This window comes from Pseudoalteromonas sp. AWM4_233 (assembly GCF_056158285.1).
On sequence record NZ_JBSWSZ010000001.1, the window covers coordinates 1959080 to 2016750 of the forward strand.

At 39.3% G+C, this 57671-nt stretch carries 50 protein-coding genes (2 of these 50 running past the window's edge); 19 read left to right on the plus strand and 31 right to left on the minus strand.

What is annotated here, in order from left to right:
* From ACXAC4_RS08700 to ACXAC4_RS08735, 8 genes are all read left to right on the plus strand, one after another.
* A protein-coding gene (locus ACXAC4_RS08700; RefSeq protein WP_475160666.1) for a M16 family metallopeptidase crosses the window boundary here: on the plus strand, window positions 1-1551 show its 3' portion. The gene continues 1224 nt to the left of window position 1, outside the view; 1551 of the gene's 2775 nt are visible here — the last part of the coding sequence; its start codon lies beyond the left edge, outside the window; it ends in the stop codon at window positions 1549-1551.
* Window positions 1552-1692: 141 nt separating this feature from the next.
* Window positions 1693-1893: a hypothetical protein gene (locus ACXAC4_RS08705; protein ID WP_421962641.1), complete on the plus strand. Its 201-nt coding sequence runs from the start codon at window positions 1693-1695 to the stop codon at window positions 1891-1893.
* A gap of 163 nt (window positions 1894-2056) precedes the next feature.
* Complete coding sequence (locus ACXAC4_RS08710; RefSeq protein WP_475160667.1) at window positions 2057-3565, plus strand: Calx-beta domain-containing protein; 1509 nt, start codon at window positions 2057-2059, stop codon at window positions 3563-3565.
* 136 nt (window positions 3566-3701) lie between these two features.
* Window positions 3702-4589, plus strand: coding sequence for a polyphosphate kinase 2 (gene ppk2, locus ACXAC4_RS08715; RefSeq protein ID WP_475160669.1), 888 nt, complete (start codon window positions 3702-3704; stop codon window positions 4587-4589).
* A gap of 9 nt (window positions 4590-4598) precedes the next feature.
* Window positions 4599-4925, plus strand: coding sequence for a hypothetical protein (locus tag ACXAC4_RS08720; protein WP_475160670.1), 327 nt, complete (start codon window positions 4599-4601; stop codon window positions 4923-4925).
* Between the two features lie 111 nt (window positions 4926-5036).
* The gene (locus ACXAC4_RS08725; RefSeq protein ID WP_138478687.1) at window positions 5037-5996 is read left to right on the plus strand and encodes an acetoacetate decarboxylase; all 960 of its coding nucleotides are present in this window, start codon (window positions 5037-5039) and stop codon (window positions 5994-5996) included.
* Between the two features lie 11 nt (window positions 5997-6007).
* Entirely contained in the window at window positions 6008-8257 is a 2250-nt protein-coding gene (locus tag ACXAC4_RS08730; protein WP_475160673.1) for an NAD(P)-binding protein, read from the plus strand.
* A 214-nt stretch (window positions 8258-8471) separates the two neighbouring features.
* On the plus strand, window positions 8472-11288 hold the full coding sequence (locus ACXAC4_RS08735; RefSeq protein WP_475160674.1) for a bifunctional aconitate hydratase 2/2-methylisocitrate dehydratase: 2817 nt from the start codon (window positions 8472-8474) through the stop codon (window positions 11286-11288).
* Between the two features lie 64 nt (window positions 11289-11352).
* On the opposite strand, the gene ACXAC4_RS08740 is transcribed toward ACXAC4_RS08735, so the two are convergent.
* Both ACXAC4_RS08740 and ACXAC4_RS08745 read right to left on the minus strand, forming a co-directional pair.
* Entirely contained in the window at window positions 11353-13371 is a 2019-nt protein-coding gene (locus ACXAC4_RS08740; RefSeq protein ID WP_475160675.1) for an EAL domain-containing protein, read from the minus strand.
* Window positions 13372-13442: 71 nt separating this feature from the next.
* Window positions 13443-14339: a LysR family transcriptional regulator gene (locus tag ACXAC4_RS08745; protein WP_475160677.1), complete on the minus strand. Its 897-nt coding sequence runs from the start codon at window positions 14337-14339 to the stop codon at window positions 13443-13445.
* A gap of 126 nt (window positions 14340-14465) precedes the next feature.
* Here ACXAC4_RS08745 and hutH point away from each other — a divergent pair, with 126 nt between their 5' ends.
* A complete protein-coding gene (hutH, locus tag ACXAC4_RS08750; RefSeq protein WP_475160678.1) occupies window positions 14466-15965 on the plus strand; it encodes a histidine ammonia-lyase in 1500 nt (499 codons plus the stop codon).
* 11 nt (window positions 15966-15976) lie between these two features.
* A complete protein-coding gene (locus tag ACXAC4_RS08755; protein ID WP_475160680.1) occupies window positions 15977-17977 on the plus strand; it encodes a urocanate hydratase in 2001 nt (666 codons plus the stop codon).
* Window positions 17978-18141: 164 nt separating this feature from the next.
* Here the strand turns inward: ACXAC4_RS08755 and ACXAC4_RS08760 are convergent, their stop codons facing one another.
* From ACXAC4_RS08760 to ACXAC4_RS08805, 10 genes are all read right to left on the minus strand, one after another.
* A complete protein-coding gene (locus tag ACXAC4_RS08760; RefSeq protein ID WP_138478675.1) occupies window positions 18142-18393 on the minus strand; it encodes a hypothetical protein in 252 nt (83 codons plus the stop codon).
* 5 nt (window positions 18394-18398) lie between these two features.
* A complete protein-coding gene (locus ACXAC4_RS08765; RefSeq protein ID WP_475160684.1) occupies window positions 18399-18716 on the minus strand; it encodes a cupin domain-containing protein in 318 nt (105 codons plus the stop codon).
* Window positions 18717-18720: 4 nt separating this feature from the next.
* The gene (locus tag ACXAC4_RS08770; protein ID WP_475160685.1) at window positions 18721-19701 is read right to left on the minus strand and encodes an alpha/beta hydrolase; all 981 of its coding nucleotides are present in this window, start codon (window positions 19699-19701) and stop codon (window positions 18721-18723) included.
* Between the two features lie 28 nt (window positions 19702-19729).
* Window positions 19730-19927 carry a type II toxin-antitoxin system antitoxin gene (locus ACXAC4_RS08775; protein WP_058029893.1) on the minus strand — a complete coding sequence of 66 codons (198 nt, stop codon included), beginning with the start codon at window positions 19925-19927 and terminating at the stop codon, window positions 19730-19732.
* A 62-nt stretch (window positions 19928-19989) separates the two neighbouring features.
* Entirely contained in the window at window positions 19990-20838 is an 849-nt protein-coding gene (locus tag ACXAC4_RS08780) for an SPFH domain-containing protein (protein ID WP_475160687.1), read from the minus strand.
* Between the two features lie 171 nt (window positions 20839-21009).
* Window positions 21010-22026, minus strand: coding sequence for a type 1 glutamine amidotransferase domain-containing protein (locus ACXAC4_RS08785; protein WP_475160689.1), 1017 nt, complete (start codon window positions 22024-22026; stop codon window positions 21010-21012).
* An 85-nt stretch (window positions 22027-22111) separates the two neighbouring features.
* Complete coding sequence (locus tag ACXAC4_RS08790) at window positions 22112-23359, minus strand: sensor histidine kinase (protein WP_475160691.1); 1248 nt, start codon at window positions 23357-23359, stop codon at window positions 22112-22114.
* Window positions 23360-23415: 56 nt separating this feature from the next.
* Window positions 23416-24105 carry a response regulator transcription factor gene (locus tag ACXAC4_RS08795; protein WP_475160693.1) on the minus strand — a complete coding sequence of 230 codons (690 nt, stop codon included), beginning with the start codon at window positions 24103-24105 and terminating at the stop codon, window positions 23416-23418.
* The gene (locus tag ACXAC4_RS08800; RefSeq protein ID WP_475160696.1) at window positions 24102-25532 is read right to left on the minus strand and encodes a S41 family peptidase; all 1431 of its coding nucleotides are present in this window, start codon (window positions 25530-25532) and stop codon (window positions 24102-24104) included. The genes ACXAC4_RS08795 and ACXAC4_RS08800 overlap by 4 nt, the downstream gene beginning before the upstream one ends.
* 83 nt (window positions 25533-25615) lie before the next feature.
* Window positions 25616-27202, minus strand: a complete 1587-nt coding sequence (locus ACXAC4_RS08805) for a winged helix-turn-helix domain-containing protein (RefSeq protein ID WP_475160697.1) — start codon at window positions 27200-27202, stop codon at window positions 25616-25618.
* 141 nt (window positions 27203-27343) lie between these two features.
* Here ACXAC4_RS08805 and ACXAC4_RS08810 point away from each other — a divergent pair, with 141 nt between their 5' ends.
* Entirely contained in the window at window positions 27344-28678 is a 1335-nt protein-coding gene (locus tag ACXAC4_RS08810) for a serine hydrolase domain-containing protein (RefSeq protein WP_475160698.1), read from the plus strand.
* 102 nt (window positions 28679-28780) lie between these two features.
* A complete protein-coding gene (locus ACXAC4_RS08815; protein WP_475160700.1) occupies window positions 28781-29431 on the plus strand; it encodes an outer membrane protein in 651 nt (216 codons plus the stop codon).
* Window positions 29432-29459: 28 nt separating this feature from the next.
* On the opposite strand, the gene ACXAC4_RS08820 is transcribed toward ACXAC4_RS08815, so the two are convergent.
* Together ACXAC4_RS08820 and ACXAC4_RS08825 are read right to left on the minus strand one after the other, a co-directional pair.
* The gene (locus tag ACXAC4_RS08820) at window positions 29460-30356 is read right to left on the minus strand and encodes a LysR family transcriptional regulator (protein ID WP_475160701.1); all 897 of its coding nucleotides are present in this window, start codon (window positions 30354-30356) and stop codon (window positions 29460-29462) included.
* A 34-nt stretch (window positions 30357-30390) separates the two neighbouring features.
* Window positions 30391-31119, minus strand: coding sequence for an energy transducer TonB (locus tag ACXAC4_RS08825; protein ID WP_475160703.1), 729 nt, complete (start codon window positions 31117-31119; stop codon window positions 30391-30393).
* A 170-nt stretch (window positions 31120-31289) separates the two neighbouring features.
* On the opposite strand from ACXAC4_RS08825, the gene ACXAC4_RS08830 reads away from it, so the two are divergent.
* Window positions 31290-31811: an NADPH-dependent FMN reductase gene (locus ACXAC4_RS08830; protein ID WP_475160705.1), complete on the plus strand. Its 522-nt coding sequence runs from the start codon at window positions 31290-31292 to the stop codon at window positions 31809-31811.
* A gap of 37 nt (window positions 31812-31848) precedes the next feature.
* Here ACXAC4_RS08830 and ACXAC4_RS08835 read toward each other — a convergent pair whose 3' ends face one another.
* From ACXAC4_RS08835 to seqA, 11 genes are all read right to left on the minus strand, one after another.
* On the minus strand, window positions 31849-32496 hold the full coding sequence (locus tag ACXAC4_RS08835; protein ID WP_475160706.1) for a substrate-binding periplasmic protein: 648 nt from the start codon (window positions 32494-32496) through the stop codon (window positions 31849-31851).
* Window positions 32497-32709: 213 nt separating this feature from the next.
* Window positions 32710-33903: an organoarsenical effux MFS transporter ArsJ gene (gene arsJ, locus ACXAC4_RS08840; RefSeq protein WP_475160709.1), complete on the minus strand. Its 1194-nt coding sequence runs from the start codon at window positions 33901-33903 to the stop codon at window positions 32710-32712.
* A gap of 5 nt (window positions 33904-33908) precedes the next feature.
* Window positions 33909-34919, minus strand: coding sequence for an ArsJ-associated glyceraldehyde-3-phosphate dehydrogenase (locus ACXAC4_RS08845; RefSeq protein WP_475160711.1), 1011 nt, complete (start codon window positions 34917-34919; stop codon window positions 33909-33911).
* A gap of 167 nt (window positions 34920-35086) precedes the next feature.
* Window positions 35087-36112 (minus strand): proline racemase family protein, encoded by a 1026-nt coding sequence (locus tag ACXAC4_RS08850; RefSeq protein ID WP_475160713.1) that lies wholly within the window; start codon window positions 36110-36112, stop codon window positions 35087-35089.
* Window positions 36113-36210: 98 nt separating this feature from the next.
* On the minus strand, window positions 36211-39198 hold the full coding sequence (locus ACXAC4_RS08855) for a TonB-dependent receptor (RefSeq protein WP_475160714.1): 2988 nt from the start codon (window positions 39196-39198) through the stop codon (window positions 36211-36213).
* 260 nt (window positions 39199-39458) lie between these two features.
* A complete protein-coding gene (locus ACXAC4_RS08860; RefSeq protein WP_475160715.1) occupies window positions 39459-41018 on the minus strand; it encodes a dihydrolipoyllysine-residue acetyltransferase in 1560 nt (519 codons plus the stop codon).
* A gap of 9 nt (window positions 41019-41027) precedes the next feature.
* Window positions 41028-42005: a transketolase C-terminal domain-containing protein gene (locus tag ACXAC4_RS08865; RefSeq protein ID WP_475160717.1), complete on the minus strand. Its 978-nt coding sequence runs from the start codon at window positions 42003-42005 to the stop codon at window positions 41028-41030.
* Window positions 42005-43222 (minus strand): thiamine pyrophosphate-dependent dehydrogenase E1 component subunit alpha, encoded by a 1218-nt coding sequence (locus ACXAC4_RS08870; RefSeq protein WP_475160719.1) that lies wholly within the window; start codon window positions 43220-43222, stop codon window positions 42005-42007. The genes ACXAC4_RS08865 and ACXAC4_RS08870 overlap by 1 nt, the downstream gene beginning before the upstream one ends.
* 247 nt (window positions 43223-43469) lie before the next feature.
* A complete protein-coding gene (astE, locus tag ACXAC4_RS08875) occupies window positions 43470-44504 on the minus strand; it encodes a succinylglutamate desuccinylase (RefSeq protein ID WP_475160720.1) in 1035 nt (344 codons plus the stop codon).
* Between the two features lie 71 nt (window positions 44505-44575).
* Window positions 44576-46213: a phosphoglucomutase (alpha-D-glucose-1,6-bisphosphate-dependent) gene (gene pgm / locus ACXAC4_RS08880; protein WP_475160722.1), complete on the minus strand. Its 1638-nt coding sequence runs from the start codon at window positions 46211-46213 to the stop codon at window positions 44576-44578.
* 9 nt (window positions 46214-46222) lie between these two features.
* A complete protein-coding gene (seqA, locus tag ACXAC4_RS08885) occupies window positions 46223-46765 on the minus strand; it encodes a replication initiation negative regulator SeqA (RefSeq protein WP_138478629.1) in 543 nt (180 codons plus the stop codon).
* Between the two features lie 126 nt (window positions 46766-46891).
* On the opposite strand from seqA, the gene ACXAC4_RS08890 reads away from it, so the two are divergent.
* From ACXAC4_RS08890 to fur, 5 genes are all read left to right on the plus strand, one after another.
* Window positions 46892-47650 (plus strand): alpha/beta fold hydrolase, encoded by a 759-nt coding sequence (locus ACXAC4_RS08890; RefSeq protein WP_475160724.1) that lies wholly within the window; start codon window positions 46892-46894, stop codon window positions 47648-47650.
* 85 nt (window positions 47651-47735) lie between these two features.
* Complete coding sequence (locus tag ACXAC4_RS08895; RefSeq protein ID WP_058029912.1) at window positions 47736-47957, plus strand: DUF2788 domain-containing protein; 222 nt, start codon at window positions 47736-47738, stop codon at window positions 47955-47957.
* Between the two features lie 2 nt (window positions 47958-47959).
* The gene (gene ybfE, locus ACXAC4_RS08900) at window positions 47960-48238 is read left to right on the plus strand and encodes a LexA regulated protein (RefSeq protein WP_058029913.1); all 279 of its coding nucleotides are present in this window, start codon (window positions 47960-47962) and stop codon (window positions 48236-48238) included.
* A gap of 14 nt (window positions 48239-48252) precedes the next feature.
* Window positions 48253-48780, plus strand: coding sequence for a flavodoxin FldA (gene fldA / locus ACXAC4_RS08905; RefSeq protein WP_058029914.1), 528 nt, complete (start codon window positions 48253-48255; stop codon window positions 48778-48780).
* A gap of 102 nt (window positions 48781-48882) precedes the next feature.
* Window positions 48883-49326: a ferric iron uptake transcriptional regulator gene (fur, locus tag ACXAC4_RS08910; RefSeq protein WP_421962676.1), complete on the plus strand. Its 444-nt coding sequence runs from the start codon at window positions 48883-48885 to the stop codon at window positions 49324-49326.
* Window positions 49327-49419: 93 nt separating this feature from the next.
* Here the strand turns inward: fur and ACXAC4_RS08915 are convergent, their stop codons facing one another.
* The 5 genes from ACXAC4_RS08915 to ACXAC4_RS08935 are packed head-to-tail and all read right to left on the minus strand — an operon-like array spanning window position 49420 to window position 54788.
* A complete protein-coding gene (locus ACXAC4_RS08915; RefSeq protein ID WP_475160727.1) occupies window positions 49420-49830 on the minus strand; it encodes a hypothetical protein in 411 nt (136 codons plus the stop codon).
* Entirely contained in the window at window positions 49830-50762 is a 933-nt protein-coding gene (gene lhpI, locus ACXAC4_RS08920) for a bifunctional Delta(1)-pyrroline-2-carboxylate/Delta(1)-piperideine-2-carboxylate reductase (protein ID WP_475160728.1), read from the minus strand. Before lhpI ends, ACXAC4_RS08915 begins: the two co-directional genes overlap by 1 nt.
* A gap of 9 nt (window positions 50763-50771) precedes the next feature.
* Entirely contained in the window at window positions 50772-51893 is a 1122-nt protein-coding gene (locus ACXAC4_RS08925; protein ID WP_475160730.1) for a M24 family metallopeptidase, read from the minus strand.
* A gap of 27 nt (window positions 51894-51920) precedes the next feature.
* Window positions 51921-53255: a DUF1501 domain-containing protein gene (locus tag ACXAC4_RS08930; protein ID WP_475160731.1), complete on the minus strand. Its 1335-nt coding sequence runs from the start codon at window positions 53253-53255 to the stop codon at window positions 51921-51923.
* 9 nt (window positions 53256-53264) lie between these two features.
* The gene (locus ACXAC4_RS08935) at window positions 53265-54788 is read right to left on the minus strand and encodes a DUF1800 domain-containing protein (RefSeq protein WP_475160733.1); all 1524 of its coding nucleotides are present in this window, start codon (window positions 54786-54788) and stop codon (window positions 53265-53267) included.
* Between the two features lie 681 nt (window positions 54789-55469).
* On the opposite strand from ACXAC4_RS08935, the gene rsmF reads away from it, so the two are divergent.
* Window positions 55470-56912, plus strand: a complete 1443-nt coding sequence (rsmF, locus tag ACXAC4_RS08940; protein WP_475164085.1) for a 16S rRNA (cytosine(1407)-C(5))-methyltransferase RsmF — start codon at window positions 55470-55472, stop codon at window positions 56910-56912.
* 261 nt (window positions 56913-57173) lie between these two features.
* Here rsmF and ACXAC4_RS08945 read toward each other — a convergent pair whose 3' ends face one another.
* Window positions 57174-57671: the final stretch of an aldehyde dehydrogenase (NADP(+)) gene (locus ACXAC4_RS08945; RefSeq protein ID WP_475160734.1), read on the minus strand. The gene runs 1005 nt beyond the window's last position; the window shows 498 of its 1503 coding nt (coding positions 1006-1503); its start codon lies off the right edge, out of view; it ends in the stop codon at window positions 57174-57176.

Below are 57671 nucleotides of genomic sequence, written 5' to 3' on the forward strand. Positions count from 1 at the left end.
TCTGATGTTTTAGCATCAGGTTCTATCTATCATAATGACCCTGGCTTTTATAAAAAATCACAAGAAATTCAGGCTAATGCTACTGTTTCAGATGTACAACAAGCAGCTGAAAAATGGCTTACTGATGGTGAGTTTATCTTAACAATTAATCCTTTTGAAAAGTATTCAGCTAACGAAAAAGGCGCTGATCGTTCAAAGGTACCAAGTGTTGATTCACTACCAAAACTAGATTTACCAGAAGTGCAAACTACAACGCTAAGTAATGGCCTTGAAGTTGTCTTAGCAAAGCGTTCAGATACACCGACTGTTGAACTTAGCTTACAATTTGATTCTGGTTTCGCGACTGATATCGAGGCTAAATCTGGTTTAGCTAACTTCTCTATGTCAATGCTAGATGAAGGTACAACGAGTTTAGATGCATTACAATTAGCCGCTGAGCTAGAAAAGATTGGCGCGTCAGTAGGTGCATGGGCAAGCTTAGATACTTCATCTATGACCTTAAGCACACTTTCTGTTAACTGGGAAAAGAGTATTTCACTGTTCGCAGATATCTTACAGAACCCAGCATTAAAAGACGCTGATATTGAGCGTGTAAGAAAATTAGTGCTTGATGGCATTAAGCAAGAACAAGCTCGTCCGCAAACAAATGCTTACCGCATTCTTCCACCACTCCTTTATGGTGAAGGCCACCCATACGCACAACCATTAACAGGTTCAGGTACTGAAGAAGATGTTAAAGCAATCACTAAAGCCGATATTGAAGCACATTTAAGAAAATGGCTACGTCCTGATAACGCACGTATGGTTGTGGTTGGTGATATTGACCTAGATACTTTAACTGCTTCTCTTGAATCGCAACTTGGCCAATGGAAAGCACCTAATTCAGCAAAACCTGTAAAGCAATTCAAACAAGTTGCAGCGCCTGAAAAAGCGCAAATCTTTGTACTTGATAAGCCTGAGGCACCGCAATCATTAATTATTGCAGGCCTGCTTGGCGAGTCGCGCGACAACCTAAAACCAGGTCAAGACATTAAACTTGATGTTATGAACGCAATTTTAGGTGGTACATTTACATCACGTATCAATATGAACCTACGTGAAGACAAAGGTTGGTCATACGGTGCTCGTAGTATGCTTATGAATGCACAAGCTCAATCTCCATTTATTGTTTATGCTCCTGTTCAGACTGATAAAACAAAAGATTCTATCCAAGAAATCTTGAAAGAGCTTAACGGTTACATTAAGTCTGATTTAGCAAAAGAATCTGAGCTAGACAAAGTAGTGTCTAACAAGGTTGCTAAGATCCCAGGAAGTTACGAGAAAAAACGCAGTCTTCGTAATGCGCTGGCTGATGCGTACAGCAAAGGTCGTACAATTGAATACCTTGAGCAATACGGCGAAAAAGTAAAATCGCTTGAACTTAAAGATATCCACAACGAAGCGAAAGGCTTAATCAACCCGAATCAACTAACTTGGGTTATTGTTGGCGATGTTGCCAAAATCAAGTCTCAGCTAGAAAGCTTAAATATTGGTGACATCACTTACCTTTAATATAAGCTGATTATTTAAAGTTAACAAAGCAGTGTGGTTTTCCATGCTGCTTTTTTTTGTAAAAATTCTAGTTTTTTTAATATGCCAATTTTGCATTTGTGATAGTTACTATAAAATAGGCTTTTTACTTTGGAGAGTTGTATGAGCCAAACATTTAAAGTTATCCCCCCTACCACTAAAGTTTTCTGTCATGAACGCGGTGAAGGTTGGACCTTAACCGGGATCACTGATATCAACGAGCACACTTCAGTTATGTTTAACGGCACACGTTATACCATTCCTGCAAAAAAGATTGTTGAGGAACTTTTACCAAATTTTGAAAAACAAATACAAAAGAACTAATTTTTATTTGAAAAGTGTTAAATAAAAGACAATAATACTCGCATCTGCAAAGATAATAATGGATGCGCCTTCCCTTTATGGACTAAGACCCACATCAGTTTGGATTTGATGTGTCATTACTTTGTGTTTTCTATAGTTACGGAACTGTATTTAGGATTGCACTATGTATAAGTCTTTCATGTTATCGTCTTTGGCGATTGCGATTTCTGCTACTTCATTCTCATTATTAGCGAATGAATGTAAAGGTGAGCTATACGGTATCAACGCTGGTCGCGGTGAAACCGGTATCTTATTTAAACTTGATGATCAACTTCAAAGCGTAAAGGCTGACTCTGTCGCTGAGTTTAGCTCTGCTGCCTTAGCATACGATGCTCAACAAAATAGAATTTACTATGTCTCTGCTCCAAGAGCATTAGCATATAAAGTCGACATTAGTCATTTAAATCTATTAAGCGCTGACAAAAAGCACTTACCTATTGCAGGTGATCGTTTCAAATATACCAAACTCGCCTACTTTGATGTCGTAACTCAAACTCACACAGAGGTCGGTCGAACAAAAGGCGTTATATCTCTTGCCTTTGACGAAGCGAATAACCGTCTTATCGGCAGTAGTTTTTCTGCACTATATGAAATCAACCCACAAACAGGTGAGTACACCAAGCTTGCAGATTTAGGTGTACTTAGTGGTAAGTACCGTGGTGATTTAGCATTCTATAATGATGAATTGATACTAGTAACAAGTACTACGTCTTATAAGATCAACCAATCAGACTATTCAGTTCAAAAATTAGCAAAACATAACTTAACAGCCGTTACGGGTGCGACTATAGACCATGCAGGAAACTTAATAATTAGTCGTACTAAAATAAATGACTTAGGTCACACCAACAAATCTGATATTTATAAACTTAATCCGCATTCAGGTAATACATGTTTTATTTCTGAGGTCCCTGTGAGGCTTAACGACCTCACTACTAATACATTTGAAACCACAACATGTTATACAACCCCATTATGTGAAACAGATCCCCTACCAGTAGTTTCATTATCAGCAATTGAAGATACTGTCACTGAAGGCCAAACCTTATCTTTCACTGTAAGCCTTTCTAACAGCTATTATCAAGACGTTGAAGTTGAGGTTTCGGCAATTGAAGGCTCAGCCACTAGCGCTGATTATACTTTCCCAACACAGATAGTCAGCTTTGCTGCTGGTGAGACAAATACAACTATTGAAATTCCAACGATTGATAATGATGAATATAGTGAGACTAAAGCTTTTTCTTTACAAGCTACAGCAAGCCTGAATAGTACTGGCAGTGCAAATCTACCTGCAATGATCCTAAACGATGATGCTGAATGCGTTCCGGTTCCACATACCAAAATAAACTATCAATTTGTAAGTGAAAGCGCGGGCTACAACAATGATTGGGGCATAAAAGTTAATAATCAATTTATCAAACTACTCGATGAATATGGTGGCTCTGGCAGTTACCAGTTGCCTTCATCAACGCATTTTGACTATGCGCTAGCACTCAACGGCAATGCTTCAAAACTTACCAACAACTTTAGATGGCACGGTCAAAAACAGTACTGGGAAGATCAAAATGATGGCGATTATAATGACTTCGTAGTACGAGTTTGGACAGAACAAATTCAAGTAGGCTGTAATTAAGCCGTTTTCAAGGGAGCATTATGCTCCCTTTTTTATTGCTTCTTTTATGCTCAATTAGACATAGATCAATACACTGCTTGAAGCGCGCTTTATAGTAAGGTGTTATCGGTTTAATTTTTTGGATAAGGAAGCGCCCGTGCAATCAAATAATATAGAGCAATTTCCAACCCCACCGTCTGATCATGTTAAAGACTCAAACAGCGAGTTGATATTTGACCTGAATGTAAAAAACCCACCAATGAAGTGGAATGCTGATGGTAAGTACCCCTATTCATCAAAGATGGATGTCGTAGACTACGAAAGGCACAAACATGAATTGCAAATTGAGCTTCTTAAAATGCAAGGTTGGGTAAAACAAACCAATCAACGTATTGTTGTGCTTTTCGAGGGCCGAGATGCGGCAGGTAAAGGTGGCACAATTAAGCGCTTTATGGAACACCTAAACCCCCGTGGCGCGCATGTCATCGCACTTGAAAAGCCCAATGCCAGAGAGCGTAATCAGTGGTATTTTCAACGTTATATTCAGCACTTACCTACAAAAGGTGAAATCATTCTTTTTGACCGCTCTTGGTATAACCGTGCAGGTGTAGAAAAAGTCATGGGCTTTTGTGACGATAATGAATATCTTGAATTTATGCGCCAAACACCCGATCTCGAACGCATGCTGGTCAATAGCGGTATTAAATTATTTAAATATTGGTTTTCTGTTAGCCGTGAAGAACAATTTAGACGCTTTAAGTCTCGCCAAAATGACCCTCTGAAGCAATGGAAGCTCAGTCCGGTTGATATGGCCTCGCTTTCAAAATGGCATGACTACAGCGAAGCGAAAGATGCCATGATGTTTCATACGCATACCAAAGATGCACCATGGACCCAGATCCGCTCTGACGACAAAAAGCGTGGTCGTATTAACTGTATGAGACACTTCTTAAGCTGCTTAGATTACCCAGGCAAAGATGAAGACGTCGTTAATCAAGTTGACCCTCTGATTGTCGGCGAGCCGAGTTCTTTCGAACGTAAATAAGGAGTCACAATGGAAGATTTAACATTAGATGCCGATCTTGTTTTTGAAGACAGACTGACTAAACTGGAAAAAATAATACAATTGAGCCAGCAAGAAGTTGAGCGCACATCGGCAATTGCAAAAGACACTTCAGATAAAGCACAACTTGCCGTTGATCAAGCTAAAGAAGCAGAAAATGCCGCTGAAAAAGCCATTAAGAAACTGAAATATGCAACTAAGCAACTTAAAGATGCCAAGGTAATGAAAATTGCCCAAAAGAAAGCATCTAAAAAGTCTGCCATCAAGCGGGCTAAGAAAATGGCTAAAAACAAAAAAGCTGATACATCAGCAGCCTAATTTATAAATAGCAGAGTTAAAGCTCTGCTATTTCTTATCACTTACTCGATAATTCAAATTTCCTCTGCTAAAACAGATATAACAATCATGCTATCAAAGAAGGAAATTGCTATGTCAGAGAATAACTCTGGAAGTTACCAGCACTTTTTAGGAAACCCTATTGCAAAGCCACCCTGTCGTATGCTCAATGCAAGAATGTACGGTTTTTTTATTGAAGGCAAATACGACACGATCACCAATTTTGTCGATTCGACCTTAAATTCAGTATCAACCAATGATGTGTATTTTAAACCGCTATCTCAATATTGTTTACTTACTTTTACTGATATTGAAAACATCGCTTCAAAAGTTGAACCATTTAGTCAATACGGTTGGATGCAAGAAACAGATATTATTGTTTGGTTGCCTATTGCAAAGGTAGATAAGAGCACAAAGAAAGCTTTACATATTTATTGGTATCCGGCGTTTATTACCGTAAATAATATTAACGCCTTAGTGAATGGTCGCGAAACTTGGGGTTATAACAAGTATTTGTGCCGCTACTCTATGCCTAGTGACTATAAACAAGCTGACAACTTTACGTTAAGCCTAGAAACATTTCAGCCGTTTAACCCAACTACCAAAATGGACTGGCACGAATTGCTCACCATTAAACGTTTCTCTGACGGTGATTCGCTATTTGAAGAGATCATAGAAGTTGGTCAAGAAGTGGCAGAGCTTATTCATGCGAGCATAGAAGAAATCCAGATAAGCGCTGAACTTATAAAGCAATTTATGAGTGGGATTAAAAACCCGCAAATGGATCAAATTCTGTTTAAGCAAATTCCTGACGGGTTTGCCTACAATTCGGTATACAGTGCCGTGGTTCACTCACCTTCAACTGTAAGAAAAGTCCATAAGATAGCGATGCTCAAAGACGAGTATCACGTCAACATCAATAAACTCGATGCTTTCCCGTTTGATCAGATGTTTGGCATTAAAATTGGGCAGCAAAAAGCCCTACTCCCCTATTATGTTTGCATGGATTTTGACCAGGATGGTGCTTATGAAATAGTTTCAAATAACAGCTAAAGGAGCTGACTATGGCTAAGGAAAAAATCGTTATTTTAGGTGGCGGCGTTGCCGCAATGACATCAGCTGTTTACTTGACAGAAGATGAAAACTGGCAAGATAAATATGACATTACAGTTTACCAGCTAGGTTGGCGTTTAGGTGGTAAAGGCGCCAGTGGCAGAAATCCCTATTTAGGACAAAGAATCGAAGAGCATGGTCTACATGTATGGTTTGGCGCTTATGTTAATTCATTTCGCGCTATTGAAACTGTATATAATAAATTAAACAGGCCAGACAACATGCCCTTGAGTACCTGGCAAGAAGCATTTAAGCCACATAGTTTTGTGGTGTTACAAGAGTTCATTGAAAATGAATGGGAAACTTGGCCAGTAGACTTTCCAACAATTGAAGGGAACCCAGCTGATGGCACTCTCGATCTGCATTTTTGGCAATTACTCGAAGTACTTATTGCATGGCTTCATAAATTCATAGACTCATTAGAAGACGAAATAGAACAGGCAAACAAGGTAACTAAGTTACAAACAAAAAAGCCTAGAGATAGAAACTTATTAAGACACTTGGCTACAGAAATAACTGATGCCTTCGATGACATTGAAGACGAGGTGAGTGATTTTTTTGACTCCGCGCATGATGAACTGAAAGAAATTTGGTCTTCGCCTAAGATCCTTGCCACCCAGCTCAAACACCTTTTATCCCTCAGATCGAATGATAAAAATCTACAAAACCCAAAAGACAGACTTGTTGTTTGGTACATAGTTCGTAAATTGAAACGCTGGTTAAATAGTGAGGCCATTGAATTACTCGATGATAATCCAACGATTAGACGCGCTTATATCTGCGCTGATTTAGCCATCGCAATGGCGACAGGACTAATAAAAGATAAAGTTTTCTCTAAAGGCTTTGGTGCAATCAACAATATCGATTTTAAAGATTGGCTTAAAAAGAATGGCGCTAACGAAAAGTACAGTGTTGAATCAGCGCCTGTAATCGGTTTTTACGATTTAGTATTCGGTTATGTCGATGGTGATTTTAACAAAGGAGATGTTGAAGCTGGCGTTGCAAGTTTAGCAATGCTAAGACTTATGCTCTGTTACCACGGTGGCGTTATGTGGAAAATGCAAGCAGGCATGGGTGATGTAATATTTTCACCTATTTACGAATTACTAAAACACCGCGGTGTAAAATTTCAATTTTTCCACCAGGTTGAAGCTTTAAAGCCCGCAACCAATAGCCAAACTGATAATCTCATTAGTGAGATTGTGATGACTGAACAAGTTACATTGAAGTCAAATAGCTATGATCCACTTGTAGATGTCAAAGGTTTACCCTGCTGGCCCTCCTACCCACTTTATGATCAAATTGAAGATGCGCAAGCTGATTTATTACAAGACAAAAATATTAATTTGGAATCATTCTGGAGTGATTGGCCTCAAGTCTATGAAGCGAAATTTGGACACACTTTACCTACCAAGACACTAAAGCAAGGGCAAGATTTCGACAAAGTTATTTTTGGTATTTCAGTCGCTTCTATTGCGCACTTATGTCCTGAATTAATCGCACTAGACGATAAATTTAAGCAACAAGCAACTGAAGTTAAGGCTGTCGCTACTCAAGCATTTCAATTGTGGTTGAACAAAACGGATGAGCAGCTTGGTTTTAAATACATTCCTGATAGCCAAGAGCGTCCTATTCTAAGTAGTTTTTCTCAGCCTTTTGATACCTGGGCTGCAATGTCTAACTTATTAGATAAAGAAGATTGGCCACTAAACAATCATCCCAAAAATATCGCTTATTTTTGTAGTGCCTTTACGTGTGATGATTACCCAAGTAAAGATACACATGACTTCCCTGCTCGGCAAAAAGCCATTGTAAAACAGAACGCGTTAGAAAAATTGAATAAAGAAATGCAACCATTATGGCCTGAAGCCTATCACGGTGATGAATTTAATTGGGACGTTCTTTACTCTGGAAATAACCTACAGGGAGAATCGCGTTTTGATGAACAATATTGGCGCGTAAACGTCGATCCTTCTGAGCGCTATGTGCTATCAGTCACAAATAGTAGCCAATATCGATTGCCAACTAATGGCACTATTTTCAGCAATTTATTCATCACGGGGGACTGGATCAAAACTGGCGTTAATGCTGGATGTGTTGAAGCCGCTGTAATGGCTGGTATGCAAACATCAAGAGCTATTTGCGGTATACCCGAGCAGATCAGTGGTGAAGATGGTTTTGAGCCTGATGGCGCGCTTTGATATCAATTATATTTATAGCAACTATTTTTGGTATTGATGTAAATTATTATGTATTTGCGATAGAATCGCAGTGCAAGTAATTGATAGATTCAAAATATCATACATAAAGTCGGCTATAATATGAGTCGGCTTTAATGAGCATTTTCGTTGGGCAATTTAATTTAGCACTAAGTTGCTCACTTCGTATCAAGTAAAAAAACACCGAGAGTTTTCTATGAGTTTGTATACAGAATACATGGAAGAGATCCAAACGCGTAAAGCGGAACTTGGACTTAGCCCAAAACCAATCGACAACGCAGAGCTTCTGTCTGAAATCATTGCTCAAATTAAAGATACAACAAATGAGCACCGTGAAGATTCTTTAAACTTCTTCATCTACAACACATTGCCAGGTACTACCTCTGCGGCAGGTGTTAAGGCACAATTTTTAAAAGAGATCATTCTTGGTGAAGAGTCTGTAGCTGAAATCACAGCTGATTTTGCATTTGAACTACTTTCACACATGAAAGGTGGTCCATCAATCGCTGCACTACTAGACCTTGCTCTAGGTGAAGATGCCGCAACCGCTTCAAAAGCTGCTGACGTACTTAAAACACAAGTTTTCTTATACGATGCAGATACAACTCGTCTACAAGACGCATTCAAAGCTGGCAATGTCGTTGCTAAAGACATCTTAGAAAGCTACGCAAAAGCTGAGTTCTTCACAAAGTTGCCTGACGTTGCAGAAAAAATTGAAGTAGTAACTTACATTGCGGGTGAAGGTGACATCTCAACTGACTTACTTTCTCCTGGTCACCAAGCACACTCACGTGCTGACCGTGAACTTCACGGCCAGTGCATGATCACACCTGAAGCACAACAAGAAATCGTTGCACTTAAAGAAAAGCACCCTAATGCGAAAGTAATGCTTATCGCAGAGAAAGGTACTATGGGTGTAGGTTCTTCACGTATGTCTGGTGTGAACAACGTAGCACTTTGGGCAGGTGAGCAAGCAAGCCCATATGTTCCATTCATCAACATTGCACCTGTTGTTGCGGGTACTAACGGTATTGCACCTATCTTCCTTACTACGGTTGATGTAACCGGTGGTATCGGCCTTGACCTTAAAAACTGGGTTAAGAAAGTAGACGCTGACGGTAACACAGTGACTGATGAAAACGGCGACCCAGTATTAGAAGAAGCATACTCAGTAGCAACGGGTACTGTGCTTACTATCGATACTAAAGCTAAAAAGCTATTCAACGGCGAAGAAGAGCTAGCAGACATCTCATCTGCGTTCACACCACAAAAAGTTGAATTCATGAAAGCTGGCGGTTCTTACGCGGTTGTATTCGGTAAGAAACTTCAAACACTAGCAGCTGAAACACTAGGTGTTGCAGCACCTGCAGTATACGCACCATCTAAAGAAATCTCACATGAAGGCCAAGGTCTAACAGCTGTTGAGAAAATCTTTAACCGTAATGCAGTCGGTGTTCAGTCTGAAACGCCATTACACGCTGGTTCAAACGTACGTGTTAAAGTAAACATCGTTGGCTCTCAAGATACAACTGGTCCTATGACTTGTCAGGAACTTGAAGCGATGGCTGCTTCAACAATTTCTCCTCTTGTTGACGGTGCATACCAATCTGGTTGTCACACTGCTTCTGTATGGGATAAAAAAGCGCAAGCAAACATTCCTAAGCTAATGGCATTCATGAACAAGTTTGGACTTATCACTGCACGTGACCCTAAGGGTGTATATCACTCAATGACTGACGTAATCCACAAAGTACTTAACGATATTACAGTGGATGACCGCGCAATCATCATCGGTGGTGACTCGCACACGCGAATGTCTAAAGGCGTAGCGTTCGGTGCTGACTCAGGTACTGTTGCACTAGCACTAGCAACGGGTGAGTCTGCAATGCCAATTCCAGAGTCTGTGAAAGTAACTTTCAAAGGCAACATGGCTAAGCACATGGACTTCCGTGACGTTGTTCACGCAACTCAAGCGCAAATGCTTAAGCAATTTGGCGGTGAGAACGTGTTCCAAGGTCGTATCATTGAAGTTCACATTGGTACACTAATGGCTGACCAAGCGTTCACATTCACTGACTGGACTGCAGAAATGAAAGCGAAAGCGTCTATCTGTATTTCAAACAATGAAACACTTGTTAAGTCTATCGAGCTAGCTAAGAGCCGTATCCAGATCATGATCAACAAGGGTATGGAAAACGAAGCTAAGACGCTACAAGGCCTTATCGACCTAGCTGACGAGCGTATTGCAGGTGTTCAATCTGGCGAGCAACCAGCTCTAGCACCAGACGACAACGCTAAGTACTACGCTGAAGTTGTTGTTGACCTTGACGAAATCGTTGAGCCAATGATTGCTGACCCAGATGTAAACAACGAAGACGTATCTAAGCGTTACACGCACGACGTTATTCGCCCTGTTTCATTCTACAATGACAAGCCTGTAGACCTAGGTTTCGTTGGTTCTTGTATGGTTCACAAAGGTGACATGCAAATCATCGCTCAGATGCTACGTAACCTTGAAAAACTAAATGGTTCTGTTGAATTCAAAGCACCGCTAGTTGTTGCGCCACCAACGTACAACATCGTTGATGAGCTTAAAGCTGAAGGCGATTGGGATATCCTAGCTAAGTACGCTGGCTTCCAGTTTGACGATGAGCAACCTAAAACGGCTGCACGTACTAAGTACGACAACATCCTATACCTAGAACGCCCTGGTTGTAACCTTTGTATGGGTAACCAAGAAAAAGCTGAACCTGGTGACACTGTGATCGCAACATCAACGCGTCTTTTCCAAGGTCGTGTTGTAGCGGATACAGCTGAGAAGAAAGGTGAATCTCTACTTGGTTCAACACCACTAGTAGTGCTTTCAACCGTACTTGGTCGCTTCCCCACTATCGAAGAGTATACTGCGGCAGTTGAGGGCATCGACCTAACAGCATTTACTCCTGCTGAAGAAGAACTAACAACTAAGTTTGGTTCTGAGCAAGCTGTGCCAGTAAAAGTTGTTGATGCTTAATATTGTTAAGCTTCTTTAATTTTAAAACGCGGTAAGTATTTCTTCTTACCGCGTTTTTTATTTTTCAAAAAAGCTTTTCGAAATTAATAACATCCTTTTTTGCAAGTGCTTTCTGATATACCCAACCTTGAACTACCTCAATTTTTAAACCATTAATAAACGCCAACTGCTCGTGTGTTTCTACACCTTCAGCAACAATCGATTTATCCATCTTATGAAGTAATTCAACAACATGTTGATAGAATTCTTTTCCCTTAACTGTGCCAGTGTCGTCTAGTAATGATTTATCAAGCTTAATGTATTTTATTGGTAACTCTGACAACATGGCCAAACTAGAATAGCCTGTTCCAAAATCATCAATAACTGTATGTATTTTTGCATTCTGTAAGCTTTTTATATTCTTAAGCACCGTTTTCTTATCTGTTAGATAACTTGACTCAACTATTTCAATTTTTAGCTGACTTGGAAAATCTTTGAACACTTCACAGATATATTCTACTAACAAACTGTTTGTCATCACTTTTGGATTAACATTTATGCTTATGACTGGTTTAAACCCTTTACTATTAAAATACAATAAATCTCTGTGTGCTTGTTCAATCACCCACATATCGATAATTTCTGTTTCATCATGTTTGATTAAGGTGTCTAAGAAATAAGGACCAACAATATCACCTGATTGTTTTTCTAATCTTAACAATGCTTCGAAACCAGAAACGGTTTTTGAAAATTGGCAAATTTGCGGTTGGTAATAAAGTAGTAGCCTACCCTTGCTGATCTCTGATAGAACTTCTTTCAGTGCTTTATTTGCTTTTTCTAGATCTATTTGGTGTGCAATAAAATCTGACTCACCTTTATTACGAAGCTGCTCAGAGATGTTGAGTTGATCACTCAATTTACTGATGGCCTTATCAAAATTGATTTGTTCACTGTGCCATTTCAAAAATGGGTAATAAACTAATGTGTTCAAGCATAATAAAAATAATTGCAATAACACCCCTGATAAGCCTTGAGACACAATGAACCCATTTACCAGTGTAGGTGTCATCCAACTAATCGTTTCATTACTCACGTTAACCAACCCATAATCTATAACTGTATAAGAAATCACAAAGTTAATTGTTGGTGCCATTACAAAAGGAATTAGCATAATCGGGTTTAAAAATATGGGTAATGCAAAAAGAATAATTTCGCAAAAGTTGAAAGCCGTAAATGGCATTGAAAGTTTAGCGATGTTCTTTTCATGTGAGCCAGACTTCAAGAATAATGCCGCAATAATTAACCCTGCGAAACAGCCTGTCCCACCTATTAAAACAAATGTATCGTAAAATGTTTTCGCAGGTAAGTTTCCTATAATTGGTTGCATTAAATAATTTGCGTCAAATACCATATTAAAAGTATTGTCGCCATGAATGCCTAAAAACCAAAGGCCGTGTGTAAACAGCATTCTTTCAAACGTTAATTCTGCTATTGTTGATTGGCTAATATCTGGCGTTATCCAAGAAGCAATCAGATCACCGGCAAAATTAATTACCGGCATAAATGTATAAAAGCTAAAGAATGTCAGCGTAAAAGGTAGGATAATCAGTAATTTTTCGCTCAAAAAACGACTTATATGATGAAAGTGTTTATCTAAATTAGGGTGAAGGTTTACCACCAAGTTTAAGATCAGGCTACTTAAACAAGGAATAATGACTGCATAGGGTGTGCCGCCAGTAGGATCTAGTCGAAATGACTCGCCATCAAAGTTGATATATTGCCCATGTAGTGAAAAACAGAGCAGCGCAAGCATGGCCCCCACCACACCACTTTGTCCAAAGTTCTTGCTAATAAAAAAACCGATGGAAATAGCAACAATAACTGGAAATAATGAAAGCACTAGAGAGGCACTTGCCAGTATAACTGAATAAGCATGATCGCTTGGTGCCACAATATTGAATTTTACAGCACTATTTAACAGCAAAATAGCGATGGCACTGCTCACAAAGTATGGGATCAAAGCAATGAAGGCTTCACGCAAAGACAGAAGAAATCGACTGTGTAATACCGTCTTTATCGAACGTTTCGCTGTTTCTAATGACAAAAAAGCGCCCCAAACATTGTTGTTAAATTAAGTATAAACTCCTTATAAATATCTGCGAGTTAATATTAAAATTAGTTAGCATGCGAGCATAAAAGCGTTTCAACGATGGCATTTGACAATGGGTTAGCTTGGTTATTTTTCGAAATGATTAAACTTACTGGGATCTGATAGGCGAAATTTTCTGGCTCAATTACCTTCATCAGTCCTTTATCAACCCAGAAACTCGCGTAATGTTCCGGTAGATAACCTATAAACTCACCAGACAAAATTAAATGCGCTATGCCTTCATCATGATATGCTGTTGCACTGTTTTGATAATTCAAACCATCATTTCTGACTTCTTTGTCTCTCATATAATTTGAAGTAATCACTTCAGCATCCGATAAATGCTCTGACAATAGCTGCCCTTCTAATGAAAACAGTTCATGCCCTTTTCCACAGTATAAATAGTTGTTTTCGTTATGTAGCGGAATGTATTCAAGCCCTCTTATATGATGACGACTGACACCTAAACCTACGAGTGAACGACCGTTTATCACTGAGGTTTCAACTTCTCTAGCCTCACAAACATTAATATCAAATTGAATGTTTTTACTAAGCTGGCGAAGTGACGCTATTGCTTGGGCAACGCCACAGCGGGGATCACTCACCATAGTATCAATAACAGAGATACTCACTCGACCCGACAACTCATTTTTAGAACTGGCAACAGTATTGGCAAAGGCTTCACATTGACGTAAGAGCTCTAAAGAGGCTTGATAGGTTACCCTACCCGGCTCTGTTAATTCAAAACCACTGCGACCCCGTTTACAAAGTTTTATGCCTAAGCGAACTTCTAAGTCCGATAAATGCGAACTAATGGTCGAGCGACCAATATTTAATCTAGATTCTGCAGCAGATAAACCACCACATTCCACGATTGCAACAAAAACTCTTAATAATTTGAGATCTACGTCATGTATTTGCATTAATGTGCCAAATATTTAGTTTGATAAACCCGGAATGAATGTTGATTATATGCAATTTATAAAACTTCATCCACTCGTTAATATTTGCGCCATAAATATAAGAACTCAATGAATTTGGAGAACAAGATGACGTTTAGATATGGTGTTGATCGTCTAGATCTTGATACTGTAAATGGTATTGCAAATGGTTCAGTTGATGCTGTTTTAACAAGTGAAGCTATAAGCAAGATTAACACAAGCCGTCAACGCGTTGACAAAATGGCGGCATCAGACAAAGCGGTTTATGGTATTAATACCGGCTTTGGTCCTTTATGTGATACCCAAATCACACCTGAAGAAACTCACCTTTTACAAAAAAACCTTCTTATCACACACGCTGTGGGTGTAGGTAACCCGATTACAAAATCAATTTCAAAGCTAATGCTTATCACCAAAGTACATGCTTTAAGCCAAGGCTTCTCTGGTATTCGTTTAGCTGTAGTTGAGCGTATGCTTAAGTTCATCGAACTTGATATTATCCCAGTTGTACCTGAGCAAGGCTCTGTTGGTGCATCAGGCGACCTTGCGCCACTTTCTCATTTATTTTTACCACTACTAGGTGAAGGTGAATTTTGGGTAGGTGAAGAGATCCAATCTGCAGCAAAAGTATTGGCAGATAACAACCTTGAAGCGATGGACTTACATGCCAAAGAAGGTCTAGCACTTATCAATGGTACTCAGTTTATTCTGTCACATGCCATCACTGGCCTAACTAAAATGCGTTACTTACTCGACCTTGCAGACATTGCAGGCGCAATGAGTATAGAAGGCATGCAAGGTAGTGAGTCGCCATTCAGAGAAGAACTACACGCAATTCGAGCGTTTGAAGGCAACATTGAAGTGGCTAAGCGTATGCGCCGGTTATTTAAAGACTCACAAAACATGGCTGATCATGAAGAGTGTGACCGCGTACAAGATCCGTACTCTTTACGTTGTATTCCACAGGTTCACGGCGCATCACGTAACGCGTACAACCATTTGAAAGAATTAGCTGAAACTGAAATGAACTCAGTTACTGATAACCCAATCGTTATCAGCGAAGAAGAAGCAATTTCAGGTGGTAGCTTCCATGGTCAGCCGCTGGCAATGGTACTGGACTATGCGTCAATTGCTGCAGCTGAACTGGGTAATATTTCAGACCGTCGCTGTTACTTATTGCTTGAAGGCCTACACGGTCTACCACGACTATTAACGACATCAGGTGGGCTAAACTCTGGTATGATGATCCCGCAGTACACCACAGCGGCATTGGTAACTGAAAACAAGTCTCTGTGTTTCCCACCATCTGCTGACAGCGTACCAACGTCAATGGGTCAAGAAGACCATGTGTCTATGGGTAGTATTTCTGGCCGTAAATTCAACCAAATTCTAGGTAACCTAGAAAAAATCTTTGCAATCGAATTAATGTACGCAGCGCAAGCCGTTGATTTCAGACGTCCAAATACTTGTTCAGATATTATTGAACAAAACCATGCGTTGATCCGTACTAAGGTCGCCAAGCTTGAAGAAGACAGACTACTTAAGCCAGACATCGATGCCATGGTTGAATTTGTTAAGTCTCAAGCTTTCACAGTTTCAGTAAACTAAGGAAAACCGACATGAATTTTCAAGATATCATCAAACAAGGTATTCCAAGCGTTTTGCCAGAGCCAAAAGTGTATCCGGCTAGTGCCAACCGAGCACCAAAACGTAAAGATATTTTAAGCGCAGAAGAAAAACAGCTCGCAGTTCGCAATGCCCTTCGCTATTTCCCAAAAGAGTGGCACGCTGAACTCGCCGTTGAATTTGCTCAAGAATTGAAAGATTTTGGCCGTATTTACATGTACCGCTTTAAGCCTAACTATGAGCTAAAAGCACGTTCAATCTCTGATTATCCAGCAAAGTGTGATCAAGCTGCTGCGATCATGCTAATGATCGACAACAATCTTGACCCTGCTGTAGCACAACACCCAGAAGAGCTTATCACTTATGGTGGTAATGGTGCGGTATTCCAAAACTGGGCGCAATACCTACTGGCTATGAAGTACCTAAGCGAGATGGAAGAAGACCAAACGCTTCATATGTACTCTGGTCACCCTATGGGCTTATTCCCATCTTCAAAAGACGCGCCGCGTGTTGTGGTTACAAACGGTATGATGATCCCGAACTACTCTCAGCCAGATGACTGGGAGAAGTTCAATGCATTAGGTGTTACTCAGTACGGTCAAATGACTGCGGGTTCATTCATGTATATTGGCCCACAAGGTATCGTTCACGGTACAACTATTACGGTGATGAACGCATTCCGTAAAGTACTTAACAAAGGCGAAAGCCCGAAAGGTAAGATCTTCTTAACAGCAGGTCTTGGTGGTATGAGTGGTGCACAGCCAAAAGCAGGTAACATTGCTAACTGTATTACAGTATGTGCCGAAGTTAATCCAAAAGCTGCGATTAAACGTCATGAGCAAGGTTGGGTAGATGAACTCGTTGATAACATCGATGACTTAGTTGCACGCGTGCGGAAAGCACAAGAAAACGAAGAAGTGGTGTCGATTGCGTTCATTGGTAACATTGTAAATGTGTGGGAAAGCTTCTTAGCTGAAGACATTTTTGTACATTTAGGCTCAGACCAAACGTCTCTTCATAACCCATGGTCAGGCGGTTATTACCCGGTTGATATTAGCTACGAAGAATCAAACCGCTTAATTCGTGAAGAACCTGAAGTATTCAAAGAAAAAGTACAATCAACGCTTAAGCGCCACGCTGAAGCGGTAAACAAGCACACAGCAAAAGGCACTTACTTCTTTGATTACGGTAATGCTTTCTTACTTGAATCATCACGTGCAGGCGGTGATGTTATGGCTGAAAACGGCATCGACTTTAAATATCCGTCATACGTGCAAGATATTCTAGGTCCTATGTGTTTTGACTATGGCTTTGGTCCGTTCCGTTGGGTATGTACTTCAGGTAACCCTGCAGACTTAGACAAAACGGATGCGATTGCCGCGCAAGTGCTTGAAGAGATCATGGCGAACTCGCCAGAAGAAATTCAACAGCAGATGCAAGACAACATCACGTGGATCAAAGACGCGAAAGAAAACAAGCTAGTTGTTGGTTCACAAGCCCGTATTCTATATGCCGACTCTGAAGGCCGCATTAAAATTGCTAAAGCATTTAACGATGCCATTGAACGCGGTGAGATTGGTCCTGTGGTACTTGGTCGTGACCACCACGATGTATCTGGTACAGATTCTCCATTCCGCGAAACATCTAACATCTATGATGGCAGCCGCTTCACGGCGGACATGGCTATTCACAATGTGATCGGTGATGGTTTCCGTGGTGCAACATGGGTATCTATCCACAATGGCGGTGGCGTTGGTTGGGGTGAAGTAATGAATGGTGGTTTCGGTATGCTACTCGACGGTAGTGATGATGCTGAGCGTCGCCTTAAATCTATGCTGTTGTTCGACGTAAACAATGGTATTGCGCGTCGCAGCTGGGCACGTAACGAAGAAGCCAATTTTGCAATCAAACGTGAAATGGCGCGTACACCTAAGCTTAAAGTCACACTTTCACAAAATGTCGAAGACGATATTTTAAATAAGTTGGATTTTTAATAAAACAAGCTGTTTTTCTGAGAAAGCCGTTTCAATACATGAAATGGCTTTTTTTTTGATACGACTTTATATTTAATGTGCAAGCTAGGTGCAAGATGATCTTAACTAAGATTGTTTCTCACTATAAATTAGACACACTCAAACAAAAATCATTTAATAGGGGTTTATTTAAAAGTAACCTTACCACCAACAATTTTTAGTGCGGGCGTGCCTCTGATCAGTGTTTTTCTTGCAAATTCAATATTACACTGAGGACAATGTATTTTATCGTTTGTGTAATCTTCAACAATTCGCTCTTCAAAACATTTAACTAGCGCACCTTTACCGCCCTTTCGGTATTTAAAAAGTTGAGTTCTACATTTTGCGCAAAAAATATCAACCGTTCTTACCGGCCCTTTTTTATTCGGTTTTGCCATTGCGATTATTTATAAAAAATAGCCAACCAAATCGTTGGCTGTTGTTTTGAAGTTTGTTTCACTTTGTGCTTTGTATGAGCTGATATATTTAAAGAATCTCCTTTTTCTAGCCTCACACACTTGCCATTTTCAAATTCAAGTACGCCAAACCCTTCTAAGACCATAACCCATTCATGCTCGTCTTGGTCATACCAACCCGTTGCAGGTGAGCTATGTCCTTGAGAAATTATTCGTTCGACCCGAACAGAATCAGTATTGATCAGATCTTCAAAGACTTCGTCTGATAAGTCAGTAGGAATATTATTAAGTAAGTTAACTGTCATTCGCTTAAGTTATGGCTGTTGGTTTTGGTTTCTCATCAGTTGCATGTGTTTCAGCTAAACTCATTTGCTCTGATAGCCAATTTTTTAACTGAATTGCGACCTCAGGCATTATGTCATTTTTACAAGCGTGTTTGTAGCTGGCTAGTGAAGGCAAACCTGTTTGCAACCGCAAAGTATGGTCCATATTTTCGATGATATGTGTACTTGTTGATGCTTTTGTAACCTTGTCGATGAGCTTAGTATCATCAGGGTGACATTGAAAGTCCTTTTCACCTCCAATCGCTAATATTGGTTTTATCGTATTAGCCAAATGCGACTTCACATCATAATTAAAGGTTTCTCTGTAGAACTTGGTGCTTACTTTTTGAAAGCCAACTCTTACTGTTGGTTTTTCGGTACTTTCAACTTTCGTTCTTAAATCTCGCATAGTTTTAGCGGGATCTTTGGTGTACAAAAAAAGCCTTAAAATCTTGCCTTTTAAACCCTTCAAAGCATCGAGATCTCGATTCATTACTTCCGCATTTTTAATGCCATCTTCTTCAAAGCTACGAAGGCTAGCGCAAAGCATAATTAACCCAGAAATATGTTTATTCTCGTTTGCTATTTCTGGCGCTAAACAAGCCCCTTCACTATGCCCTAATACATAAATGGCATCAGTATTTACTTGTTTATGGGTTGAAATATGGTTAATCGCTTCATGAGCATCTAACACAACTTCTTCTAACCCAGCTGTTTTAAAATAGCCCTCACTCTTACCCGCACCACGCTTGTCATAACAAAAAGTGGCGTAACCGCCTTCAATCAACTGCTCTGAAAGTTGTTTAAAAGTATTAGTGTCAAAACCATTGATATTGCCATTTCTGTCTTGCTGACCACTACCGTGCACCATAACTACGCAAGGAAATTTCCCCTTAGTTTTAGGCATTGACAATGTACCTTTTAAGCTTAGCATTTGTGACTTAAATACAATCTCTTCCTGAACCATTTTTTCTCCTTGAAGCTTCAAATAAGCTTTATTCTTCTGGGTCTTGTGGATGTACTTCGGTTACCACTTTTTGCACAATTTTCACCCTGCCCGATTTTACCAATGCATCTCGCAAAATATACTCTATTTGCGCGTTTACACTGCGTAAGTCATCGTCGGCCCAGCGCTGAACTGCGGCTAATACATCAGGGTTTATTCTAAGTGGGTAACTTTTTTTACTGGCCAAAATGAGCCTCTTAAACTTGCTGAGTCGAAGTTAAAACTTCGACTCAATTAGAAAATTTAGTATTAGTAAAGACTACCTGCATTGACCACAGGTTGCGTATTTTGCTCGGCGCATAATACCACCAGCAAGTTGCTAACCATAGCTGCTTTGCGCTCTTCGTCTAGCTCTACGATTTCTCGCTCAGACAATCGGCTTAATGCAAGCTCCACCATACCAACCGCACCATCTACGATTTTTTGTCTTGCAGCAATAATGGCTGAAGCTTGTTGACGTTGTAACATGGCACTGGCAATTTCTGATGCATAGGCAAGGTGTGAAATTCTAGCTTCATGTACTTTTACACCTGCTTTTGCCAATCTGTCTTGAATTTCTGTTTTTAGTGCTTCAGAGACTTGAATTGGGTGACTGCGCAATGCAATTTCATCACCGTCATGTTGATCGTAGGGATAAGCGCTCGACATATTTCTTAGCGCTGCTTCACTTTGAATATTTACAAAGCTTTCGTAGTCATCTACTTCAAATACAGCCTCTGCGGTGTCATTCACTGACCACACAACCACGGTTGCAATCTCAATCGGGTTACCGTGCGCATCATTGACTTTGATCTTGTTACTTTCAAAGTTTCTTAGTCTTAAAGAAATATTTCTGCGAATAAAGAAAGGGATAGTCCAACGCAACCCATTTTCTTTTACTGTGCCTACGTAACTACCAAATAAAGTGAGTACACGGCCTTGGTTTGGCTGAACCATAAATAAACCAGCTAAACACGCTAAATTAATTACTGCTAAAACGACAAATAAAAAACCATCGCCATTTACAGGGTTAAATTGACTCAAACAAGCTAATGCAATTGAAATAAAAATCACGGTTGCAACATACCCGTTTGTTGAGAATCCCTTTGTTTCTTTCATTGAAAACTCCACCAGTGTGATATCAAGTTGATATCACATTAAATCGAGTTTAGATTTTAAGCAAGCATTTTGTTCCTATAACCATGCTCTCTATTTGTAACTATTTATTTTATTTTCAATAGATGCAATAGACTTATTACTTGGAAAGTCCACTTTAAATACTTGGTATGCTTACTCTGCGTCTTCAAAAAGTTGCTGCTCTAAGTAGGCGTTAATTAATGATTCTGATAATTTTGGGTGTTTAAAGATTTTTGCTATTTCAGCTTTGAGATTTAACTCCTGTCTTTTTTGGTCTTGCGTTTGTGCGAGTCTATATGCGTAAAAAGCGTAAAGCCCCAAATAATTTAAATCATATCTCGTTTTATCTTTGGCAAGCTCAATTGAAATAACCGCTGCACCGTTTGATTTGGCAAGTGTTATTAATTCGAATGTTGCTTCATCTTTAAAAGGTGTTCTTTGCTTTGGTGAAATGCCTAATTTTAATAACAAGGCTTCGGCAGCTTTGGCAACACTCATAGGGTTTTGAGCTGTTATAAGCGTTCCATCAACAGCAATATACGGCATCATTGGGGCGTTTTTAACAAATGTCGCACCGTGCTCAATTAACATTTCTTCAAGTGAAAATGGAAACTTATCAAGTAGCTCTGAATTAAAAGCTTGCTCTTCGATTTGCGTAAAACTATTTACCTTCTTGCCCGCCACAAAATAATGACCATCTGGGCGTTTTAAATTAACCAGCGCTGCAGGACCGTGACATACAGCGGCGATTGGAGAGTGCCTTTCGATAAACTGATTAATGAAAGTTTGAGTATCATGGTCAAAAGGTAAATCAAACATTGCGCCATCTCCCCCAACAATAAATAAAGCGTCATAGCTTTGCTGAATTGCCTGTTTTGCTGAGTAAGTATTTTGCAATTTATGAAGGGCAAGCCCTTTGAATTTTTGTATGTAAGCTAGATTGTCTTTATTCGTCTTAACAACAACCTCACCGCCTTTAGGTGTGACAATGTCGAGTTTTAAGTTATGGTCATGTAAAACCAAATAAGTTTGTGCAAGCTCCTCAAGGTCGTAACTAATTTTACCTTGGGTCTCATTACCGTAACCCGAAATCAATAGAGCGACTTTTTTGGCAAATACATGGGGGCTGAACAAACCCAGACAAATAATTAATAGCGTTAAATATTTCATTGCTGTTTCTCCTTGTTGAAGTTAACAGCACTTTAACCAATTAGATGTCGTGACTTTGTCGTGATTAAATTATTTGAGCATTAATTTAATCGTTAAGAGGATTATCAAAGCTTATTTTCACTATAAAGTAACCTTGCGGTTGTTCAATGTGCAATTGCCAATTTGATTGTTCACAAATACGCTTTATTAAGTTTAAACCATGCCCTAAACCTTCACTCTGCTTGCCTTTTACGCCGCTTAAAAATGGTGAATTGATGGTATTTTGTTGAGTCTGGTTTTTAAAAATAAGTTGTCGCTCATTTAAGGTAATATCGGCATTATCACCATTTGCGTGTCGTACCATGTTCGAAAGTAAATTTAGCATTAGAATGCTAACCAGATTTTGGTTACACATTACTTTTACATCACCATCAAAATTAAGAGTTAACTCAAGATGTTTGTCTGTTTCTGCGAGTAAAAAATCGAATTGGTTAATAATCAAAGACTCTAACTTTGCAGTTAAATTAACCACCTCTGTTTGGCTGGATTCGGAACGTGCAAGCGCCAATAAAATTGAAGTGATTTGATTGATATTAGCAACCGCCTCTGCAACCTTACCAAAATTGTTTTCTCTGATTGTTTTTTCTTCTTTGCTTTCTGAAAGTACATTTTGAATAATCGCAACGGGGGTTCTGATTTCATGACTAATGTCTTTGGTAAATACGCGCTCTCGATCAAGCGCGCTATTCAACTGAGTAAAAGCGTTTTTAGTATTGAGTGCTAATAAACCAATTTCGTTATCTGGAAATACATCAGGCTCAATGTTGTCTGCATTTTTTGTGTTCACTTGAGATGCGAGCGCTTGTAAAGGCCTTGTAATCTTCTTAGCAGTCAATAAGCTCACAACAAGTGCTATGGCAGAAATGAAACAAGCTATTACTAAAAGCCACACAAGCAGGTTTGGCATATTATCTTTGCTAACTTCGAACTGCTCTACGTCAGCGAGTAAAAATAAGTGTTGTTCACCTAATTTAATGGTGGTTATATGAAGGGTTTTACCAGAACTTGTTTGATATTCCACTTTGCTAGGATTTGACGGATACTCTTTTTTTATCTCAATAGGCAGATCGGTAAAGTTTTCAACCAAACGCATGTAATCTGCTTTTGGTGGGAGAACCTCACCTGAACGTTTAAATTGTTCAGTAATATGAGTCGCTTCATCGTTGACTAAGCGGTTAAAAATATTATCTTCAATAGTCCAAGCATATAAAACAATCAAAAAGCTATAAATAAGCAAAATAGACAATACAGTCGTTATAATTACGCGGCTTATACTACTTGAAAGGCTTCTCATAGCTGTTTCATCTCCATGTGATGCATCTTATTCTAATATTCATTACTTGGTGATTGTTAGTCTGGTGCAACGATTTTAAAACCAATTCCGTGTACTGTTTTGATTAACGGGTGCTCAAACGGTTTATCTATGGCATTACGAAGTGTATATATGTGACTTCGGACTGCATCGGTATCAGGCAGATCATCCCCCCAGACTTTTTCAACTAATTGCCTTTTACTCAGGGCATTTGGATAAGCTTCTGCAAGTAGTTTAAGCAGTAAGAAATCGGTCTTTGAAAGTTTTATGCTCTGACCGCCGCGCTGAACCGTTTTTTGATTAAAATCAATCTCTAAATCACCAATACATGTTTTCTGAGATTTATGTAATTGATGCCTTCTAGCAAGTGCTAAGCACCTAACATAAACCTCGTCTAATACGTAAGGTTTTGTTAAATAATCATCTGTGCCATGTGAAAAGCCATTAAGTTTTTCTTCAATACTGTCTCTTGCGGTGAGCATCAACACCGGAATATTCGTAGCAAGCTTTGATTTGATAAAACGACAAAGATTTAACCCATCTATATCGGGTAAGGTTAAATCTAATATCACAACATCAAAATGCTCAGACTCAAGTAAACTAGTCGCTGTTTGACCATTACAGGCATAGTCAACGACCATGCCCTTTTGGGTCAGAAAACCACACAGTTGCTCTGCTAATTGCTGATTATCTTCAACCAATAAAATGCGGTTACTTGTTTCATTCATTTTGCTATCTTTTTCCGAATTAATTCTAGTGTTGCAGCGATGGTTTGATCATCCATGCTTTGCGTGATGCTATTGCCTGGCTCAATCTCATAATGGGGCTGAACACCTTGCCGAGCCAACTCACCGCTCGGTCTAACTAATAATCGAGTTGTAATATAGGCCCTTAGCTCTGAGTGAGGTAAGTTAAACAAATTGCCCTGTCCTGATTGATTAGCAAACCCTTGAGTTGGCTGCCCTACTAAGGTTGCAAAGCCATTATCTTTAAGGGTCGTTGCAAATACAATCGCAGCAGAATAGCTAATCGAACCGGTCAATAGATACACATTACCGGTAAATCTGACATCGTCACTCATTGGGGTCTCCCATTCATCCCATTTTGTGTCGACAATTTCCCCTACTTCACCTTTATAATGAAACCAACCACGGTTGTCTTTGTTGAGTTTTTCTTGCAGCGCTGAGACCAATCTAAATGGTTTATTTGCAAGGTAGCGGCTTAAATAAGCAACGGTATCCGTATTACCACCGGGGTTGTTTCTAATATCAATAATAAGAGAGTGAATCTTCAACGCTTTAATTTTCTTAAAGCTTTCATCAACAAAATCTTCAAACTCACTTGGTTTTATATCAAAGTGATCTAAATATAATAAACCGATACCTTCTTCTAACTCTTTAAAGTAATGATCTTGATTTGTTTTTCCTGAAATAGCCGTTGCTGTCTGTTGCCAATCTTGGGATTGGGTGATCTCTAATGTTTTAGCTCTCCCGTCAGATTCTATTTCAAGTTTAAATTCATTAATAAAGCCATATACAGCCCACAGGTTAACGGGGAATCTCGCTGCCACGACCTTTTCACGAAGAAGCCCACTCTCACCACCTGTATATTTTTGCATGTTTAATACAAGGTCTTTTGTTGAAATACCATTAATTGATAAAATTTTGCTTTCGCCTACAACCCTTTCACTACCTGATTGATAGTCATGTTGTATATATAGCTCTTGCTGTGAATTGATAAATACTTCAAAAGGAAAAGGTTTCGCACCTTGCTCTTTAAGCAAGTTATATTCTTGATACGGCCAAATCAAAAATGCATGACCATCATTAAACTTATGGCTGAGTTTTCCCACTATTCTATAAAACTCGGTTCGCATTAAAGGCCGAGTAATTTGCGACTTGAGCACTTCAGTGTAGCTTTTTAGCTCAGAGACTTGAGTGTACTTTTCAAGATTTGGGTGACGCTCCAGTGAACCTTGTAATAAAGCATCAATATCTTGCTGCATTTGCTCAACAGACAAATGTTCTGTCAGCAAGGTTTCATCCGACAAGTCAGGCATTATCTCTAAATGGCTACCTTGACAGGCAACTAACACGGGTAGTACACACGCCAACATCAGTGATTTATTAAGTGGTTTAAGAATTTGTTTGAACATCGCTTTGCTCCTTTGTGATATGTCACAAAGTTAACAAAGCATTTGTGAAGGTTTTGTCGTGAAATGCGAATGATTAATTTCAGCTACAAGATAGGCACCCGCTTTACTCGCCGTGTTTGCTTGATATTAAACAAATTTGTTTTAAGGGCTTGGAAGTCTTTGAGTTGCTTATCCCTTTGTACTTGTTGCTCTAACGAAGTATAAATAATATTAGAATCTAATAAATACTCTTTAGAAAACCCGTTTTGCACGGCTTTCTCTGCTAGCTGTATAAATTGCTCAGGTTCTTTGTTATTTAACGCAATGAGCGAAGCGATAAATTGATTAGAATATGTATCACCTTCTGAAGTTATACCCTTCACATTTTTATTATTACCGTCAACCAAATTGGCGAGCAACAGCGCTAGCTGCGCATGTTTACTTTGACTATGAGCAACCCGCTCGAAATGAATAAGTGACTTATCTATTTTTCCTTGTAACTCTAAAGCGCTTGCCATAAGTAAATGCGCTTCAATAAAGTTTGGCTTTAAGCTCAGTAATTCAAATAAGGTTTTTTCTGCTTTTTCATATTGTTTAGTCGCCAAGAAATACTCAGCTTGAGCCAGTAAATAAAACGTATCTTGCGGAGAAGACGCTATCAATGACGCTAAATGACGTTCACTCCAACTGAACATGTTTTTATTTAACAGAACCTGAGCGCGTATCTTTTGTACAAGTGGATTGTCTGGTTGTAGTTTATGTGCAATTTTAATCGTTTGCCACGCCCCTGAAATATCACCACGATGATTCAGTGCGCTAGATTTGACGGCATGAGCGTTCACCCATTTAGGCGAAAGTGAAATGGCTTTACTGGAACTTTCAATGGCGTTTTTATATTTTCCCTGTTCAATTTGCACATTCCCAAGCGCAACATAAGGCCAAGGTTGGCTATTCGAAGCGTTAACTGCCTTTAATGCAAATTGATAGGCTTGAATTAAATCGTCTTGATTGGCACCATATAACTTATGCTTAGTTAAATACAATTCGCTTAATATTGAGAAAATAGCGACTTTATTGCTGGCGTGTTTGATTGAGTTTTCTAGCTCGCTAATCGCACTATCTATTTTTGAGCTGTCTTGTAACCCCATAAATCGAGACACATCTAGCTCATTTGATTCATCAGGTGGTGATAGGCTTATATTTGCTTGTACTGGCTGCTGTATCTTACTTGATTCTGTTTGCTTAAAAACACCTAAAGCAATCATCCCAAAGATGACTAATCCACTAAGCATGACACGGTGCCTAATAGAAAAATGAAATTGTGGACTTGCAAGTTTTGGTGGATTCTGTTGTTCTTCTAGTTGGCTAACTGTATGTTCTACAAGCTTAACTGATAAATTTAAACGATATCCTTGCCCTCGTTCTGCAATAATAGGATCTTGTTCTTTTTCGACTGCCAAAACTTCCCTAAGGCGAGATACACGTTTTTTAACGGTGTCTTCTGAGACGATTTTTCCCTGCCATACATAATCCAAGATAATGTTATGTGAAACGACACTCGGTGCGCGTTCAACCAAACACACTAATAATCGATAAGATAACTCAGGCAAAGAAACCTCTGTAGAACCTTTAAATAATTTTCGTTCATCAAGGTTTAAAGTTAGGTTTTCTCCGACTTTATAAACTGACATCTCATTCCTTAAATATACTTAACTTATTCTTATTATTAAATAAGTTGTCTTGTCACTGTGCGTCACCCTAACTCACTTTAATTCACTCTTCAATTAGTTTGAATGTCGTTAAATTAAATGCATGTTTAATTTGGGAAAAGCATGATGCGTACTAAGATACTTTTTTTACTTATATTTTTTACTTCATTTTTTAGCGTTGCTAATCAAATAAAGAGCAAAGAAATTGACAAGCTACTGACTCGATATCACCAATTAGAACAATTTAATGGTGTCGCGTTAATCAGTCATAAAGGGAAAGTGCTCTTTAAGAAAGGTTATGGCAAAGCCAACTTTGAATGGGACATTAATCATACTGTCGAAGGTAAGTTCAAAATTGCCTCGATTACTAAACAATTTACAGCCATGTTGATACTTCAACTTGTTGAGCAAAAAAAGCTAAAGCTGGATGAAAAGTTAATCGAATACTATCCAGGCTACAGAGCAGATACTGGCTCTAAAATTACAATTAGACAGTTACTAAATCACACATCGGGCCTTGGCAACTTCTTTCACCTTGATGGCTACAAAGTCGTTGAAGCTAGAAACCCTTACACACTTGACGAGTTTATCTCAAAATTTTGTAGCGAGGATTTAAACTTCGAGCCTGGCACCAAATTCAGGTATAGCAATGCGGGTTATACCATTTTAGGTAAAGTCATCGAACAAGTAACAGGTAAATCTTATAGCAAAGTTTTAACACAACAGATTTTAAAACCGCTTAATATGAATAATTCTGGGTTTAACCAACAACATTCTATTCTAAACAATCGAGTGACTGGTTATGAACGACTATTTAATCGTTTAGAACATCCCAGCTTTATAGATATGTCAGTACCCTTTTCTGCTGGCAGTATGTATTCAACGGCCATGGATTTGTACCTTTGGGACCGAGGCTTAGCCGAAAACAAAATATTATCAAAACCGTTAACCACAGTTTTGTATCAAGTCTCTGAGCATAGGAACTACGCAGCGGGCTGGTTGGTTGATAATTACCCAGAAGAGCGATTTGGTAAAGCACTCACTCGAGTTCACCACGGCGGTATGATCCCTGGCTTTAATGCCAATATCAGTCGTGTGTTAGAAGACGACATTTTAATTGTATTGCTCGATAATACGGGCGGTGCGCCAATGACACCAATCACCGAAAAGGTGCTGAGTATTATCTATGACAAAGACTATGAAGAGCCTGAATTAAGGCTTTCACAAAAACTCTATAGAATGATCATAGAGCAAGGAAACTCTACATCAATCGCTTGGTATAAGACATTGGTATCGCAACACGAAGGGTTTAGTGAGCGTCAATTAATCAGATTTGCATATGAGCTGGTTGATGCTAACGAGCAACAAGCTGCTCTAGCATTTTTAAAGCTAAATGCTGATCTCAACCCAGAATCAACTCGTGCTAAGCAAGCATTAAAAAGGGTAAGCTCGCTTTAGTCTCATTATTTTCGGTGTACATTTTATTAATTTTAACTATAATCCCCGCACCCTTATTAGGGCCAACTTTTAACATAAGAATTAAACGTAAAAAGGACAATAATGCGTAAAACAGTTATAGCTCTTACTTCTGCTCTTTTTTTATCACCATCAATTTTTGCAAATAATAACATTTACACAGACATTCTTCTTGGTAAAGCAAAACAAGAATTCGAATCAAGTTTCGAATATTCAAGCCCTTATGATTCTGGTAAAGAGTATTATAAGCAACCGAGTCAAAATACAACCTCTTTTGGCGTAAGACTAGGCTATCAATTTACTAACAACTTTAGTCTTGAAATTGGTCACAATCAATTCGGCGAAACTGATCATACATATGTTGACGAATTTAATGACACCATTAACGATAAAGTCAAAAGTTCATCAACCACACTGGGTGTTAATGCTCAATGGCCAATCAACGATAAATTTTTTATCAATGGCCGAGTAGGTATTGCTGCATGGGATTTAAAAGCAAAAAGTACAGATAGTTATTTTCCTGGTGTTGTTGAAGAAGATAGCGAAGATGGCAATGACCTTTACTATGGTTTCGGGCTTAAATACTTAGCGTCTGAAAACATCTATCTTGGTTTAGAATACTCTATTACTAATATGGCATCGGACAAAACAGAAAAAGATGGTCAATTTACAGAAAAAGTAAACTTAGACTATGATGTAAGCAACTTTGCAATTTTTGTTGGCGTTAACTTCTAACCTTAGTCTTAAGCAAGTTTCTAAAACATTACTGAAGCTCGTTGCTTAACATATCAATAAAGCGCCTGACTTTAGAAGACAGGTGCTTTCTACTTGGGTAAACCGCGTAAACATTCACTGTTGGTTGTTGATATTCTTCGAAAAGGATTTGTAAGTTCCCAGATGCAATACCACCCGATAGATAAAACTCAGGTAATCGAGTGACCCCTATACCTGCCTCAACCAGTGCGGTTTCAGCTTCTCCATTATTACAAAGTGCTTTAAGTTTCACATCGACGGTAAATTGCTCACCTTCAACTGGCATAAAGGTCCATTTACCAGGGTTCTTATGGTTACTGTAACCTATACAGTGGTGATTAATTAGCTCTTTTGGATGATAAGGTTGCCCGTATTGTTCGATGTAAGATTTTGATGCGACAACATAAGTTGGACAGGCGTAAATTTTTTTGCAAATGAGGCTAGATTCATCTAATGCAGGTGTTGCTCGGATCACTAAATCAAAACCATCTGCAACCAAATCGACCCGTTTATCACTTAGATCTAAATCAAGCGTTATATTTGGATAAAGCTTTAAAAACTTCACTAATATCGATTGTATATGGGAGCGATATAGTCCAATTGGGCAACTCAATTTTAAATTACCTTTTGGCGTATCGTCTCCCTGCGTGACAAGATTGAAGGCGTCTTGTGCGTCACTTATTAATTGTAAGCATTGCTGATAATAAGCCTCACCTTCAGGTGTTAGTGCCAAAGAACGTGTGGTTCTATTTAACAATCTCACACCTAGCCGTGCTTCTAATTTATTAATCTCCTTAGAAATATGAGAATTAGAATGACCTAATTGCAGAGCGGCACTTGCAAAACTGCCGCGCTTAACCACTTCAGAGAAAATCTCGATGCCTTCAAATAACTTTGTTTGCTGCATGAAAAATATATAAGCCCTTAACAACGTTAGCTAGTCATAGCTTGCTTGAACAAGCCTGTTGAACCTGTTTATTACATAGTGCTTTAGCTTCAATGAGTGACTTTCCGCCCATACAATAATCTACTCTCATCTTTTTTACTTCTTCATCTCTAGTTTCATTATTGACAGGTAACCATAACGACTCCTCTAATAATGTATGCGCTTCTTTATTAAGCCTAGGCTTGTTATTACTCGCTATGATTTCTGGGTTAACCAATTTACCACCTTCAGTAACTTTTGCTTCAAACACTGCACACCCTGAAATACCATTTTTTGCGAGTGCAACTGGGTATAATGGTGTATTTTGTTGATAATACTTCCAGTTTTGTTCTACTTTGTTTTGTGTTAAATCACTAATTTGCACATCTGCATAATTGACTCCAGATTTTGATGAAAGATCAATTAATTGACATTCACCTGTCATCTTCATCTTTTGTAATCGGCGATTACATTCTTTAAGAGCTCGCGCATCTGCATCACTTTGGGCACGATATCCATACGCATATCCGATTGCCTCGCCACCATTCCCACTATGGAACATCGCAAAAGCCCGTTTTCTTGGCTTGTCTTGCAACTCAAATAGCGCGTCTAAAGCGTTACTAGAATAACTATTGATATCACAGATAGATGCCTGCGGATTTTGTTCACAATAACTCGGTGTTGACTGCGTAGATTGACAAGCTGCAAGTATTAAAGTGGTTGGTATAAATAAAAAGCGTTTCATATTCCCTCGCATAGATAGTATTTCCTCTTAAATAGGTACATTAGCACTCATATGGAAATAGTGAAAGTATAAACCAGCTATTAAACTTATTAGATTCTTAATATAGACTAGAATTTATCGAGTCGAGCAATGAATTGAAGACTCATCACTTAATAAATGAGGAAGAAATCATGAAAGTATTAGCATTTGCAGCAAGTAGCAGCCGTCAATCAATTAACAAACAACTGGCTCAGTACACGGCAAACCAAATTGAAAGCGCAGACGTTGAATTATTGGATTTAAATGATTTTGAAATGCCGATCTACAGCTCAGATCGTGAAAATGAATCAGGTATTCCAGAACAAGCTCAAATATTTTTCAAAAAAATAGGCGAAGCAGATGCCATTGTTATTTCCTTTGCTGAACACAATGGTTCTTATACGGCTGCTTACAAAAACATTTTTGATTGGACATCGAGAATTGATATGAAAGTGTATCAAGGTAAACCAGTTATTTTATTAGCGACTTCACCGGGTCCTGGTGGTGCGCAAAGCGTACTCGCTTCTGCAGTTGGTTCATCTCAGTTTTTTGCGATGGATGTAAAAGGCTCACTTTCTGTACCGAGCTTCTATGATAATTTCGATTTAGAAACTGGTCAGTTAAATAACTCAGAACTTGTTGATCAAATCAAAACTATCACTGCTTTGATTTAGAACCTACTATGAGCTGTGTATTAAACACAGCTCAGATTTAAAATTTAATCACTTTTGCTAAAAGTTGATCATAACGACCTGACTGTTTCATTCTAAGTAAAGCTTCATCAAACATCTTCAGAATTTCAGCATTATTCTTATCTGCTTTCGATAAGATAATGTGGCTGTTTTTGCGCATGAACGGCTGTTCAATATGACCTATTTTATTCATGTCTTGCTCTGAAAAATGCTGACGTAACAGATAATACCCCACCGCCATCTCCTGAGGGTAAATCGATACTCTGTTTTTTAATAACATGCCAAATGCTTGTTCATCATTAGACACTCTGTGCATGTTGATTTGTTTCGCTCGAATAATGTTATCTAGATCTATGCCATAACTGAAATCTTCAAGGCCAACATAACTATATGACTTTAATGCTTCAAAGCTATCTAATATCGGCTTATCTGTTCTGTTGTAAAAAAATACATGCTTTTCTTCTAATACTGGCTCAGAAAAATAGAATTCACTTTCTCTAGAGTCAGTTTTAAGCCATAGGCCGGTACCATCAACTCTCCCTAATTGCGCTTGCTCCATCGCTCTCGCCCACGGGTAAAATTCAAAAGACACTTGATACCCTATATCTGCAAATGCCTCAGCTATTACTTCTGCAATCGCACCGTTATTCGGAAGATCGCTTCCCATATAGGGCGGCCACTCTCCTACAGACAAAGTTAATTGCTTTGCTAAAGCATTAAAATTTGAAAATAAGGATAGTAAGAGAACAAAAAAGATGAATTTAAACTGTTTCAAAGTGACACCAATCATTATCAAACCTACATTAACTGTAGTTGATAATTATGGATAAAAAGTGGAAGTAAAACCCAGAATCTAAGTTTCTGGGTTTTATAAAAGAGATTAAAGTCGCTTAGTTAGTACTATGGCAATGCCTAACATAACTGACGAAACCAATAAGCAGGCGCTTAAGCCATAATATTGATACATAACACCAGACAATACAGTACCAGTTAAGCGCCCTGCTGCGTTGGCCATATAATAAAAGCCCACATCCATTGATACGCCGTCACTGTCTGCACACCTCACAATAAGATAGCTGTGTAACGATGAGTTGATGGCAAATACAGCACCAAAAATTAGCAAACCACCAACAAGGATAAGCTCTGGTGAGAAACTTGAATCTAAACCCAATACTATCATTGCCGGAATTATCGCAAGAGTTGTTACCCATGACGCTGCTGATTGCTTACTTTGGGTTAACGCCATATTTTGGCCCGTTACTTTGGGGGCGTTTGCCTGTACTATGCCATATAAAATGACCCACACAGCCATAAAAGTACCTACTGTGCTACTTTGCCAACTCAATTCACTGACAAAATAAACCGGCAATGCAACCACAAACCATACGTCTCTGGCTGCAAATAAAAATAGTCTCGCAGCTGAAAGACGGTTTATTTGTGGGCTTTTTGAAAACATCTCAGTGAATTTAGGTTTTGCTTTCTTTTTACCTAAGTCTGCTTTTAATCGCCATATACTTAATAACCAAACAAGTGTCAGCATACCTGCCATTAACCATAATGCGTCTTGAAACCCAAACAAGGTCAGAAGCAAGCCACCTAAAAAGAAACCGACGCCTTTTAGGGCATTTTTAGAGCCAGTTAAAATTGCAACCCACTTATACAAAACACCATCGGCGTCTTCAGGTACCAATTTTTTTATGGCACTTTTGGCGCTCATTTTATTGAGATCTTTTGCAATGCCAGATAATGCCTGAGCACACATAACATAAGCAACACTCAACCACTCTGGGTTAATAGCAAGCATGACCAGTGCAAAGATTTGAATAGATAAACCTAAATTCATGGTTTTATTCAAACCAAGTCGAGCACCTAGCCAACCACCCACTAAGTTAGTAACAACACCAAAGAATTCATAAAACAAAAACAACATGGCGACTTCAAGTGCGCTGTAGCCAAGCTGGTGGAAATACAACACCACCAGCATTCTTAGCGCTCCATCTGTCAATGTGAACGCCCAATAATTACTGGTGATGAGTAAGTATTGTTTTATGTCATCCGAGAGTTTGGACAACATTTAGATTATCCCCACTTTTGCTCAATAACATAACGAACTAGATCTGCAGTTCTATTTGCATAACCCCATTCGTTGTCGTACCACAGATACATTTTTACTTGCGTACCATTTACGACCATGGTTGATTGGGCATCAACAACACTGCTTCTTGGATCTGTTTTATAATCAATTGACACAAGTGGACGAGTCTCAAAGCCTAGAATGTCTTTTAGTTCACCTTCTGCCGCTCCTTTCATCCATTCATTGATTTCTTCAGCGGTAGTCGCACGGCTTACTTCAAATACACAATCTGTGATTGATGCATTTGCCAATGGAACACGAACAGCATGACCGTTTAGTTTACCTTTCAATTCAGGGAATATATGTGTAATTGCAGTAGCAGACCCCGTTGTGGTTGGGATCAAACTCATACCACATGCCCTTGCTCGACGAAGGTCTTTGTGTGGCGCATCAAGGATGGTTTGAGTATTGGTGATATCGTGAATTGTTGTCATTGAGCCATGTACAATACCAATTTTTTCTTGTAATACTTTTATAGGTGGCGCTAAACAGTTCGTTGTACATGATGCTGCGGTCACAATTTTATGCTTCTCAACGTCAAATAAATCATGGTTCACGCCATACACTACGTTTAATACACCGTCTTCTTTGACTGGCGCTGTTACCACAACTTGCTTTACACCTTGATCAAAATAAGCTTGAAGTTTGGCTTTGGTTTTCATTTTTCCTGAGGCTTCAATCACCAAATCACAGCTTGACCAATCAGACGCTTCAATCGTTTTATTCTGAGTAACTGAAATAGTATGTTCATTGATTTGCATACTATCGCCTGCGAAATCCACTTCATGGCTCCAGCGACCATGCACCGAGTCAAAATTCATTAGATGCGCCAATGTTTCTGCATTGCCTGCGGGGTCATTGATCTGAATGATCTCAATGCCAGCAGTATCATATAAGGCACGCATAGTTAAGCGACCCATACGGCCAAAGCCATTTATTCCAACTTTTATACTCATGTTTACTCCCAGAAATTAAATGAAGACACATCGATTATGGTCAACTTTCTTGAAAATGTGATTACTAGTTTTAAGGAAAAACTGTCAACCTCAACAATATATGGAAAATCATATATTCGATTTTCCATATATTCAAGTTTAATTTTCGTTCTGGGTCATTCGGCGCGTTATTTTAAGAAAAAACCATATTTGAATGGATCTGAGTCTTCTAAAACGAAGTTAGAAAATGCAGTGATATATGCAGTGCCAAATACTCGTGGTATCACAGCGTTATAATCATGAAATTGTGATTCTTTTTGAATTTGTACATCAAAGCTACTATCAACAATACTTTCAATGGTAATTTTGTCACCAACGTTTATTTGCTTTCTAGCATGAAGTATTGCGGCTCTTGCACTTACCCCTGTTCCTGTTGGGCTTCTATCAAGCTCACCATCAGCAAATATACACACATGTTTACTATGGCTTTCTTTGTCTTTAGTTTGGGTAGACGAGTAAAAAATCACACCATATAAAAAACTCAAACTTTCATCTTCTGGGTGTGAAAGCGCTAAAGAAGCGTTAACTAAAGCTTTAATCTCTTCACCAAGCTCAGATAATTTAGAGGCATTTGCTTTTGACAACGAGATATCAAGCTTATCTGCATCTACGTAAGCATAATAGGCGCCACCAAAAGCAACATCAGTTGTAAAAGACCCAATAGCAGGATGATTAATTTGATGATCGAGTTTCACTACAAAACTGGCGACATTATCAAAAAACGCCTGCCCATTTTTATAATATGCAGTTACCTGCCCGGCTGGTGAATCAATTTTTAGATCGTCTTTTTCTTTAAAATGGCCTGCTTTTTCAGCCAATGTAGACAATGCAATGATGGCATGACCACACATAGTGCTGTATCCTTCGTTGTGAAGGAATAACACACCAAAGTCACTGTCTGCTCTTTCATTTTCAGTGATTAAAGCACCATACATATCTGAGTGACCTCTTGGCTCTCCCATAATGGCTGTTCTTATTTGATCTTGATGTTCAAGACATTCAAGCCGTTTATCGAGGATGCGCTTACCTTTAATGGGCGCAAAGCCACTTTTAATAACTCTAAGCGGTTCACCACCTGTATGCATATCAATGCACTTTATTTGTGTCCCAGACTGAATGTTTAGTGTTTCTAATTGTTTAATAAAATCTGACATGAAACTTCCTTAGATCGAAAAATGCCAAGCAAGCTTGGCATTGGGTGAATGCTGAGCGTAGGTACTTCGCTCAGCGCGCACGGGTATTTTCAGGGAGATTAGAAAACCATACGTGCAGTCAGTGAGACATAGCGAGCCGCTTGACGACTAGTCACCATGCCGTAGTCTGGGTTTAACTCAATACCATCATCGCCATAACGAGTACGTTCTTCGTTGATGTTTAATGCACTATCAGCATTCAATAAGTTATAAACGGTGGCTTTCAGTGATACTTCATTACCCATTAGCTCTGTGAAATATGACATTGAAAGGTCAACATTCGTTACCCATGGTAGTGTGCCTACGCTACCACGAGGTGCTGGGTTACCATTTTCGTCATAGTGTGAGGCATGATCATAGTAACGACTGATACATGCGTCCCAAGGGTTACCTTCTGCACAACTATCGACATTCTTAGGGTGCACTGAGAAATAACTTTGCGGACGACCTGAAGTAGTACGAGCAACTAAACCAGCAATTAGGTTATCCGTGATATTATACGAGCCAGAAAATTTGAATGCATGACGGTGGTCATTTGGTAAGTTACCGTAGCCATGATCCATTAGGTCAGCATAGTCGTATGAAGTCGTCCAACCTGGATCTGCCTGGTTATTATCAGTTTTAACTAGGCCTTCTGTGTTACCGTAGTTTTTAGACCAAGTGTAAGATGCATTAATTCTTAAATCATCCGTCACGTTGCCATCTAAAGTGAACTCAACCGCTGTGTACTTACGTACTGCTGCAGGTAAAGCTAGCTCTTCAGCAGATAAGTTAATTACATCAACTGTACCATCGCCATCAAAGTCATAAGACATTTCAATCGCTTCACCTGGGTTGTTCAACACATAATATGAGCCTTGACCCACATTATCTGTGATACCCATTTCAGCTAATTTCTTAGCAAGTACAGGACCTACATCTGTGTCTTCTACACTGCGACCTAGGTCACGGTGAACCACACGTACACCCGCTGACATAGTGTCAAAAATTTCCTGCTGATAACCAATGGTGATTTCATCAGAATACATAGGTTTCAAGCTTGAAGAAGCGATAAGGCCAGGTTCAGTAATACCACGTTGACGCCAGCGACGGTCACGTAACATATCGCCACGACTTGGTGAACCATCTGCTAACAGTACTGGTGTACCATCTGCATTTACGTCGCCCATTTCATGGTATTCGAACCATTCAACTGACGCTGAGCCTTGCGTGATATTCATGTTTGCAGAAACCGGTTGGTAATAACGGCCAAATGTTGCGAACACTTTAGCTGTACCATCACCATGTAAGTCATAGATTGCTTGAAGACGAGGCGAAATTTGGTCTTTCATATCAACGTATGCACGACCATCTGTTACCGTGTTTTCGAATTCACTATAACGTAGACCTAAATTAAGCACTAAGTTGTCAGTTGCTTGCCAAGTGTCATTAATATAGAACGCAATTGAAGTTGAATCAGAATCTACATCACGTGTTCTTACACGTCTTTCGATGAAAGACTCACCTTCTGCTGCACCTGAGATATCATCAACACCTGCGTTTTTGATTTCCCACCAGCCCATACCATCACCGATACCATTTTGACCTGAGCTAAATTTAACTTTTACTTTGTTATAGTCGATACCGAATTGCAATGCATGCTCATCTAAATCAAGCGTAAAATCTACACGCGCTTGCTCACGAACATATTCCTCTTCAGATACAGTTGAGGTTGTGTGTTGACTTAGTGTTGTCCAGCCATTTCTAGAATCCCATACGCCAGGATCTGTCGATGCAACCACATTTTCAACATTCTCAGTAACCTGACCAACGACAGCAGACACTGACATAGTATCTGTTAAGTAACCGTTATAGTTCACACTGAAAACTTTACCGCCATCTTCACCTGGTGCAGCAACCCCTTTTTGATCGCCGATGACATTCGTTTGCCAATCATATACAAAGTTTGTTGTATCCCAAGTACGTTTGTTATTCATCGCTGAGAAACCAAATGAGTGATCTTCATTAATGAACCAGTCTAACTTAGTGAACCAACGGTCTTCTTCTGTTGATGTTGAGCTGAAGGTTGTTTGTCCTGCACCTTCACTGTCTGAACGACGGGGTGAAAATAATGCATAGGCAAAAAGTTTATCTTCAACTAATGCGCCTGAAGCCCATACCTGAAACTCTTTAAAGTCGTATTCATCGCGTTGATTATTTGTAGAAATAGTGCCATTGCTTTGGAAAATAGAGTCATGGTGAGACTCTAAGCTTGAAGGGTCCCAGCGCACTTCTGCACCAAAATCAAAATCGTTCTCACCCGACTTAGATACCGCGTTTACAATACCACCCATCGCACCACCAAACTCAGGGCTTACACCACCCGTTTTGATTTGCGTTTGAGAAATTGCTTCCCAAGGTAAGCGAATTGAACCTAGGCCAGTTTTGATTGAAGCAACATTTAAACCATTGAAGTAATAGCCATTTTCAGCTGATGACGCACCACCAAAGCTTGATGCACCATTGAAACTGCTACCACCAGGCGCAGACGTACCCGGTGCAAGTAGTGCAATGCTTTCGAAACCCGTATTCACTGGCATCATGTTTAATTCTTCATCACTGAATGTCACACCTGATGTCGAGTTACTTAAATCAACTCGACGAATTGAAGCACCTGTTACAGCGATGCGCTCAATATTTTGACCAGCTTGCGACATTTGTGCATCAATGATCATAGATTGACCAATGGTAACGTTTACATTTTCTTGTAGTACACTTTGATAACCATCTTTGACGATTGTTACGTCGTAAGTACCAACAGGTACATTACGTAACAAGTACTCACCTTCAGCATTGGTTGTCACTGTATATTTCAAACCTTTAGTTTTGTGTTTGAAAGTCAATGTTGCACCAATAATATCAGAGCCCGTACTTGCTTCGATATGACCCTTAACAATACTGCTACCGTCTACAGCTAACGTTGGCGCGTGCCAACTTAATGCTGCAGCGATTGCAGTCGCTGCAAGGCTTTTTCTTAGATAGTTACCTTTTTTATTATTGTACTTCATGAGTTGTCCTACTCCTGTGAGTTTTGCGTTTTTCATAATGACGCGTAACACAATACATACAATTTATATTGTATACAATATTTTATTTGATCTTTTGTTAACTGGAATATGTAACAAAATATACATTTGCTCATAAATTAAGGGTTAACAGGTACAAAAAAGAAATATCGACAAGGTAGGGTTAGAATAAAAACGTGAAGTGGTCATTAACAAAAAACCCCGCACTTGGCGGGGCTTTACAAATTTATTTTGAAAATAACTTAACGCATCGCCATCATCATTTTCGCAGGGTTTTCTAGGTAAGCTTTCCAAAGGTTATTGAATCGAGCAATTGTGCCACCGTCAATAACTCTGTGGTCGCCAGACCAACTTACTTGCATAATTGCACGAGATACAACATTACCTTGTGGATCAAAACGCGGTAAGTGTTGTAATTTACCGAGTGCAACAATCGCTACTTCCGGCTTATTGATAATTGGTGTTGCAGTTGTACCACCAATTGCACCTATATTCGAAATTGAAATTGTGCCGCCCTTCAAATCATCCGGTGAAACGCGCCCTTCTCGAGCTGCATCAGTTAATCGCGTAACATCCTGGGCAACATCAACGATAGATTTACTCTGACAACCTTTGATATTAGGCACCAATAAACCGAGTTTCGAATCTACGGCCATACCGATATTGTGGTCATCAAAATAGGTGATCTCAGTGCAGTCATCATTTACTTGTGAGTTAACGATTGGGAACTCTTTAATCGCAAGCGAAAGTGCTTTGATAAAGAATGGCATCATGGTTAGCTTAATGCCCTCTTTCGCATACTGCTCTTTCAGCTCTTTACGAAGTGCAATTAGATCAGTTAAATCAATTTCATCGCTGAATGTAAAGTGTGGAATGGTGGATACCGATGCAACCATCTGCTTTGCCATTGCTGCTTTCATGCCACGAATAGGCTCTACACGCGTGCTCCCTGAAGTAACAGCCTGAGCTGAAGCAGCTACCGGTGCAGAAATTGTTGATGCTGGCTTAGTTTCAACAACTGCTTGTTGCTCAGTTTCGCCATTTACAAAGCGAGTAATATCTTCTTTATACACTCGACCATTTTTACCAGAGCCAGGTACCAAGTTAATGTCGATATCTTGCTCACGTGCTAAACGACGAACAGCTGGAGACGCGATTGCTTTACCATTTTTTGGTAATTGCGTTTTCACTGCAGTATTTTGTGTTTTAGCTTTTGCAGCTGGCTTACTCTCAGCTACCGAAGAAGTTTGAACATTGCCATTACCACCAGCTAAACGCATTTGGAATAACGGACTGTGAACTTGCGCAATTTCGCCTTTTTGATAGTACAGCTTTTCAACTACACCATCGTATTTAGCTGGGATCTGTACCAAGGCTTTGTCTGTCATTACGTCACACACAGCTTGGTCTTCAACTATAGTGTCACCTTCGCTGACTAACCACTCAACGATTTCACACTCAACAATACCTTCACCAATGTCTGGCAGTATAAAGTCTTCTAAAAGAGAACCTGAAGTGTCTGATGAAGCTTGTGTGTCATTGGCTACTTCAGCAGGTGCTGCACCCGCTACATCCATTGCAAAAAGCGGCTCATGTACTTTAGCAATTTCACCTTTTTCATAGTGTAATTGTGTGATCACACCATCATGTACGGCAGGAATTTGTACTAGCGCTTTGTCAGTCATCACGTCACAAATTGGCTGATCTTCTTTTACTTCATCACCGACTGAGACTAACCATTCAACGATTTCACACTCTACAATGCCTTCGCCAATATCTGGTAAGATAAATTCTTTTGACATGTCTAATCCTTAAAACTCAACCGATTTTTTAATCGCAGAGAACACTTTAAGTGCATCTGGTACATATTCTTTTTCAAGTGCTAGTGGGTAAGGGGTATCTAAGCCACACACTCGCAAAATCGGCGATTCTAAATGTAAGAAACATTCTTGCTGAATAGTTGCAGCAATCTCAGCACCAAAGCCATTGGTGATCGGAGCTTCGTGACTAATAATCAAGCGACCTGTTTTGGTGACTGATTTAGCAATCGTTTCCACATCCCAAGGCAAAATGCTGCGTAAGTCAATAATCTCACAGCTAATACCCGCTTCTTCTGCTTTTTCAGCAGCCTGCTCGATGATTTCCATCTGCGCACCCCAAGCGAGGAGCGTCACATCTGAGCCTTCTTTTACGACTTCAGCTTTACCCAGTTCAATTTCGTAGTCTTCTTCAGGTACTTCACCAACTGAAGCACGATATAAACGCTTAGGTTCGAAGAAAATGACCGGGTTATCGTCTTTAATACATGCGCGCAATAAGCCTTTAGCTTGGTAAGGGTTACGAGGTACAACTAGCTTCAAACCTGGCGTATGCGCAAAGTAAGCTTCTGGAGATTGTGAATGGTATAAACCACCCGCAATACCACCGCCGTAAGGCGTTCGAATTGTTAGATTACCAACATTGAACTCATTACCACTACGGTAACGGAATTTTGCAGATTCGTTCACGATCTGATCGAATGCCGGGAAGATATAATCAGCGAACTGAATTTCAGCCAGTGCCGGTGCGCCAAAAGCAGCTAAACCGTTTGCGAAACCAAGAATACCTTGCTCTGTCAGAGGTGTATTGAATACACGGTGCTTACCGTATTTTTCTTGTAAGCCTGATGTCGCACGGAACACACCGCCGAAGTAACCCACATCTTCACCGAAGATACACGCTTGCGGATGCTCTGCCATGGTAATGTCTAGCGCCGAGTTAATGGCGTGTAGCATGTTCATTTTAGCCATTATTTGATTCTCCCTGCAGTCACTGGGTACGCTTCTGGATGTTGCTTGATATGTTCTTTTAATTCTTCGTATTGTTTTTGAAGCGCTGGAATTGGTGTGTCGTATACATCAGAAACGAGCTCTTCTAGTGCTGGTTTTTGTACTTTTTCAGCAACCTTTAATGCAGCAAGTATTTCTTCACGGATCTTATCTTTTGCCGCTTCGTCTTCTGCTTCGTTTAACCAGCCTTGCTTTAATAGCCAGCTTTTGAATCGCTCGATTGGGCAAGCCGCTCTGAATTCAGCTTCTTCATCTTTACTACGGTAGCCAGATGGATCATCTGATGTTGAGTGAGCACCTAAGCGATAAGCAATAGATTCAACTAAAACAGGTTCACCCTGCTCTGCTGCGATTTTACGTGCAGCTTGTGTTGCGGCATAAACAGCCAGAGTGTCAGTACCATCAACACGAATAGTCTTAATACCATAACCGACGCCACGAGCAGCAATACCATCGCCTTTAAATTGTTCATCAGCTGGCGTTGAAATCGCATAACCATTATTTCGCGCAAAGAAAACAACCGGTGCTTTGTGCACAGCAGCCATGTTTAAACCTGCATGGAAGTCGCCTTCAGATGCAGCACCTTCACCGAAATAACAAATAGTCACGTTATCAATTTCAGAAGCAAGTTCACCAGTGGCAGCATCAATATGATTCAATTTTTGACCATATGCATAACCTGTCGCTTGCGGGATTTGCGTACCAAGCGGTGAAGAAATCGTCATATAATTAAGTTCGTTAGAGCCATAGTGGATTGGCATCTGACGGCCTTTACCTAAATCAAGTTCATTTGAGAACATTTGATTCATAAAGTTATCTAGGCTAAAACCACGATAAGCAAGCGCTGCTTGCTCGCGGTATTGGGCCATAATCATGTCATCATGTTTAAGCGCTGCAGCACTTGCTGTCACTGCGGCTTCTTCACCAAGACATTGCATGTAAAAACTAACACGACCTTGACGCTGTGCAGCCTGCATACGTTCATCTAGTAAACGAATGAAGCGCATAGTGCTATATATTTTTAATGCTGTTTCTTTATCTAGCTCTGGTGCGGTTGCACCATCAAGGATCTCACCATTGTCACCGAGAATTTTTAAGGTGGGGATATTCAGTGCATGGCCATCAATAAATTCCAGCGCGTGGCTGATATTTAGAGATATGTTATTCGGGTTAATCATAACCTACCTTCTCTTGTTGTCATTATCCATTTGCATGCAAATAACTACTCAAAAGTATTTATTCGTTCGCTATGTTGTTTTATGAATAATCTGTGCGATTTATGCAATTGGTTTAAATTAAACCTATCGACACTTTACGTTAACGTAAAGTGTTATTCAACTGATCATAGATGAATAACACTTAATTTGCATAAATATTACTGGAAAGAAAAGAATACGCTATGTTATTAGCTTTTAATTCAGTTACTTATATGAACTTTTCATTAATTTGCATAGGAATAACGGTTAATAATGCACGTTGACCTAGTGCAACTTTAGCATTTGGGAAAATAATGGCTTCACCTTCAACTTCTGCAAAATACTGCTTTTCGCCGTCATTTGCTAACAACTCACCCTTTGAAAAGCCTGTGAAGTTCACTGCGCTGTCAGGGAAAGTAAAGCTAAATGCTTCTTGTGTTCTATTAATCGTTCGATACACTTCGAACAACTCAAAGTCTTCAGAATTAAATTCCTTATATTTGACCTTTTCTTGGCTAATTAATGCAGTGAGAGTTTGTTTGGTTTTCTCAAAGCGCGCCATATCATTTTCACCAAAAGGCCTAACTTGACCCAGCTCTATGGTAAACGCATCAGCTCCAAATTCATTTGAAGAAAAATAACTGAATGTCGTTGCAGGTGCTGCCATCATTAATACGGTGTTAACACCACAAGAAAGTAAGAACTGAAGTTGTGACTTTTTCCAATGCTTGCCATTTAAAAACGGATAAACTGCAAATTTCTCGTTTTTTGAACCTCGAATAGCCGTGTGTAAATCATAGTGACAACGATAACGTCCAGCTTCTACCTCATTAAAAAAGTCAGACACATAAGTTTCTAATTTTTTTGCTCTGTCTCTTTCTGCATTGTGCACATCCCCTTTGCTATGCGAACCACTGAACAAACGGTTCAAGTTCTCTTCTACAAATCGCTCACCAATATTAATTGACTTAGGATTACCAAAAATAAACAGCACACGTTGCTTAAGTTCTAATTTGCCTAAGATAATGTTTTGGATCAGTTCATCACAAATTTCAATGGGGGCAGTCTCATTACCATGAACCGCGCTTGATAAAACAATATCTTTTGCTGTTTTTGAACTAGGTGTGAATTTAATAACACCCGTATCAAGTACATCAACTTGGGTACCATTTGCTAGTACAAATGATGTCGGTTCTAAATGAAATTCGTTTTCGCGAGTAATCGATAAAAAGTCACCAGACTTTTTAAGTGTTTCAAGGTACATACTGTCCCCTTTTGTGAGAGTGTATAAATAAAAAAGCCATGCTTGAGCATGGCTTTTATAGAATAAATTGTTTAGCTGATTACAGAATCAACAAGCGCTTTGGCCTCTTGTTCTAGTAACGCTAAATGTTCTTCACCTTTGAAAGATTCAAGGTAAATTTTGTAAATATCTTCAGTGCCTGATGGACGAGCAGCAAACCAGCCTGACTCAGTTACGACTTTTAAGCCACCAATTCCAGCTTTGTTACCTGGTGCTTCAGTGAGCTTTTCAACAATCTTGTCACCTGCTAGTGTATCTGCAGTCACATCTGCAGCACTAAGCGCTTTTAATTTTGCTTTTTGCGCTGCATTAGCGGGGGCATCAATACGTTTGTAAAGAGGCGCACCAAATTCTGCTTCAAGCTCTTTGTAACGTTCAGATGGTGTTTTACCAGTTACAGCTAAAATTTCTGCTGCAAGAAGACCTAAAATAAAGCCATCTTTATCGGTATTCCAAACACTTCCATCACGACGTAAGAATGACGCGCCTGCACTTTCTTCGCCACCGAATGCAAGCCACTGCTCACTTAGACCTTTTACAAACCATTTGAAACCAACAGGTACTTCAAACACTTCTTTATCTAATGATTTAACCACTTTGTCGATCATCGCCGAAGACACAAGTGTTTTACCCACTTTAATGTCTTTCGCCCAATCACGATGAGTAAGCAAATAATCAATTGCAACCGCTAGGAAATGATTTGGGTTCATTAAACCATCTTTGGTTACTATGCCATGGCGGTCATAATCTGGATCGTTACCAATACCAATATCGAAGTCATCTTTTAACGCAATTAAGTTTGCCATCGCATAAGGTGACGAACAATCCATGCGGATCTTGCCATCTTTATCTAAAGGCATAAATGCAAAACGCGGGTCAACTTCAGGATTTACAACGGTTAAATCAAGGCGATACTTTTCTTTAATTACAGGCCAGAAATTAATACCAGAACCACCCAGAGGATCGATACCAATTTTTACACCTGCTTTTGCAATAGCGTCTAGATCAACAATATTGATTAAATCTTCAACATAAGGTGTGATTAAATCTTCGTACTTAATGAAGCCAGATTGCTTAGCCTTCGCGAAAGGAAATAACTCAACTTCGACTAAATCTTCAAGCAATAACTGATTGGCTCTGTCTTCGATCCACTTTGTAATATCAGTATCAGCTGGGCCACCATTTGGCGGGTTATATTTGAAACCACCATCTTCAGGTGGATTGTGCGAAGGCGTGACAACAATACCATCACTTAATTCGTGTGGATGCGCTTTGTTGTAACACACAACCGCATGGCTGATCACAGGTGTTGGAGTATAGTCATCATTTTCTTGCGTAATGACTTGTACTTCATTCGCTACTAACACTTCTATGGCTGAGTTAAAAGCTGCTTCAGATAACGCATGCGTATCTTTACCTAAAAATAACGGACCAAAGATATTATTTTCTTTACGATAATCACAAATAGCTTGTGTAATAGCTAGAATATGAGACTCGTTAAACTTAACATTTAACGAACATCCACGGTGGCCTGATGTGCCAAAAGCAACACATTGCTCAGGGTTTTGTTCTAAATCTGGTTCATTTAAATAATAAGCCGAGACAAGTTTTGGTATGTTCACTAATGTGTCGTGTTTTGCTGGTTTGCCAGCACCTGGATGGATAGACATAAAACGTCCTTATAGGTAATCTCTAATAGTTTCAGCGTCAGCTTCTTTGTACCCTAAACCTAGGGCAACCTCATGTAACATCATCTTCTTACGAGTGGTATTAGAATTGGTCATGACCCAATATTCACTGTCTGCAATATTTTTAGGGTTCATACTGCTGCCACTTTCTAATAAAGCTTCTTTACTTTTTGCAAAATAAATTCTATCACGGCCTTTGATTTCTAATACTGAATCAAAGCTGTCTTTATGGGTGCGGTGTAATGCACTTAAAATAAATAAAAATCGGCCTACTACACCTTTTTGCATAGCGAGCTCTTCTTTATTAAGAATATTAAAAACATTAGCAGTTTTAGTGGTCACTTTTGTGACGCTTTGTTCTTCAACTGTCTCTTGCTGTGGTTCTTCTTCTAATACAACATCATCAACTTCTGAAGATGTGTTGGGTGATAACTTTAATAAACGACGCAGAATGTCTGAGGCACTTTCACCAATGCTTTGCGTATTACTGGCGATATATTGATAAAGCTCGTCATCTATTTCTATTTTTTTCATGCTTTTCCTGTCATTACTGATTTTGGTGCATCGAGCTGATTATATAATGAAATGAGCCAAGACACTATGCCTTTGCATTTCACCAATACACTGGCAAAATTACCTCATAATTTATCGGAGTGCAAAATGCTATTAAATTTCAAGCAAACAGGAGCTGGTCCCGTTGTCGTGATCATGCATGGCCTATTCGGTTCATTGGAGAACCTTAACGTTATCGCAAAAGCCCTTAGCGAACATTACACTGTCATTAATATAGATTTAAGAAATCATGGTGTATCTTTTCATGAAGATGAAGTAAGTTACCCTGCTATGGCTCGAGATGTGCTCAATTTGCTTGATGAATTGAATATAGAAAAAGCGCATATAATCGGCCATTCTATGGGTGGTAAAGTTGCAATGCAATTAGCCATGCTTGATGAAGCACGTGTTAATAAACTGGTGGTACTTGATATTGCACCTGTTGATTACCACCCTCGCCATAATTCAATTATTAATGCCCTGCAATCTGTTCAGAAACAAGGTGTCAGTTCGCGAAGTGAAGCTGACGCAATAATGAAAGAATTTATAGATGAAATGGGTGTTAGACAATTTTTATTAAAAAGCTTGTCTAAGTTTGAAAACGGTTACGCTTGGAAATTCAACTTAAATACCATTGTTGAAAACTATTCAAAGATCATTTCAAATATTAATGAGACTCATTCTTGCCAATGTGATACCTTATTTATTAAGGGGAATAATTCGGACTACATATTGCCAGAACATAGAGAAGCAATCGTCTCATTATTTCCAAAGTCGAAAGCAAAAGTCATCCATGGCGCTGGTCATTGGCTGCATGCTGAAAAACCACAAGCCGTAAATCGGTCAATTATTGATTTTCTTCAATAATTAGCGAGTTTTTCACTCACACTATTAAATTATGATACTCGGTTATGGTATAGTAGCCGCCGTTTAAATAATAGTTAGAGCAAGTATGGCCAATCAGTATATTCAACAGTTTGAAACTATGGGACTGTATTTCGGTTTAGCAGGCATCTTTTTCTTTATCGGAATGGCAATCAACGATGTTTTAAAAAAAGGTGATGTGCCTAAATTTGGTCGATATATTGTTTGGCTCGTATTGTTTCTAGGCTGTTCAGGTTTTATTGCGAAAGGGCTTATACAAGCATTTTGGCAAGGCGCTGGCGTAGGATAAACATGGCCAAGTCAGAAACAGATCGTACAACAATCGATCTTTTTGAAAATGAGAAACGTCCTGGTCGTCCTAAAACTAACCCGCTTCCTCGTGAAGTGCAGTTAAAAGTTAATAAGCGGAACCAGATCAAACGTGATAAGGCAAGAGGGTTAAAGCGTATTGAGTTCAAAGTATCCTCTGAGCTTTACCAAGCTCTAAGTGATATGGCACAAGCGCAAAATATCAGTAGAAGCGCACTGATAGAAACCATTTTGCAAGAGAAATTAGCGAATAATAGATAGAAGGTAAGTATTACATGGCAAGCGTAGGTATTTTTTTCGGTAGCGATACTGGTAACACTGAACACGTTGCTAAGATGATTCAAAAAGAGCTTGGTAAAAAGCTTGTTGATGTAAAAGACATCGCTAAAAGTAGTAAAGAAGAAATTGCTGAGTTTGATTTAATCCTGTTTGGTATTCCAACTTGGTATTACGGTGAAGCACAGTGTGATTGGGATGATTTCTTCCCTGAGCTTGAAGAAGTTGATTTCGAAGGCAAGCTAGTTGCTATTTTCGGTTGTGGTGACCAAGAAGATTATGCTGAATATTTCCTTGATGCAATGGGCATGATCAACGATATCGTTACTGAGCGAGGCGCTATTGTTGTAGGTCACTGGTCTACAGAAGGCTATGACTTCGAAGCATCTAAAGCGATGGCTGATGATAATCACTTTGTTGGCTTGGGTATTGATGAAGACCGTCAACCAGAGTTAACAGAGCAACGTGTTAAAGCATGGTGTGCACAAGTATTTGATGAAATGTGCCTAAGTGAACTTGTTGACTAATCAATAAGTTTTGCACTTATAGTCAATGCACGTTACCTTTAGTAATGAAGTCGTGCTCATTACTAGAGTAAAATAGAATTAATAAAATTACTGAGACAGATAATGACTGATCATAACTTAGAGTTGAAGAAAGCAGGGTTAAAAGTTACTTTGCCACGAATTAAAATTTTAGAAATCTTGCAGTCTCCTGATAATCAACATATCAGCGCTGAAGACGTTTATAAAATTTTATTAGATAAAGGCGAAGAAATTGGCCTTGCAACAGTTTATCGAGTTTTAAACCAGTTTGATGATGCAGGCATTGTTACTCGCCACCACTTTGAAGGTGGTAAATCTGTCTTTGAATTAGCGGGCAGCACTCACCACGATCACCTAGTATGCTTGAAGTGTGGCAAGGTTGTTGAATTTGAAGATGAAGTTATCGAAACCCGTCAGGTTGAGATTGCCACTCAAAATGGTATCAAATTGACTAACCACTCTTTATATCTTTACGGTGAATGTGAAGATGCAGAAGCGTGTAAAAAATACGCTGAAGAAAATAGCTAAATTAGAAAAGCCGACGTAAGTCGGCTTTTTTTGCTCTAATGTAAATATAAGCCCTTCCTATATACCTACTTACCTATCTTCAAACACTAATTTCTAAGTATGTTTGAATACAGCGATTAGAATTAAACAAGCACTAAGACAAAGTGAAAGACTCACCCACAACTTTACATATCTCGTTTGCTGACAAGCATTGTAATAGCACTGTTTGGGGTTCTCAGGATCAATTAAAATGAAAGTGGCCTTTTGAGCTTTAAACGATTGATATAAATCGGGTCTAAAAGCAGTTTGACAACAATAGCTAATATCATTAAAAGTAAATTCAACTAAAAGACTCGACTCACCTAACATTTCTAATGGCCCGGCCTTATGCTGTTTTACTTTAACCAAGTTATCAACTTGCACCTGTCGCCATATACGTTTGTTTAATTGCTTCTTTTTGCTTTGCCACATAATGAGTGTGGCAGCAAAAAATAACGAGGTTACGAGTACACTTAACCAGATCATCACTGCGACTTAAAGACCAAATGTGCGGTTATAAGATCGCTTAGCGCGGTGCCAACTGATTTAAACAAGGTAATATCAGTTTTAGCTCTTAATGTATCAAATTGATGCATTTCGCTAAGCTCAGCGATGATCTGTTGTTCAGAAAAAACGCCTTCTGTAATAGGAATAAGTATCTCCCCTGCTTCATTGAGCACGTTCTTTTTACTATCGACAAATACTTTTGAACGAACTACGCAAGCAGAGTCGCACTCTCTAAACTGTCTGTGATGATTACCAATTAAGTCGATATGCGCACCATCTGACACCCAATTTCCATCAAACAAGGGGTTATGAGAACCCGTACCACAGCTGATAATATCTGCCGAACTAATGGTTGCTCGATTTGACTCACCTATTAAGAACTCTACCTTAGAATATTTTTCATCGAGTAACGCTTTCAAACTTTCTGCTTTATCCTTGTTTCTGGCAATGATAGTCACTTTTTTAATATCACGTACACTCATATGGGCTTCAATCATGTAACGTGACAAATTACCTGAACCAAAGTACACCAAATGGGCACTATCTTGTCTTGATAGATATTGACTTGCTAGCGCGGACACTGCTGCAGTTCGCCAAAGTGTTACACTCGTGCCATCTACCAATGCCAGTGGCTCACCGTGACAGCGGTCAAACAACATAATTTTAGAATATAAACTTTTATAGCCATGCTCTGCATTTGAAGGAAAATAAGTAAAAGATTTAACACCGATAACCTCTTCATTCCATGCAGGTAAAACGGCAAAAGCATCATGGTTCTCTTCAGACTCTGATAATTCAAACACTTGTCTGGTCGGTGTGCCCGCAGGTCTTGAAAAGCCTTCTTTTAATGCGTCGATGACCTTGTTGAAACTTAAACTAGCATGTACTTGTTGTTCGGTAACTATTTTCATTTCTTTTCCTTATTTAATCACAAACGATTTTGGTGCATGGGTTATAAACTCAAAACCATCATTGGTTACGAGTACATCATCTTCAATGCGAATACCACCGACGTCAGGTATATACACTCCAGGCTCAATAGTAATAATATTGCCTGCTTCTAACCGATAATCTGTATTTGGGTTTATAAAAGGCATTTCATGTAATGCCAAACCCACACCATGTCCCAACCCTTTGCCTGCATACTCTAAAAACCCTGCTTGAGCCAAAACATCTAATGAAATCTGATTTAGCTGCTGACAATCAACTCCTGCTTTAAGACTCTTTAAAGATTTGCTTTGAGATGCGAAAACAGCATCATACATAGCTTGCTGATGGGAGTTTGGTTCGCCATAAACATAAGTACGCGTCATATCTGAGCGATAGCCATTGACCACAGCACCAAAATCAATCAATAACAAGTCACCATAATTAAGCTTTTTATCTCCAGGCTTTCCATGGGGCAAAGCACTTCGCTCTGCAAACAATAAAATGGTGTCAAAGCTTACCCCATCAGATCCAAGCTTTTTCATTTTGTAGTCAAGCTCAGTAGCCAAATCTAATTCAGTCACCCCTTTTGAAACTTGAGTGAGTAAATCCGCAAGAGCCAAATCTGCAATAGCTGCTGCTTTTTTAATAGAAGCAATTTCTAACTCGTCTTTAATCATTCTGAGCTTTTCGATGCAGCCATCGAGTGGTGAAACGTCATATGAAGCTAATTCATCAGCAATAGATAACCAGACGCCGTAATTAATAGCTTGGCTTTCAAATCCCGTTTTATCATGAGGTAAGAAACGTTTTATACACGCGCCTAATGATTCTGTATCTCTGTCTCTGCAAATAATTTCACAACCATTGCTTTCTGATTTTGCCCGTTCGAAATATCTGTAATCAGTGATCAGCCATAGACCTTGTGTTGAAACGATGAGGTAAGCTGCGTTACCACTGTAACCTGTTAGATAAAAGATGTTTTCGTAGTTAAACACCAACAAGTTTTTTACGTCTTTCTCTTGTAAAGCTAATAATAAACGCTGCTGACGTTGAAGATATCGTGTTTGCATTTGAGTTATACCACCACCAATAATGGCAATAACATAACTCAAACCACGATTGTATACAATATTCTTTTGTTAGCTACGCATAAATGGTAAGGTATGCGAGTTAAAATTAGTTAAGTTTGGAAAGATATCAACCAACTCTGTGTTATCTAAACCAAACCACTGTGCCAAAGACGCAAAGTATTGCTCATTCGCAACTTGTGGGATCAAACGCCCCCCCCGCGTATCATTCGGGCCATCTAGGTGTTGCGTCATCAGTGAGCCATAAATTTCTCCGCCATTTACCGCGCCACCCATAATGATTTGATTTCCCGCCCAACCATGATCAGTACCGTCACCATTCGACGTTAAAGTGCGGCCAAAGTCACTCATCGTAAATAAGGTTACATCATCGTTTGCATTGATGGATGACATCGCTGCATTGAACTCTGACAAAGACTGAGATAAAGCGCCTAATAATGCTGGATGAGTTGTGAGCTGATTATCATGTGTATCAAAGCCCCCCATACTCACAAAGTAAATTTGCCTTTTTGCATTGAGTGTTTCTCTAACTGAGATTGATTTAGCTACAGTATGCAGTTGTTGTGACAAACTACTATCAGAAAAATAACTGCTTAGATCTTCGCTGGACTCAATAGCACTATTCATTGCTTCTGTATTTGTGATCGCTTTTTGCATTTTTGTACCATATGCACTCGCTAGAGGGTGGGTTGACTGGGCAAGCACTCTATTCATTATACTTTTTACATGGGCTGCGCGATTTCCAGTACCATTAATTGGGTTTATTTTACTGACACCACTTCTATGTAATGAGAATGGCGTTTGATTAACACTGGTTTGCCACGGGTTGGTTCCCGCTAATGAAATGTTATTTACGAATGAACCACCTTGTTCTATTCGCTCTAATAGTCTTGCGCCCCAGCCACTGTTTAAAGAGACTTTTTCTCTGCCATGCATCCAAGTAGCTTGCTGATCATTATGAGAGAATAGGTGTTTAGGAAGAGGCACACTTTCATTTTGATATTCTGCTTTGCTAGTTGGCACAATCAAGCTGCCTACACCGGATATAAAAGCTAAATTTCTATTATCAAAAATATTTTTTATTGAGCCCATAGCAGGGTGAAGACCTACTCCACCAGCAAATTCAGTAACGGGAGATAGCTGGAGTGAATCTGTCACCGCTAAGTTTTGTCGACTTGCTTCATATAAAGTCCGTTGTTCGCCCTCTAACGGTACCAACATATTTAGGGAATCATTGCCACCGAATAAAAATACACAGACAAGCGCTTTATGATCGTCAAAGCTATAAGACAAAGATCCCTGAAAAGCCTGTAGTTGCAATTGAGTTAATGCAGCAACCGATACGCCACCTTTCATACAATAAGATAAAAACTTTCTTCTATTCATGTCCGTCTCCTACTGCTGCAAGGTAAATTCGGGTGAAATTGAAATTAAATAAACAAGATTGGAAATACGTTGATAACTGTCTCGGCTTGCAAAAAACTCATCCATATCGATCAGTGCTTGTCTCATTTCTTGTGACATATTACCGGCGAAAAATAGCAAATCGTATTTATCTAAAACTGCACTCAGCCCATTCATATTGATTAAGTCGTGGTCTGCTTGCATATATAGATAAAGGCTGTTTTCATTTAACTCATCATGACGCTCAGCCACACGCCAAACGAGATCTGCATAGTGCGTGTTAATAATACCGATTAACGCTGCGTCATTAGCGATTTGCAGTTCGGGAGCAACAAATTCAGTGCTTGCCAGCTCCCCAGGTTTAAAGTCAGGTCTAAAGAAGTTGAAAACCGAAGGCGATTGCAAAGGGCCCTGACCATAAGTTGAGGATAAATTCCAAGTGTAATAACGGTGATTAAGGGTTTTAGCGTTAAAAACCCGCCAGAACTGAACTGTTTTGAGTAAAGGCTCTTTTATCTTGCCAAAATGTGCAAGCGGTGTAGCGAGGCCTCTAGCTTCATTATCTAAATAAATCGCTTTCACTGTGGCAGCTAAATCTCCTCTTACCCCCTCCCCATTATCATTGAATACCATAGCGACCCGCTCTACGTAACCTGGGCTTGGATTAGAAGTAATTAATCGTTGTATTAGCTGCTTTGAAATAAATGGTGCGACATTATCGTGATTAAACAAATTATCTAACGCAATTTCTAGGCTTTGTTCCGCGCTCGTATTTGCTGGAATAACCTCACCATTTAGCAATGTTTTTTCAGCTCTTGAGTGATAGTCTTCAAAAGCTTGCATTGGCAAAGTATAGTTTCTACTTGGTCGGCTCCATCTTGCGCTATAAGCAAATGTCCAACCAGTAAACACTTTTGCAAACCCTTCAATTTCAGTTTGACCGTATGTTGGTATGATTTCGCCATTCTCATCTTGCTTATTCATACCATTTAAGTTTAGTTCGTTAAGACCTATAGTGAACAACTGCATAACTTCACGTGCATAATTCTCATCAGGACGAATATTACGCTCAGGATCCGCTTTTTCATTTCCTAGGTGGCTTAGGTATACGCCCATCACAGGTGATAAAGTGACTTGCTTTAATAAGTCTCTATAATTTCCGAAAGCATTTTCAAGTAAAATGTCATAATAAGCAGCCATGCCTTCAGGCTCACCACTAAGTGATGTATTTAGATCGGATACAACAAAGATTTCACTCAGGGCAAAAGCAACACGCTGTCTTAACTGATCTTCTGCGTTTAAACTTGCTTTCCACCATGCATCTATACGGTTAATTTGATTAGGCTCATCTCGATCTGGGTAATTTTCGACGAGTGGACTATGATAAGTAATCGGGAGGTTAAATTGATCATCAAGCCATTGTTCGTAACTTTTACCTGTAACTGCCAGAATTTCATTGTAAGTCGGTCCAAGACTTGCCTGGTGGAGAAGCCTTGCAGCTTGTATATCGTTCATATCCTTCAATACTGAAAATCTAACTTCTTGTTGAGAGGAAAGACCAGCTGAATTGGTCACTGTCACTAAGAAATGATACTTTTCATCTAGAGCAGTGGAATTATTAGAAGCTGTAAACTCTAACGAATCAGTCGTTGTCAGTGCGATTTCAGGTCCTGAAAATTGTTGCCATGCAAAACTGAATGATTCTGAACCTTGCTCTGTTACCTCGACCTTAACTTTAACTATTTCACCTTGTTTAAAGGTATCTGAATCTATTTTTATGGCTATAACCGGTGGTTTGGCTTCATCGCTACTATCATTATCAGAATCGTTCCCTGAATCCTGGTCAGACCCACTGCTAGAGTCATCACTAGAACCGTCTCCCCCCCATCTGAATCCGAGCCATTTTCATTATCAGAATCGGATACTGCGGGCTGTTCTGTTACTGGCTCTTCAGATTGCGATCCGCCACCACACCCTGTTATCAAGGAAACTATCAGTATTATAAAAACGTACCTAGCGATCATGTGTAATTATTCCAATTCGAACAATTTATAAACTTTAGTACCAACTAGCATATGTTTAAATACGAATATTTGAGTAAATTTAGATTTTTACACTAAACATCTTTTTTATTTGAAAGAAATTTATCCTTTAAATGATAAAATAATGTCAAAAGCAAATTTGCTAGAGATTATTTTGAATACCGATACCTTCATACCACAGAATTTCATCGACGATGTGAAAACCTATTTACCTGACAGCTTGAGTATTGAATCTTTTATAGAGTATTGTCAAAAACCGCTTAGGCGCTCAGTCAGAGTGAATACATTGAAGATGACAGTCAATGAATTTAAGCAATATTGCTCAACGAATAATTGGAAAATTGAAGCTGTTCCTTGGTGTGACACAGGTTTTTGGCTTGAGCGAAGTGCTGAAGAGGAAGAGACCCTTCCCCTGGGCAGTACGGATATACATTTGAGTGGTGGTATTTATGTTCAAGAGGCCAGCTCAATGTTGCCCCCTATGGCACTTAAATCAAGTTTAAAAGAAGACGACATAGTCCTAGATATGGCTGCCGCACCTGGCTCAAAAACATCGCAAATAGCTACAATGATGAGTAACCAAGGCATTCTCGTTGCAAACGAGCTTTCATCTTCACGCTTAAAAGTACTTGCTGCCAATATGAAGCGTATGGGCGTGCATAACTGTGCACTGTCTCATTTTGACGGTGCTGTTTTTGGCGATTATATGTTTGAGTGTTTTGATAACATTCAACTTGATGCACCTTGCTCTGGTGAAGGCACAGTCAGAAAAGATGCTGATGCTTTAAAAAATTGGTCTGTTGAGTCAAATATTGATATTGCCAACGTACAAAAACAACTTATCAAGAGCGCATTCTTTGCTCTTAAACCCGGTGGCTCTTTAATTTACTCAACCTGTACACTCACGCCTGTTGAAAACCAAGCGGTTTGTCAGTATCTGCTCGACCAATTTGGTGACTGTGTTGAAATCGAGCCATTAGATGCGCTTTTTGATAACGCAGACAAAGCCTGTACTTCAGAGGGCTATTTGCATGTATGGCCGCAGATTTTTGACAGCGAAGGCTTTTTCATCGCGAAATTCAGAAAATTACACTCTGTAGATAACCCAAATTTAAAAACCAAAAAAGGCGCTTTCCCGTTTTCATCGGCTGATACAAAGTTAACAAAAACCTTCATGTCAGCAATCAAAAAACAATTCGGTATTAAATCACTACCTGGTGAACTAACAGTTCGAGACAAAGAGCTCTGGCTTTTTCCTGAGCGATTCTCTGAAATTGAAAACAAGATCAAATATTCTCGTATCGGGATCAAGCTAGGCACAACCCATAAGAATGGCGTTAGACTTGAACATGAATTTGCAACAGCACTTGGCAAACATGCAGAAAATAACACCTATGCGCTTACCCAATCACAAGCTGCAGATTATTATCAAGGCAAAGATATTCGACTTGAAACAGTCTCTAATCATAGTGGTGAGGTTATTTTAACCCTTTGTGGTGCACCGATAGGTTTAGGAAAATGGCAAAAAAATAAGATAAAAAACTCATTACCTAGAGATTTGGTTATGAATAATAGAGTTATTGAATGGTCACGTTAGCAGTCTAATTCAGTTTTTAGACTAAATTCTTATAAGCATATATACTACTGATAATTATAGAGTTTATTTTATGTTGTTTATTTGTAGTTTTTGTTAAGAGTTAACTACAATTAAATTACTTTCTTACTTCTCCCTGATTGTTAGAAAGGTGTTTTAAGTTAACGCATTGGCTCAAATGAGCCGTCCCCTAAGCCCAGAGTAACCTGTACTCTGGGTCTTTTTTTGCATTAAATATGCGAATTAAGTAATTCAATACTTAGATTAGATCGCACTTTGACGGCAGATCGGACGTAAGAAACGTTGAATCGCATTCAAGCCAACAGAGGTTGAACGTACATCTGTTGAAGATGGGAATGGACCACCATGGTTCATTGATGCACAAACTTCAACGCCCGTCGGCATTTGATTCTCGATTAAGCGCCCTACTTTGTACTGTAGATCTTCACTTAGATCAGACGCAGACGCTAAATCATTGCCCGTGCCATGAATTGATGCTGTTAACTGACCTTCTAGAGCATCAACCAAGGTTTCTAGCTGTGCTAAAGAGTCATATGTCACCAACATTGCAGCAGGACCAAATACTTCTTCATGTAATGAAGGTGTATTCAAGTAAGTGTCAATATCAGTTTTAAAGATATGGGCATTTGCATGAAACTCTTTAGATAGCTCTGCCACAGCCAAAAGCTCTACACTCTCGATATCTGAGCGTTCAACCATGGCTTGTTTGAAACTATTCAGAATATTTGGTGATAATAAAGT

Bases quoted from the DNA above. Each gene is read 5' to 3' on its own strand.
- ACXAC4_RS08745 (WP_475160677.1), bottom strand. From the start codon at position 14,339: ATGCAAATACATGACGTAGATCTCAAATTATTAAGAGTTTTTGTTGCA.
- ACXAC4_RS08760 (WP_138478675.1), bottom strand. From the start codon at position 18,393: ATGGCAAAACCGAATAAAAAAGGGCCGGTAAGAACGGTTGATATTTTT.
- lhpI (WP_475160728.1), bottom strand. From the start codon at position 50,762: ATGAAAATAGTTACCGAACAACAAGTACATGCTAGTTTAAGTTTCAAC.
- ACXAC4_RS08800 (WP_475160696.1), bottom strand. From the start codon at position 25,532: ATGTTCAAACAAATTCTTAAACCACTTAATAAATCACTGATGTTGGCG.
- seqA (WP_138478629.1), bottom strand. From the start codon at position 46,765: ATGAAAAAAATAGAAATAGATGACGAGCTTTATCAATATATCGCCAGT.
- ACXAC4_RS08755 (WP_475160680.1), top strand. From the start codon at position 15,977: ATGAATTTTCAAGATATCATCAAACAAGGTATTCCAAGCGTTTTGCCA.
- ACXAC4_RS08705 (WP_421962641.1), top strand. From the start codon at position 1,693: ATGAGCCAAACATTTAAAGTTATCCCCCCTACCACTAAAGTTTTCTGT.
- ACXAC4_RS08845 (WP_475160711.1), bottom strand. From the start codon at position 34,919: ATGAGTATAAAAGTTGGAATAAATGGCTTTGGCCGTATGGGTCGCTTA.
- ACXAC4_RS08795 (WP_475160693.1), bottom strand. From the start codon at position 24,105: ATGAATGAAACAAGTAACCGCATTTTATTGGTTGAAGATAATCAGCAA.
- ACXAC4_RS08830 (WP_475160705.1), top strand. From the start codon at position 31,290: ATGAAAGTATTAGCATTTGCAGCAAGTAGCAGCCGTCAATCAATTAAC.
- ACXAC4_RS08935 (WP_475160733.1), bottom strand. From the start codon at position 54,788: ATGAACGATATACAAGCTGCAAGGCTTCTCCACCAGGCAAGTCTTGGA.
- ACXAC4_RS08915 (WP_475160727.1), bottom strand. From the start codon at position 49,830: ATGATCTGGTTAAGTGTACTCGTAACCTCGTTATTTTTTGCTGCCACA.
- ACXAC4_RS08790 (WP_475160691.1), bottom strand. From the start codon at position 23,359: ATGAGAAGCCTTTCAAGTAGTATAAGCCGCGTAATTATAACGACTGTA.
- fldA (WP_058029914.1), top strand. From the start codon at position 48,253: ATGGCAAGCGTAGGTATTTTTTTCGGTAGCGATACTGGTAACACTGAA.
- ACXAC4_RS08930 (WP_475160731.1), bottom strand. From the start codon at position 53,255: ATGAATAGAAGAAAGTTTTTATCTTATTGTATGAAAGGTGGCGTATCG.
- ACXAC4_RS08735 (WP_475160674.1), top strand. From the start codon at position 8,472: ATGAGTTTGTATACAGAATACATGGAAGAGATCCAAACGCGTAAAGCG.
- ACXAC4_RS08850 (WP_475160713.1), bottom strand. From the start codon at position 36,112: ATGTCAGATTTTATTAAACAATTAGAAACACTAAACATTCAGTCTGGG.
- ACXAC4_RS08870 (WP_475160719.1), bottom strand. From the start codon at position 43,222: ATGATTAACCCGAATAACATATCTCTAAATATCAGCCACGCGCTGGAA.
- ACXAC4_RS08720 (WP_475160670.1), top strand. From the start codon at position 4,599: ATGGAAGATTTAACATTAGATGCCGATCTTGTTTTTGAAGACAGACTG.
- ACXAC4_RS08865 (WP_475160717.1), bottom strand. From the start codon at position 42,005: ATGGCTAAAATGAACATGCTACACGCCATTAACTCGGCGCTAGACATT.
- ACXAC4_RS08780 (WP_475160687.1), bottom strand. From the start codon at position 20,838: ATGAAAGAAACAAAGGGATTCTCAACAAACGGGTATGTTGCAACCGTG.
- ybfE (WP_058029913.1), top strand. From the start codon at position 47,960: ATGGCCAAGTCAGAAACAGATCGTACAACAATCGATCTTTTTGAAAAT.
- ACXAC4_RS08855 (WP_475160714.1), bottom strand. From the start codon at position 39,198: ATGAAGTACAATAATAAAAAAGGTAACTATCTAAGAAAAAGCCTTGCA.
- ACXAC4_RS08810 (WP_475160698.1), top strand. From the start codon at position 27,344: ATGATGCGTACTAAGATACTTTTTTTACTTATATTTTTTACTTCATTT.
- ACXAC4_RS08725 (WP_138478687.1), top strand. From the start codon at position 5,037: ATGTCAGAGAATAACTCTGGAAGTTACCAGCACTTTTTAGGAAACCCT.
- ACXAC4_RS08785 (WP_475160689.1), bottom strand. From the start codon at position 22,026: ATGAAATATTTAACGCTATTAATTATTTGTCTGGGTTTGTTCAGCCCC.
- hutH (WP_475160678.1), top strand. From the start codon at position 14,466: ATGACGTTTAGATATGGTGTTGATCGTCTAGATCTTGATACTGTAAAT.
- ACXAC4_RS08730 (WP_475160673.1), top strand. From the start codon at position 6,008: ATGGCTAAGGAAAAAATCGTTATTTTAGGTGGCGGCGTTGCCGCAATG.
- pgm (WP_475160722.1), bottom strand. From the start codon at position 46,213: ATGTCTATCCATCCAGGTGCTGGCAAACCAGCAAAACACGACACATTA.
- astE (WP_475160720.1), bottom strand. From the start codon at position 44,504: ATGTACCTTGAAACACTTAAAAAGTCTGGTGACTTTTTATCGATTACT.
- arsJ (WP_475160709.1), bottom strand. From the start codon at position 33,903: ATGTTGTCCAAACTCTCGGATGACATAAAACAATACTTACTCATCACC.
- ACXAC4_RS08820 (WP_475160701.1), bottom strand. From the start codon at position 30,356: ATGCAGCAAACAAAGTTATTTGAAGGCATCGAGATTTTCTCTGAAGTG.
- ACXAC4_RS08815 (WP_475160700.1), top strand. From the start codon at position 28,781: ATGCGTAAAACAGTTATAGCTCTTACTTCTGCTCTTTTTTTATCACCA.
- ACXAC4_RS08805 (WP_475160697.1), bottom strand. From the start codon at position 27,202: ATGTCAGTTTATAAAGTCGGAGAAAACCTAACTTTAAACCTTGATGAA.
- fur (WP_421962676.1), top strand. From the start codon at position 48,883: ATGACTGATCATAACTTAGAGTTGAAGAAAGCAGGGTTAAAAGTTACT.
- ACXAC4_RS08770 (WP_475160685.1), bottom strand. From the start codon at position 19,701: ATGGTTCAGGAAGAGATTGTATTTAAGTCACAAATGCTAAGCTTAAAA.
- ACXAC4_RS08825 (WP_475160703.1), bottom strand. From the start codon at position 31,119: ATGAAACGCTTTTTATTTATACCAACCACTTTAATACTTGCAGCTTGT.
- ACXAC4_RS08765 (WP_475160684.1), bottom strand. From the start codon at position 18,716: ATGACAGTTAACTTACTTAATAATATTCCTACTGACTTATCAGACGAA.
- ACXAC4_RS08835 (WP_475160706.1), bottom strand. From the start codon at position 32,496: ATGGGAAGCGATCTTCCGAATAACGGTGCGATTGCAGAAGTAATAGCT.
- ACXAC4_RS08860 (WP_475160715.1), bottom strand. From the start codon at position 41,018: ATGTCAAAAGAATTTATCTTACCAGATATTGGCGAAGGCATTGTAGAG.
- ACXAC4_RS08710 (WP_475160667.1), top strand. From the start codon at position 2,057: ATGTATAAGTCTTTCATGTTATCGTCTTTGGCGATTGCGATTTCTGCT.
- ACXAC4_RS08890 (WP_475160724.1), top strand. From the start codon at position 46,892: ATGCTATTAAATTTCAAGCAAACAGGAGCTGGTCCCGTTGTCGTGATC.
- ACXAC4_RS08895 (WP_058029912.1), top strand. From the start codon at position 47,736: ATGGCCAATCAGTATATTCAACAGTTTGAAACTATGGGACTGTATTTC.